The sequence below is a fragment of the Streptomyces sp. NPDC028368 genome (genome assembly GCF_055565615.1).
This window is the reverse complement of sequence record NZ_JBVHTY010000003.1, coordinates 398,776-456,149: the sequence shown is the minus strand read 5'-3', so window position 1 is coordinate 456,149 and position 57,374 is coordinate 398,776. Positions and strand designations below refer to the sequence as shown.

Annotated in this window: 47 protein-coding genes, 2 tRNA genes and 2 pseudogenes (1 of these 51 running past the window's edge); 18 read left to right on the top strand and 33 right to left on the bottom strand. The window is 72.1% G+C overall.

Annotated elements, in window-relative coordinates:
• Positions 1–215, top strand: the 3' portion of a protein-coding gene (gene hisN / locus ACZ4S3_RS09165) for a histidinol-phosphatase (protein WP_467928822.1). The gene continues 589 nt to the left of window position 1, outside the view; 215 of the gene's 804 nt are visible here — the last part of the coding sequence; its start codon lies off the left edge, out of view; the stop codon is at positions 213–215.
• A gap of 151 nt (positions 216–366) precedes the next feature.
• Positions 367–768 carry a CBS domain-containing protein gene (locus ACZ4S3_RS09160; RefSeq protein WP_467929696.1) on the top strand — a complete coding sequence of 134 codons (402 nt, stop codon included), beginning with the start codon at positions 367–369 and terminating at the stop codon, positions 766–768.
• Positions 769–880: 112 nt separating this feature from the next.
• On the opposite strand, the gene ACZ4S3_RS09155 is transcribed toward ACZ4S3_RS09160, so the two are convergent.
• The gene (locus ACZ4S3_RS09155) at positions 881–2,344 is read right to left on the bottom strand and encodes a catalase (RefSeq protein WP_467928818.1); all 1,464 of its coding nucleotides are present in this window, start codon (positions 2,342–2,344) and stop codon (positions 881–883) included.
• Between the two features lie 161 nt (positions 2,345–2,505).
• Here ACZ4S3_RS09155 and ACZ4S3_RS09150 point away from each other — a divergent pair, with 161 nt between their 5' ends.
• The 4 genes from ACZ4S3_RS09150 (at position 2,506) to ACZ4S3_RS09135 (ending at position 6,122) form a co-directional block, all read left to right on the top strand.
• Positions 2,506–2,925, top strand: coding sequence for a Fur family transcriptional regulator (locus tag ACZ4S3_RS09150; protein ID WP_467928814.1), 420 nt, complete (start codon positions 2,506–2,508; stop codon positions 2,923–2,925).
• 340 nt (positions 2,926–3,265) lie between these two features.
• Complete coding sequence (locus ACZ4S3_RS09145; protein ID WP_467929693.1) at positions 3,266–4,087, top strand: ABC transporter ATP-binding protein; 822 nt, start codon at positions 3,266–3,268, stop codon at positions 4,085–4,087.
• Positions 4,084–4,950, top strand: a complete 867-nt coding sequence (locus ACZ4S3_RS09140) for an ABC transporter permease (RefSeq protein ID WP_467928809.1) — start codon at positions 4,084–4,086, stop codon at positions 4,948–4,950. The genes ACZ4S3_RS09145 and ACZ4S3_RS09140 overlap by 4 nt, the downstream gene beginning before the upstream one ends.
• Positions 4,951–4,991: 41 nt before the next feature.
• On the top strand, positions 4,992–6,122 hold the full coding sequence (locus ACZ4S3_RS09135; RefSeq protein ID WP_467928805.1) for an ABC transporter substrate-binding protein: 1,131 nt from the start codon (positions 4,992–4,994) through the stop codon (positions 6,120–6,122).
• A 106-nt stretch (positions 6,123–6,228) separates the two neighbouring features.
• Here ACZ4S3_RS09135 and ACZ4S3_RS09130 read toward each other — a convergent pair.
• From ACZ4S3_RS09130 to ACZ4S3_RS09115, 4 genes are all read right to left on the bottom strand, one after another.
• Positions 6,229–6,302, bottom strand: a tRNA-Met gene (locus ACZ4S3_RS09130).
• Positions 6,303–6,406: 104 nt separating this feature from the next.
• Positions 6,407–8,257, bottom strand: coding sequence for a tetratricopeptide repeat protein (locus tag ACZ4S3_RS09125; protein WP_467928800.1), 1,851 nt, complete (start codon positions 8,255–8,257; stop codon positions 6,407–6,409).
• Positions 8,258–8,475: 218 nt separating this feature from the next.
• Positions 8,476–8,549, bottom strand: a tRNA-Met gene (locus ACZ4S3_RS09120).
• Between the two features lie 112 nt (positions 8,550–8,661).
• Positions 8,662–11,559: a UPF0182 family membrane protein gene (locus ACZ4S3_RS09115; protein ID WP_467929691.1), complete on the bottom strand. Its 2,898-nt coding sequence runs from the start codon at positions 11,557–11,559 to the stop codon at positions 8,662–8,664.
• 136 nt (positions 11,560–11,695) lie between these two features.
• Between ACZ4S3_RS09115 and ACZ4S3_RS09110 the strand changes: the two genes are divergently transcribed.
• Positions 11,696–12,250, top strand: a complete 555-nt coding sequence (locus ACZ4S3_RS09110; protein WP_467928795.1) for a PPA1309 family protein — start codon at positions 11,696–11,698, stop codon at positions 12,248–12,250.
• A gap of 5 nt (positions 12,251–12,255) precedes the next feature.
• On the opposite strand, the gene ACZ4S3_RS09105 is transcribed toward ACZ4S3_RS09110, so the two are convergent.
• From ACZ4S3_RS09105 to ACZ4S3_RS09090, 4 genes are all read right to left on the bottom strand, one after another.
• On the bottom strand, positions 12,256–13,353 hold the full coding sequence (locus tag ACZ4S3_RS09105) for a YlbL family protein (protein WP_467928790.1): 1,098 nt from the start codon (positions 13,351–13,353) through the stop codon (positions 12,256–12,258).
• A 98-nt stretch (positions 13,354–13,451) separates the two neighbouring features.
• A complete protein-coding gene (locus ACZ4S3_RS09100) occupies positions 13,452–13,634 on the bottom strand; it encodes a hypothetical protein (protein ID WP_467928786.1) in 183 nt (60 codons plus the stop codon).
• Between the two features lie 121 nt (positions 13,635–13,755).
• Positions 13,756–14,229: a molybdenum cofactor biosynthesis protein MoaE gene (locus ACZ4S3_RS09095; protein WP_467928782.1), complete on the bottom strand. Its 474-nt coding sequence runs from the start codon at positions 14,227–14,229 to the stop codon at positions 13,756–13,758.
• 101 nt (positions 14,230–14,330) lie between these two features.
• Positions 14,331–15,482, bottom strand: a complete 1,152-nt coding sequence (locus ACZ4S3_RS09090; protein WP_467928778.1) for an SDR family oxidoreductase — start codon at positions 15,480–15,482, stop codon at positions 14,331–14,333.
• 191 nt (positions 15,483–15,673) lie between these two features.
• Between ACZ4S3_RS09090 and ACZ4S3_RS09085 the strand changes: the two genes are divergently transcribed.
• Both ACZ4S3_RS09085 and ACZ4S3_RS09080 read left to right on the top strand, forming a co-directional pair.
• The gene (locus tag ACZ4S3_RS09085; RefSeq protein WP_467928775.1) at positions 15,674–17,218 is read left to right on the top strand and encodes a zinc-dependent metalloprotease; all 1,545 of its coding nucleotides are present in this window, start codon (positions 15,674–15,676) and stop codon (positions 17,216–17,218) included.
• Complete coding sequence (locus ACZ4S3_RS09080) at positions 17,215–17,757, top strand: NUDIX hydrolase (protein ID WP_467928773.1); 543 nt, start codon at positions 17,215–17,217, stop codon at positions 17,755–17,757. Before ACZ4S3_RS09085 ends, ACZ4S3_RS09080 begins: the two co-directional genes overlap by 4 nt.
• A gap of 60 nt (positions 17,758–17,817) precedes the next feature.
• Here ACZ4S3_RS09080 and ACZ4S3_RS09075 read toward each other — a convergent pair whose 3' ends face one another.
• From ACZ4S3_RS09075 to ACZ4S3_RS09060, 4 genes are all read right to left on the bottom strand, one after another.
• Positions 17,818–18,576 carry an AIM24 family protein gene (locus tag ACZ4S3_RS09075; RefSeq protein WP_467928770.1) on the bottom strand — a complete coding sequence of 253 codons (759 nt, stop codon included), beginning with the start codon at positions 18,574–18,576 and terminating at the stop codon, positions 17,818–17,820.
• A 19-nt stretch (positions 18,577–18,595) separates the two neighbouring features.
• Positions 18,596–19,279 carry an AIM24 family protein gene (locus tag ACZ4S3_RS09070; protein ID WP_467928767.1) on the bottom strand — a complete coding sequence of 228 codons (684 nt, stop codon included), beginning with the start codon at positions 19,277–19,279 and terminating at the stop codon, positions 18,596–18,598.
• A 15-nt stretch (positions 19,280–19,294) separates the two neighbouring features.
• A complete protein-coding gene (locus ACZ4S3_RS09065; RefSeq protein WP_467928763.1) occupies positions 19,295–20,998 on the bottom strand; it encodes a TerD family protein in 1,704 nt (567 codons plus the stop codon).
• A gap of 110 nt (positions 20,999–21,108) precedes the next feature.
• The gene (locus tag ACZ4S3_RS09060; RefSeq protein WP_467928759.1) at positions 21,109–21,735 is read right to left on the bottom strand and encodes a M48 metallopeptidase family protein; all 627 of its coding nucleotides are present in this window, start codon (positions 21,733–21,735) and stop codon (positions 21,109–21,111) included.
• 189 nt (positions 21,736–21,924) lie between these two features.
• Between ACZ4S3_RS09060 and ACZ4S3_RS09055 the strand changes: the two genes are divergently transcribed.
• Both ACZ4S3_RS09055 and ACZ4S3_RS09050 read left to right on the top strand, forming a co-directional pair.
• Positions 21,925–23,052, top strand: a complete 1,128-nt coding sequence (locus ACZ4S3_RS09055; RefSeq protein WP_467928755.1) for a ThiF family adenylyltransferase — start codon at positions 21,925–21,927, stop codon at positions 23,050–23,052.
• Between the two features lie 43 nt (positions 23,053–23,095).
• Positions 23,096–24,568 (top strand): ABC1 kinase family protein, encoded by a 1,473-nt coding sequence (locus ACZ4S3_RS09050; protein ID WP_467928751.1) that lies wholly within the window; start codon positions 23,096–23,098, stop codon positions 24,566–24,568.
• Positions 24,569–24,630: 62 nt separating this feature from the next.
• Here the strand turns inward: ACZ4S3_RS09050 and ACZ4S3_RS09045 are convergent, their stop codons facing one another.
• The 5 genes from ACZ4S3_RS09045 to ACZ4S3_RS09025 form a co-directional block, all read right to left on the bottom strand.
• On the bottom strand, positions 24,631–24,831 hold the full coding sequence (locus tag ACZ4S3_RS09045) for a hypothetical protein (RefSeq protein WP_467928747.1): 201 nt from the start codon (positions 24,829–24,831) through the stop codon (positions 24,631–24,633).
• 113 nt (positions 24,832–24,944) lie between these two features.
• The gene (locus ACZ4S3_RS09040) at positions 24,945–25,262 is read right to left on the bottom strand and encodes a hypothetical protein (RefSeq protein WP_467928743.1); all 318 of its coding nucleotides are present in this window, start codon (positions 25,260–25,262) and stop codon (positions 24,945–24,947) included.
• The gene (locus tag ACZ4S3_RS09035) at positions 25,259–25,612 is read right to left on the bottom strand and encodes a WhiB family transcriptional regulator (protein ID WP_026169602.1); all 354 of its coding nucleotides are present in this window, start codon (positions 25,610–25,612) and stop codon (positions 25,259–25,261) included. The genes ACZ4S3_RS09040 and ACZ4S3_RS09035 overlap by 4 nt, the downstream gene beginning before the upstream one ends.
• A 146-nt stretch (positions 25,613–25,758) precedes the next feature.
• The gene (locus tag ACZ4S3_RS09030; RefSeq protein WP_467928739.1) at positions 25,759–26,088 is read right to left on the bottom strand and encodes a hypothetical protein; all 330 of its coding nucleotides are present in this window, start codon (positions 26,086–26,088) and stop codon (positions 25,759–25,761) included.
• 145 nt (positions 26,089–26,233) lie between these two features.
• The gene (locus ACZ4S3_RS09025; RefSeq protein WP_467928734.1) at positions 26,234–28,459 is read right to left on the bottom strand and encodes an ATP-dependent DNA helicase UvrD2; all 2,226 of its coding nucleotides are present in this window, start codon (positions 28,457–28,459) and stop codon (positions 26,234–26,236) included.
• 276 nt (positions 28,460–28,735) lie between these two features.
• On the opposite strand from ACZ4S3_RS09025, the gene ACZ4S3_RS09020 reads away from it, so the two are divergent.
• Positions 28,736–28,978 carry a mycoredoxin gene (locus ACZ4S3_RS09020; protein ID WP_467928730.1) on the top strand — a complete coding sequence of 81 codons (243 nt, stop codon included), beginning with the start codon at positions 28,736–28,738 and terminating at the stop codon, positions 28,976–28,978.
• 71 nt (positions 28,979–29,049) lie between these two features.
• On the opposite strand, the gene nudC is transcribed toward ACZ4S3_RS09020, so the two are convergent.
• From nudC to ACZ4S3_RS08995, 5 genes are all read right to left on the bottom strand, one after another.
• Positions 29,050–29,985: an NAD(+) diphosphatase gene (gene nudC / locus ACZ4S3_RS09015; protein ID WP_467928727.1), complete on the bottom strand. Its 936-nt coding sequence runs from the start codon at positions 29,983–29,985 to the stop codon at positions 29,050–29,052.
• A gap of 76 nt (positions 29,986–30,061) precedes the next feature.
• Positions 30,062–31,465, bottom strand: coding sequence for a dipeptidase (locus ACZ4S3_RS09010; RefSeq protein ID WP_467928723.1), 1,404 nt, complete (start codon positions 31,463–31,465; stop codon positions 30,062–30,064).
• A 10-nt stretch (positions 31,466–31,475) separates the two neighbouring features.
• A complete protein-coding gene (locus ACZ4S3_RS09005) occupies positions 31,476–35,120 on the bottom strand; it encodes an ATP-dependent DNA helicase (protein ID WP_467928719.1) in 3,645 nt (1,214 codons plus the stop codon).
• A gap of 57 nt (positions 35,121–35,177) precedes the next feature.
• Complete coding sequence (locus ACZ4S3_RS09000) at positions 35,178–38,552, bottom strand: ATP-dependent helicase (protein WP_467928715.1); 3,375 nt, start codon at positions 38,550–38,552, stop codon at positions 35,178–35,180.
• A gap of 122 nt (positions 38,553–38,674) precedes the next feature.
• Complete coding sequence (locus ACZ4S3_RS08995; RefSeq protein ID WP_467928710.1) at positions 38,675–39,034, bottom strand: MGMT family protein; 360 nt, start codon at positions 39,032–39,034, stop codon at positions 38,675–38,677.
• A 221-nt stretch (positions 39,035–39,255) separates the two neighbouring features.
• Here ACZ4S3_RS08995 and ACZ4S3_RS08990 point away from each other — a divergent pair, with 221 nt between their 5' ends.
• On the top strand, positions 39,256–42,231 hold the full coding sequence (locus ACZ4S3_RS08990) for a lysylphosphatidylglycerol synthase transmembrane domain-containing protein (RefSeq protein ID WP_467928707.1): 2,976 nt from the start codon (positions 39,256–39,258) through the stop codon (positions 42,229–42,231).
• Between the two features lie 138 nt (positions 42,232–42,369).
• Here ACZ4S3_RS08990 and moeZ read toward each other — a convergent pair whose 3' ends face one another.
• From moeZ to ACZ4S3_RS08945, 9 genes and pseudogenes are all read right to left on the bottom strand, one after another.
• Positions 42,370–43,548, bottom strand: a complete 1,179-nt coding sequence (gene moeZ, locus ACZ4S3_RS08985) for an adenylyltransferase/sulfurtransferase MoeZ (protein ID WP_467928703.1) — start codon at positions 43,546–43,548, stop codon at positions 42,370–42,372.
• Positions 43,549–43,632: 84 nt separating this feature from the next.
• A complete protein-coding gene (locus ACZ4S3_RS08980) occupies positions 43,633–44,448 on the bottom strand; it encodes a spherulation-specific family 4 protein (protein WP_467928699.1) in 816 nt (271 codons plus the stop codon).
• Positions 44,436–45,398 (bottom strand): NAD-dependent epimerase/dehydratase family protein, encoded by a 963-nt coding sequence (locus ACZ4S3_RS08975; RefSeq protein WP_467928696.1) that lies wholly within the window; start codon positions 45,396–45,398, stop codon positions 44,436–44,438. The genes ACZ4S3_RS08980 and ACZ4S3_RS08975 overlap by 13 nt, the downstream gene beginning before the upstream one ends.
• 243 nt (positions 45,399–45,641) lie before the next feature.
• On the bottom strand, positions 45,642–46,781 hold the full coding sequence (locus tag ACZ4S3_RS08970; protein ID WP_467928693.1) for a hypothetical protein: 1,140 nt from the start codon (positions 46,779–46,781) through the stop codon (positions 45,642–45,644).
• Entirely contained in the window at positions 46,778–48,553 is a 1,776-nt protein-coding gene (locus ACZ4S3_RS08965) for a DUF3492 domain-containing protein (protein ID WP_467928689.1), read from the bottom strand. The genes ACZ4S3_RS08970 and ACZ4S3_RS08965 overlap by 4 nt, the downstream gene beginning before the upstream one ends.
• Positions 48,554–48,731: 178 nt before the next feature.
• A pseudogene (locus ACZ4S3_RS08960) lies at positions 48,732–48,977 on the bottom strand (ABC transporter ATP-binding protein); the annotation flags it as partial.
• Positions 48,916–49,472 (bottom strand): annotated as a pseudogene (locus tag ACZ4S3_RS08955) (ABC transporter substrate-binding protein); the annotation flags it as partial. The pseudogenes ACZ4S3_RS08955 and ACZ4S3_RS08960, both read right to left, overlap by 62 nt.
• A gap of 39 nt (positions 49,473–49,511) precedes the next feature.
• Complete coding sequence (locus ACZ4S3_RS08950; RefSeq protein WP_467928684.1) at positions 49,512–51,047, bottom strand: DUF3152 domain-containing protein; 1,536 nt, start codon at positions 51,045–51,047, stop codon at positions 49,512–49,514.
• Positions 51,048–51,055: 8 nt separating this feature from the next.
• Positions 51,056–52,051: an alpha/beta fold hydrolase gene (locus tag ACZ4S3_RS08945; RefSeq protein WP_467928681.1), complete on the bottom strand. Its 996-nt coding sequence runs from the start codon at positions 52,049–52,051 to the stop codon at positions 51,056–51,058.
• A gap of 138 nt (positions 52,052–52,189) precedes the next feature.
• Between ACZ4S3_RS08945 and ACZ4S3_RS08940 the strand changes: the two genes are divergently transcribed.
• The 4 genes from ACZ4S3_RS08940 (at position 52,190) to ACZ4S3_RS08925 (ending at position 54,094) form a co-directional block, all read left to right on the top strand.
• Positions 52,190–52,411, top strand: a complete 222-nt coding sequence (locus tag ACZ4S3_RS08940; protein ID WP_467928676.1) for a hypothetical protein — start codon at positions 52,190–52,192, stop codon at positions 52,409–52,411.
• 148 nt (positions 52,412–52,559) lie between these two features.
• Complete coding sequence (locus ACZ4S3_RS08935; protein ID WP_467928671.1) at positions 52,560–53,201, top strand: TetR/AcrR family transcriptional regulator; 642 nt, start codon at positions 52,560–52,562, stop codon at positions 53,199–53,201.
• A gap of 139 nt (positions 53,202–53,340) precedes the next feature.
• A complete protein-coding gene (locus ACZ4S3_RS08930) occupies positions 53,341–53,568 on the top strand; it encodes a DUF3107 domain-containing protein (protein WP_467928666.1) in 228 nt (75 codons plus the stop codon).
• Positions 53,569–53,803: 235 nt separating this feature from the next.
• Positions 53,804–54,094 (top strand): hypothetical protein, encoded by a 291-nt coding sequence (locus tag ACZ4S3_RS08925; protein WP_467928662.1) that lies wholly within the window; start codon positions 53,804–53,806, stop codon positions 54,092–54,094.
• An 83-nt stretch (positions 54,095–54,177) separates the two neighbouring features.
• Here ACZ4S3_RS08925 and ACZ4S3_RS08920 read toward each other — a convergent pair whose 3' ends face one another.
• Entirely contained in the window at positions 54,178–54,912 is a 735-nt protein-coding gene (locus tag ACZ4S3_RS08920; protein WP_467928658.1) for a ferritin-like fold-containing protein, read from the bottom strand.
• Between the two features lie 311 nt (positions 54,913–55,223).
• Between ACZ4S3_RS08920 and ACZ4S3_RS08915 the strand changes: the two genes are divergently transcribed.
• Positions 55,224–57,374: DEAD/DEAH box helicase (locus ACZ4S3_RS08915; protein WP_467928654.1), on the top strand; the 2,151-nt coding region annotated here is incomplete at its 3' end.

Here is a 57,374-nt window from a genome sequence, read left to right as displayed (position 1 = left end):
CGTACATGATGATCGCCGAGGGCTCGGTGGACATCTGCGCCGAGCCGGAGCTGTCGCTGTGGGACATGGCGGCCTGTGCGGTGGTCGTCCAGGAGGCGGGCGGCCGGTTCACCGGTCTGGACGGAAAGCCGGGCCCACACAGCGGGAATGCCGCGGCCTCCAACGGCCTGCTGCACGAGGACCTGCTGACCTATATCGGCGACGCGCGCCACTGACCTGCGAAGGGGCGAGTGTTCGGACATCCGTCCAACACTTGCCCCTTGTTGCATCGGCGACGGCATGTGAACATGAGAATCCCCCACTTTGTGAACTTGTGAATCTCTTCGCAAGGCACATTCACCAAGGAGGTGGCTCCACTCCATGCCCATGTTCGTCAAAGACGCCATGAGCACGGTGGTCCTCACCATCGGGCCCGCTCACACCCTCCGGCAGGCCGCACAGCTGATGGCGGCCCGCCGGGTCGGCGCGGCCGTCGTCCTCGACACCGACACCAGCGGCCTCGGCATTCTCACCGAGCGCGACATCCTCAACTCCCTCGGCGCGGGCGAGAATCCCGACCGGGAAACCGCCCAGAGTCACACCACCTCGGACGTGGTCTTCGCCGCGCCGGACTGGACCCTCGACGACGCCGCGGACGCCATGGTGCGCGGCGGCTTCCGCCATCTGATCGTGCTGGACGACCGCGAACCGGTCGGCGTCGTCTCCGTACGTGACATCATCCGCTGCCGGTCGGATGTCATCGAACGGATCGGCGCCGTACCTGCGTGAGGCAGGATCCGGACGCACGAAGAGGCCGGAGCCCCTTGGCATCCGGCCTCTTCGCCTTCTACGGCAGCGACAAGCGAGCTACCCCCGAGGAAGCCAAGGGGGCGGGCTCATTTCAGCCGCGCAGGGCCTGGACAGCGGCGTCGAGCCGCTTGCCGTAGTCCGCGTCCGCCTGGCGGAAGTTCTCGATCGCGCGCTGGGCGATGTCGTCGCGGGAGACCTGCGAGATGAAGCCCGCCAGATTGTTGATCAGGCGCTCCTTCTCGTCCTCCGACATCAGGCGGTAGAGGTTGCCGGCCTGCACGAAGTCGCTGTCCTCGGCGTGCGAGGGTGCCGCGTGCTCACCGGTCGCACCGGCCAGGGCGGCCGGCTGCCACAGCGGCTTGCCGGTCTCGACCGGGCCGCCGAAGCTGTTGGGCTCATAGTTCTTCTGTCCCGCGTGGCGGCCGTCGTACAGCGCGCCGTCGCGGCCGTGGCTGCGCGCCTCGGTGGCGTGCGGGCGGTTCACCGGCAGGTGGTCGGCGTTGATGCCGACGCGGTAGCGGTGCGCGTCGCCGTAAGCGAAGAGACGGCCCTGGAGCATCTTGTCGGGGGACGGGCCGATACCCGGCACGAAGTGGTGCGGGGAGAAGATCGACTGCTCGACCTCGGCGAAGATGTTCTGCGGGTTGCGGTTGAGCTCCAGCTTGCCGATCTCGATCGGCGGGTAGTCCTCGTGCGGCCAGACCTTGGTCAGGTCGAACGGGTTGAAGCGGTAGTTGGCCGCATCCTGCGCGGGCATGATCTGCACCTGCACGGTCCAGGTCGGGAAGTCGCCCCGCTCGATGGACGTCCGCAGGTCACGCTGGTGGCTGTCGGGGTCCTGGCCGGCCAGCGCCGCGGCCTCTTCCGAGGTGAGGTTCTTGATGCCCTGGTCGGTCTTGAAGTGGTACTTGACCCAGAAGACCTCGCCCGCCTCGTTGTTCCACTGGAAGGTGTGCGAGCCGTAGCCGTTGAGGTGGCGGTACGAGGCGGGAATGCCGCGGTCGCCGAAGAGCCAGGTCACCTGGTGGGTGGCCTCCGGGCTCAGCCCCCAGAAGTCCCAGACGTTGTCCGCCTCCTGCGAGCCGGTGTACGGGTCGCGCTTCTGGGTGTGGATGAAGTCGGGGAACTTAATGGCGTCCTTGATGAAGAACACCGGGGTGTTGTTGCCGACGAGGTCGTAGTTGCCCTCTTCGGTGTAGAACTTCAGGGCGAACCCGCGCGGGTCACGCACCGCGTCCGCCGCGCCGAGGTTGCCGGCGACCGTCGAGAAGCGCAGGAACGTCTCGGTCTGCTTGCCGACCTCGGAGAGGAAGTTCGCGCGGGTGTACTCGGTCACATCCGCGGTCACCGTGAAGGTGCCGTACGCACCGGCGCCGCGGGCGTGCACGATGCGCTCCGGGATGCGCTCGCGGTTGAAGTGCGCGAGCTTCTCGATCAGGAGCTGGTCCTGGATCAGACCGGGTCCGCCGAGGCCGGCCGTCTCGCTGTTCTGGTTGTCCGCGACCGGGGCCCCGCTCTCCGTGGTCAGCGGTCCAGTGCTGCTCTCTACCGACACGTGCGCCTCCTGAAGTGATCTCCGCCTGTCCCTTGGCTTGCGCCGCTGCCGATCCTACATTGGACATTGTCTAAGTCAAGAAGCATCCGAATCTCGTACCCGATCCGGTCATGGACCGGCCGCTGCTACCCTTGGCCTTATCTGACTGATAGGTGATTGGCATGAGTGACCTGCTGGAACGGCTCCGGGGACGCGGCTGGCGGCTGACCGCACAACGACGCGTCGTCGCCGAGGTCCTCGACGGGGACCACGTCCACTACACCGCCGACGAAGTGCACGCACTGGCGACCGAGCGGCTCCCCGAGATCTCCCGCGCCACGGTCTACAACACGCTGGGGGAGCTGGTCTCGCTCGGCGAGGTGCTCGAGGTGAGCACCGACGGCCGGGCGAAGCGCTACGACCCGAACGCCCATCACGACCACCAGCACCTCGTCTGCTCGCGGTGCGGCACGATCCGCGACGTCCACGTCCAGGGCGACCCGCTCTCCGCCCTGCCCGAACCGGAGCGCTACGGCTTCCAGGTCTCCGAGGTCACGGTGACCTACCGGGGCCTGTGCCCCAACTGCAGCGCCGCCTCCTGACCCCACCGGGAGTCGGCCCCCGTCCGGGCCGCCCCCGTCCGAGCCGCGTCCGCCTCCCGCAGGGCGTCACGCCGTACGCCACGCCGGGCCCGCGCCGCCATGGCAGCGGGCCCCTTCGCATGCCCGCACCGCCTCCCCGGGGGCGGCGGTGGCCGCGCACCGGGGTGCGCACGCCCTCTTCCCGAATCTGACGACCCGTCATATCGTCGCCCGTGCCGCGCTTTTCGGCCATCGGGTCCGACCGGGCCCGGCCCCGTGCCCCGGCGGCGCCCTGTCCGCACACCGCACTCCGCGAGGAGCACCCGTGGGAGAGCCGCACCCTTCCCCGCCGACCGACCGGATCCCCCGCCCGCCCGCCGAACCGTCCGCCCGCCGGCCGGCCCTGCACGCCCGCGCCCTGACCCGCTCCTTCGGCCGCGGCGGCAAGGCACTGGCCGCCCTCGGCCCCGTCGACGTCGAGATCGCGCCCGGCGAATTCGTCTGCATCGTCGGCCCGTCCGGCTGCGGAAAATCGACGCTGCTGCGGATCGCGGCCGGCCTGCTGCGCCCCAGCGCGGGCGAGCTGGAGATCCGGGCGAGCGCCGACCGCCCGGCCGCGATGATCTTCCAGGACTACGGCATCTACGACTGGAAGACCGTCCTGGCCAATGTCCGCTTCGGCCTCGACATCCAGCGCGTGCCCCGTAAGGAGGCCGATGAGCGCGCCCGCTCATGGCTCGCGAGGATGGGGCTCGCCGACTTCGCGGGCGCCTACCCGGCCGCGCTCTCCGGCGGGATGCGCCAGCGCGTCGCCATTGCCCGTGCGCTCGCCGTCGAGCCCGGGATCCTGCTGATGGACGAGCCGTTCGCGGCGCTGGACGCCCAGCTGCGGACCATCCTCCAGGACGAGCTCCTCGACCTCACCCAGACCACCCGCACCACCACCCTTTTCATCACCCACAGCCTCGAAGAGGCCCTCGTGCTCGGCGACCGGGTGCTGGTGATGTCCGCCCGGCCCGGCCGGATCATCGCCGAACGCCGCCCGCCGTTCGCCCGTCCGCGTACCGGCGAGGTCCGCAGCTCCCCCGAATTCACCGCCCTGCAGGCCGAGTTGTGGCATCTGCTGCGGGGCGAGGTCGACGGGCGGGACCGGGCCGCCGGGAAGGGGGCCGTACCGGCATGACCACCGCACCCCGCACACCCGCACCCGACCGCCTCCTGATCCGCCGCCCCGGCCCCCAGGAGCTGCGCCCCGAACGCACCCACCGCCGCCGGCGCACCCTCGAACTCTCGCTGGCCGTCGCCGTCCCGCTCGTCCTCGTCCTGCTGTGGCAACTGGCCGCCGCGCAGGCCTGGATCGACGCCCGCGTCTATCCCGCGCCGTCCACCATCCTGGCCGACGGCTGGGACCGCGCCCTGGCCGGCGAGCTGTGGCCGGACGTCCGGGCCACCCTCCGGCGCGTCCTGGCCGGCTACGCCATCGGCACCGTCACCGGCTATGCCCTCGGCCTCCTGATGGGCTCCCTCCACCTCGTACGCGCCGCCCTCGAACCCCTCCTCGACGCCCTCTACGTCGTCCCCAAACTCGCCCTCCTGCCCGTCTTCCTCAACATGTTCGGCCTCGGCGAAGGCCCGCAGGTCGCCCTCGTCGCCGCCACCGTCTTCTTCTTCGTATGGATATCAACGATGGCTGCGGTGCTCGCCGTTCCCTCCGGACACCGCGATGCGGGGCGGGTTTTCGGCGCGAGCCCCTGGCAGATGTTCCGCCATGTCCTGCTGCCCGCCTCACTGCCGGCCGTCCTGGTGGGCGCCCGGATCGCCGCGGGCGTGGCCGTCCTGGTGATCGTCGCCTCCGAACAGATCGCCGCCGCCGACGGCCTGGGCCATCTGATCTTCGATTCGCGCGCCCTGTTCCAGAACGACGTGATGTTCGTCGGCATCGTCTGCGTCGCCGTCCTGGGCGTGCTCTTCTCCGAACTGGTGCGGCTGGCCGGGCGGTTCCTCACGCCCTGGGCCCCTCGCGACCGCGGCCGCGCCCAGAACTGAGCCCCCCACTCCCCCGGAATCCGCCCCCGCACGGAGGTCCCATGCCGCGCTCCCGCACCACCGTCCTCGCCGTGCTCACCGCAGCACTCGCCCTCAGCGCGGGCTGCACCGCCCAGCAGGGCACCGGCACCGCCGCAAAGCCCCGCACCATCAAGCCGGTGGCGGGCTGCGGCAAGGCCTCCTGGACCGACCCCGCCGACCGCTCCCCCACCCGCGCCCCGGCCCGCTGCGACAAGGGCGCCCCGGCCCCCGCCCCCCTGAAGAAGCGCCGCACCCTCACGGTCGCCACCGGCACACTGGGGGCCGAGTACGTCGCGCCGCTTCGACTGGCCATCGCCAAGGGCGAGTTCAAGAAGGAGGGCCTGGACGTCCGGCTGAAGGTGCTGCCCACGCCGGAGGCACTGCCGCTGCTGGCGAAGGGCGATCTGGACGCCCTGTGGGCGGCCCCCGAAGCCGCCGTCGTCAACGGCATCAACGGCGGCTTCGACATCCGCTGGGTGGCCGGAAACTTCTCCCCCGACCCGAAGTCCAAAAGCGGCCTGTGGGTGCGCCTGAAGGGCGGCCACAGTGCCTCCTCGGTCTCCCTCAAGGGCTCCACCATGGGCACCATGATCGGCAAAGGCTCCGTGATCATGTACCCGATGGACAGGTTCTTCGCCGCACACGGCGCCGATATGAACTCCGTCACCTTCCAGCAGCTCGGCTCCTCCGACGTACTGACCGCCCTGACCGGCGGCGGCGTGGATTCCGCCTGGCTGCTCGACCCGGTCTGGCGCCAGGTCGACGGCGACAAGGGGTACGCGTTCCTCGGCGGCCAGCCCCAGGGCGAACCGCTCGGCGGCGCCCTCTACGGCCCGAACCTGCTCCAGCGGGACCCGGACGCGGGCGTCGCCTTCCTGCGCGCGTACATCCGCACCGTCAACACCTATTTCGCCGGTGACTACAAGGCCGACAAGGCGTTCGCTGCCGAGCTGGCGACGCTGCTCGAGGTGGACCCCAAGATCCTTACCTCGGTGCCGTCGCTCCGGATGGACTGGGAGATCCGGAAGGGCACCGCGGACCGGCTGCAGAAGGCCTACCGGGACGCGGGCGTCACCAAGGGGGCGCCGCTGCCGGAGAACAAACTCGTGGACCGCGCCCTGTACGCGGAGGCGGTCGGACACCGTCCGTAGATCCGCAGCCATGACCCCGGAGCACGACAAACGCTCAGAGCACGACCATGGCCTGGAGAACGACAAAGGCCCGGATTCTCAAGGAATCCGGGCCTTTGTCCTTCAGTAGCGGGGACAGGATTTGAACCTGCGACCTCTGGGTTATGAGCCCAGCGAGCTACCGAGCTGCTCCACCCCGCGTCGTTGTGTCTTTACTTTAACCCCAGGCCGACGACCAGCGCAAATCCCTTCCCCGTAACCCAGGGGCGGCCCCCGGGACCCGGCCCTGGGCCCCAGGGGCGCCGCTACGCGCTGAGCTCCTCCTGGAGCGCCGTACGCAGCCGTGCCGCGCGCTCGGAGACCTCGGGCGGGCCCAGCTCCACGGCCCGCGCGCACCAGCTCTGCGCCTCGGCGAGCGCGCCGCGCCGGGCGGCAAGCAGCGCCAGGCGCAGCGCCGCGCGGCCGTGCCCGTCCTCGGCGGCCTGCTGCCACCACAAGGCGGCCTCGGGGAGGCTGCCCTCGCGGGCCAGCAGCAGCCCGAGGTTGAAGGCGCCGTTACGGCTGCCGGCCTCGGCCGCCGCGCGGTACCAGTCCGCGGCGCCGACCACATCGCCGCGAGCCGCCGCGAACATGCCAACCCGGACCTGGGCGCGGCGGTGACCCTGCCGCGCCGCCCGCTCGTACCACTGGGTGCTCTCGTCGTCCGCGGTCCGCTCGCTGTCCGCCGACCCCTCGCCCGCCGCCGCGGCCCTGCGGTCCAGGAGGTCCGCGAGCCGGAAGGCCGCCTCGGGGCTGCCGCGGCCGGCCGCACAGCGCAGATTGCGCTCCGCGTCCTGCAGCTCGCCGTCCCGCAGCTGTACGAGGGCGACCTGCAGCGCCGCCTCGGTGTGCCCGGCCGCCGCGGCCCGCTCGTACCAGGTCTGCGCCGTGCGCTCGTCGCCGCGCCCGGCGAAGAGGATGCCGAGGTTGAACGCGGCGTCCACGCTGCCCGCCTCGGCCGCCTTGGAGAACCACGGCTCGGCGCCCGCGGCGTCGCCGCGCTGCAGCAGCAGGATGGCGAGCGCGTTGGCGGCCTCGCGGTGCCCGGCGTAGGCGGCGCGGCGGTACCACTGCTCGCCGCCGCCGGCCCGGTCCTGCCCGGCGCAGAGCAGGCCGATGTTGTACGCGCCGTTGACGTCGCCGGCGTCCAGCGCGACGCGGTACCAGCGCTCGGCGGTCTGCAGTTCGCCGCGGTCGGCGTGCAGGGCGCCCAGCGCGTTGGCAGCGTTGCCATCGCCGTCCTGGGCGGCCCGCCGCCACCATTCGGCGGCGCTCTCCTCGTCCCCGGCGTCGCGCAGCAGGAAGCCCAGCGCGCAGGCGGCCCGCGCCTCGCCGTCCTTGGCGGCGGACAGGTACCAGCGGCCCGCCTCCTGGATGTCGCCGCGGTCCTCCAGGAGCGCGCCCAGCTGGAGGGCCGCCCGCCGGTGGCCGCGCGCGGCGGCCTGGCGGTACCACTGCTCGGCTTCGGCCTGCCGGGTCAGCTCCCCGTAGGCGGGCGTCGTACGGCGGTCGGAGTCGCGGCCGTCCTCGATGATCCGGGCGAGGCGGTAGGCGGCCTCGCGGTGGCCGCGCTCGGCGGCGGCGCGGAACCAGCGCTCGGCGCCGACGTCGCCACGGTGCTCCAGCAGGTCGGCGAGGGCGTACGCGCCCAGGCAGTGGCCGGATTCTGCGGACTGGCGCAGCCAGTACTCGGCGGCGGGCTCGTCGCCGCGCTCGCGGTAGTGCCGGCCGAGGGCGTGCGCGGCGGCCGCGGAACCGGCGACGGCGGCGATCCGCCACCAGCCGCCCGCCTCGTCGGCGTAGCCCCGCTGGTGCAGCAGAACGCCGAGGTTGTTGGCCGCGGCGCGGTCGCCGGCCGCGGCGGCGGAGCGCAGATGCGGCTCGGCGCCGTCCAGGTCGCCGCGGCGCAGCAGCATCGCGCCGAGCGCGCTCATGGCGGCGGTGTCACCCGCCTCGGCGGCCCGGCGGTGGCCGGTCTCGGTGACCGCATCGGACGCGTCGGCAGCCTCTGCGGCCTCCATCGCATCCATCGGCAGCTCGGATTCGCGCCCGTCGTCGGGCGCATGCACAAACCGGTCCGTCTCCAACAACCTTGCCTTGTCCCCCATAACAGCCATCGTCGCATCACCTGTAACCCGCGTACACCTGGTATACCGCAGCCAGTGAGGTCACTACAGCGGTTTGTCGACTTCCCGACACGGCGACTTGTCAAACTCAAGCACACAGGTTCGCCACATCGGTCGTTCGACGCGGCCTTGGCCAGCACCGACCGAAAACGCTCACCACACACATGACGAAGGCCCGGATCCTGAGAGATCCGGGCCTTCATCTTCCGTAGCGGGGACAGGATTTGAACCTGCGACCTCTGGGTTATGAGCCCAGCGAGCTACCGAGCTGCTCCACCCCGCGTCGTTGTTCCCTCACGCTATCACGGGGCCGGGGTGGCCCCTGACCACCGCTGTCGTGCGGCCGCCGGCGGGTACACCGGCGGCCGCACGGCCCGCAGTTGCCACCGGCCGGCTCAGCCGCCCGGCTTGCCGCCCTTGGTGGGCGACTTCGCTTCCCGGGACGCCTTCGCCGCCTGGTCCAGCGCCGCCTTGAGCTTCTTCTTGGCCGCGTCGTACGCGCCCAAGTCCTTGCGCTCGAGGGCCTTCTCACCCTCGTCGTAGGCCTTCTCGGCGTCGCTCAGCGCCTGCTGCACCGTCTGGTTGGACGGCGGTGCCGGGCCCGTGTCGCCGCCCGGCGGTTTGGTGCCCGTACTCGGCGCCTTCTTGCCGAAGACGACGTCCAGCGCATCCTTGAGGGAGTCCTCCAGGACCGGCTTGTCGTCGCCGTAGCTGACCAACACCTTCTTCAGCAGCGGGTAGTTGGTACCGGCACCGCGCAGATAGACCGGTTCGACATACAGCAGCCCGCCGTCCAGTGGCACGGTCAGCAGATTGCCGTACTCGATCTCCGAATCGCCTCTCTTGAGGATGTTGAGCTCATTGGCGATCGTCGGATCGGAGTTGAACTTCGACTGCGCCAGCTGCGGACCGGGCACCGGTGTCTGCGCGGGCAGTTTCAGCAGTCTGATCTTGCCGTAGTCGCCGCTGTTCGCGTTGGCGTCGACGGCCATGAAGGCACCGAGGTTGTCCTTCTTGTTGGGCGTGAAGGTCGTCGTCAGCGAGAACGCCTGGTTCTTCTGGTCCGGCATCTTCATGCTCAGGTAGTACGGCGGCACGGAGTTGCCCGACTTGGTCGTCGGGTCGCTCGGGACCTGCCAGCGCTCCGAACCGGAGTAGAAAGTACCCGGGTCGGTGACGTGGTAGGTGGTCAGCAGCTGACGCTGCACCTTGAACAGGTCCTGCGGATACCGCAGATGCTCCTTCAGCTGGGGGCTGATGGCGCTCTTCTTCGTGACCGTACCGGGGAACGACTTCATCCAGGTCTTGAGGACCGGGTCCTTCTCGTCCCACTGGTAGAGCTTGACCGAGCCGTCGTAGGCATCGACCGTCGCCTTGACGGAGTTACGGATGTAGTTGACCTGGTTCTGCTGGGCCACCACCGCCCGCTGTCCGTCGGTGAGCGAATCGGCCGTGGTGTCGCCGAGCGTGGTGCGCGAGGCGTACGGATAGCCGTTGCTGGTGGTGTAGGCGTCCACGATCCACTGGATCCGGCCGTTGATGACCGCCGGATAGGCATCGCCGTCGATGGTCAGCCAGGGGGCGACCGCCTCGACCCGCTCCTTGGGAGTGCGGTTGTACAGGATCCGCGAACCGTCGCCGATCGCACCGGAGTAGAGGATCTGCGGCTCCCCGAACGCCACCGCGTAGGCGGCGCGGTTGATCGGGTTGGAGAGATTCACCCCGCTCTTGCCCTGGTAGCGATAGCTCTTCTCGCCGCTGTCGTCGGAGTAGTCCAGTTCCTTCTGCGGACCGCCGACGATCGAATACTGCGAGGTCTTCTCGCCGTAGTACACCCGCTGCTCGTACTTGGGGAGCTGCCCCTTGGCCGGCAGATCCGACTCGGTGTACTTCGGACCGCCGCCGTCGGCCGTCTCGGTCCCCTTCGCCGAGACCGCACCGTAACCGTGGGTGTACTTGAAGTGGTCGTTGATCCAGTTGTGATCCGGGATACCGGCGATGTTCAGCTCGCGCAGCCCGATGACGGTGTCCTGCTCGGCGCCGTCCTTGTCCTTGTACCGGTCGACGTCCAGGGTGGAGGGGAACTGGTAGTACGCCCGCACCTGCTGCTGTTGCTGGAAGGCCGGCGAGACCACATTGGGGTCGAGCAGGCGCAGGCTGGCCGTGGTGTCGGCCTCGTCCCGCAGCCGCTGGCTGTCCTCCTTGCCGCCGGGCTTGTAATTGCCCTTGTACGGCGTGACCTCGGAGTTCCGGATGTCGTACGCATCCCGGGTCGCCTTGATGTTCTGCTTGATGTACGGGGCCTCTTTGTTGGCCTCGTTCGGCTGGACCTGGAACTTCTGCACGATCGCCGGATACAGCCCGCCGATCAGGACCGCCGAGAGCACCATCAGGCCGAAGCCGATCACCGGCAGCTGCCAGGTGCGGCGCCAGAGGGTCGCGAAGAACAGCACCGCGCAGATCGCCGCGATGAAGAACAGGATGGTCTTCGCCGGGAGATAGGCATGGGCGTCGACATAGCGCAGCCCGGTCCAGTTGTCCGCCGACTTCAGGCCGCTGGACTTGACCGCCAGGCCGTACCGGTCGAGCCAGTACGCGACGGCCTTGAGGGAGACGAAGATACCCAGCAGCACCGACAGATGGCCGGTCGCGGCGGCCGTCGCCCGGGAGCCGGGGCTGGTCACCCGCAGCCCGCCGTAGAGGTAGTGCGTCAGCGCGGCGGCGACCAGGCACAGCACCGCGCAGGCGAAACCGAAGCTCAGCAGGAAGCGGTACCACGGCAGATCGAAGGCGTAGAACGCGACATCCATGCCGAACTGCGGGTCTTTTTGCCCGAATTGCACGCCATTGACCCACTGAAGCCAGGTGCGCCATTCACCGGACGCGGACGCACCCGCGATCAGGCCGATCACCGCGGTGATCGCGATCAGCGCCCACTTCTTGAACGGGGCGATGCCCATCCGGTAGCGGTCCAGGCTCTGCTGCTCCATGGACATCGCGCTGAGCGGCGGCCGCAGCCGGTGCGCCAGCCAGATGTTGATGCCGACGGCCGCCGCCATCACGGCGCCGAAGGCGAAGAACAGACCGATCTTGGTCCACAGGGTCGTGGTGAAGACGGAGGAGTAGTGGACCGAGCGGTACCAGAGCCAGTCGGTCCAGAACCCGGAGAACATCACGAAGAGCATGGCCAGCACGGCCAGTACGCCCAATGTCATGAGCAGGGTCCGGACCCGCCGGGACGGTCGGCCGACTCTGATCCGTGGCCCTGAGGGGCCTCCGCCACGGTCCGGCATCTGGAAAGCCAAGGTGCGCACCTCGAAGTTCGCTGTTGTGTGGAACAGGCCCGGCGATAGTAGGACCCAGTGATGCAACTTACGAAGGCTTTACTCGGTTCCCGATTTCCGGGGCGGACAAGGCACGATGTTGAGCATGACCAACCTCCCCGTTGACGGCACCCCCCTCGCCGCCGACCCGCTGACCCGCGCCGTACTCGAAATCGATGAATACGCCGCCGGGCTCGGCTGGGATCAGCCCGCCCGACTGTTCGCCCTCGTCGACACCGCCAAGCTGCGCGATCAGGAGCCCGCGCTCGCCGCCCAGCTCGGCATCGACGACTCCACCACCGCTTCCCTGACCCCCGTTGAACAGGACGAGATCCCGGCCGGCGCCCCGCTGGACGAGTTCCTCGCCACCATCGCCTGGCCCGACGCCGTCACCGGCTGCGCGCTGACCGTGGAACGTCTGATGCTGCCGCCGTCCGCCGAGGACTCCGTGCCCGACGGCATGGACGATGCCCAGCTCGCCAAGTGGGTCGCCCGGCACCCGGACCGCCAGGAGGTCCGCATGACGGTGGCCGTACTGCGCGACGGGGCGCGCGAATCGGCGCTGCGGCTGCGGGAGAAGGACTCCACGTCCGAGGTACTCACCGGCTCCGCCCTGGTGCCGGGCCTCGCGGACGCGCTGGCCGCGACCTTCGAGGCGTAACCGCACTACGACCGGCCTGCCGGGCTGCAGCTCGGCAGGCCGGCGGTGTCGCCCTTACGGATCTTCTCCAGTGCCTTGACGGCGTCACCTATCGTGCCGACCTTCACCAGGGTCAGGCCCTTGGGAGTGTCCTTGGCCGCGGCCGTGCAGTTGTCCTTGGGCGTCAGGAAGAACTGCGCGCCCTGGTCCCGGGCACCGACCGTCTTCATCGAGATGCCGCCGATCGGGCCGACGTTCCCCTTGTCGTCGATCGTGCCCGTACCGGCCACGAACTTGCCGCCGGTCATGTTCCCCGGCGTCAGCTTGTCGACGATGCCGAGCGCGAACATCAGCCCGGCGCTGGGCCCGCCGACATCGGCCAGCTTGACGTCGATGGTGAACGGGAAGATGTGGTCCACCCCGGCCTGGATGCCCACGATGGCCCGGCCGTCCTTCGCCTTCGCCGTGGTGATGGCGACCTGCTTCACGCCGGTCGCGGGCTTCTTGCCCTTCTTCTCCGCCGCGGCCGCTTCCTTGGCGGGGATGATCGTGAAGACGGCCTTCTCGCCCGGCTTGTGCCGGGTGACGAGCCGGGCGACATCGCTGTAGGCCTTGACCGCCGTGCCGTCCACGGCCTTGATCACATCGCCCGCGTGCAGCCGCCCGTCGGCCGGCTTGTCCTTCATGACGGTGCTGACCACCGTCTGGGTCGCCACCGGGACATGCAGCTGGTTGAGGGCCGCGGTCTTGGCGCTCTCCTGGGACTGGCTGAACTCCTCGGCGTTCTCCTGGTCGGCCTGCTCGGCCGTCTGCCCCTCGGGGTAGAGCGTCTTGTGCGGCACCACGGCACTGTCGTGGTCCAGCCAGCCGGCCACCGCCTCGAAGAGGTTCATGGTGTAGTCGGGGCCGGTGACCCGTACCGTGGTCATGTTGAGATGGCCGGTCGGCTGGTACGTCTTGGGCCCGACGATCTGCAGCACCGGCTCGCCGTCATGATCGCCGAGGGTGTTCACCGTCGGGCCGGGCGACATCTCGGAATACGGCACGGGGATCAGCACCCCGGCGCAGAGCAGCGCGATCAGCATCAGGGTCGAGGCGAGTAGCGTCGCGGTGCGGCGTGGCATGGAACGACAGTACGGGACGGGTATGACAACCGGCCCGCGGGGCCGTCCGTACGGGGACGACGGGCACCGCGGTTGCTCGTGCGTACGCCGGGAGGCCGTCAGACGGCGTCGGAGGCGGGGTCGGAAACGGAATGCTCCCGCTCCATCGCCTCGCGGAACCGGGCATAGCCGGCGAGCTCCGCGCCGTCGCCGGTCTTGCGGTTGCGTTGGGTCCAGCTGCTCCACACCGTGGCGACGAGCGCAGCAAGAACCGGAACCAGCAACCAGAGGAGCGCACCCACAGCGACCTCCCAACCCCTTGTACGACCGCAATCGACGATTAGCAGATTAACCATCCGATGGGTCAACGCTTACGCCAGGGGGCGGGTTACGCAACCGGAGCAACGGCGCCGAAGCCGGGTTCTAAACCCCCACCCACTCCTGTGCACCATCGGAGAACGTCTGGTGCTTCCAGATCGGGACCTGGTGTTTGAGGTCGTCAATCAGCTTGCGACACGCCTCGAACGCCTCGCCCCGGTGCGGGCAGGAGACCGCGACGACCACCGCCAGATCGCCGATGGCCAGATCACCCACTCGGTGGACGGCGGCCAGCGCCCGGACGGGGTAGTCGGCGACGACCTTCTCGGCGATGCGTCTGATTTCCGCCTCGGCGGAGGGGTGCGCAGAGTAGCCCAGCCCCTCGACGTCCGCACCGCTGTCGTGCGAACGGACCGTGCCGACGAACAGCGCCGTACCACCCGCGGCGGCGTCCCCGACGGCCGCGAAGACCTCATCCACGGACAGCGCGGTGTCGCGGACCGCGATGAGCCGGATCGGATCCGCGGCGGCCCGCTCGCCGGGGTGGTCGCGGCCGGGGGGTGAGGTATCGGCTGACATGCTCCCATCGTGCCGCACCGGGCCGCGCTGGGGAATGGCCGATTCCACCGGTCGTCCGGGGAACCGTATGGAGGCTCGTACAGGCCGCGGGGCCCACCGCCTCAGATACGGCGGCGGGCCTTGCGTGCGCGGCGGACCAGGGCGGCGGTGCCCAGGAGGGCGACGGTGGCGCCGGCCGCACCGGCGGCGGTGGCGTCCTTGCGGCCCAGGCGGCGGCCGGCGACGGTGTGGCGGCCGGCGACCTCCTCCAGGAGCTCGGCGAGCACCTCCTCGTTCGTCCACTTCGGCCGCCAGCCCGCCTCGTGGAGGCGACTGCCGCTGACCACCCAGGGGTGCATCGTGTACGCGAGGTCACCGGCGGGTGAGGGGGTCAGCCCGATGCGGTGCAGCCGGGCGGCGGCGCCCAGGGCCACCGAGGACGGCAGCTCCATGCGCCGGATACCGGACAGCTCCTCGACCTCCTCCTGCTCCAGCCAGCCGTCGCAGCCCACCGCCAGCTCGCCGTCGACCTTCTCCAGGGCGGCGTACTCCAGGGCGCTGACCAGGTCCTCGACGTGGCAGAACTGCCAGGCGGGGCGGGATCCGGCGACGACCAGGAGGCGGGGCGACTCGAAGTAGCGGGTCAGGGCGGTGTCGGTGCCGCCCACCAGGACGGCGGGGCGCAGGACGGTGACGTTCAGGCCGGGGTGCGCGCGGGGCGCACGGTGGGCCAGGTGCTCGATCTCCAGGAGGTCGCCGACACCGGTGGCGTCGGCGGTGGCCCGCAGCTCGGCGTCCTCGGCCAGCGGAACATCGTTGTCGGGCAGCGCACCGTAGACCATGGCGGAGGTGCACAGCACCACCCGGTGGACGCCGGCCGCGGCGGCGGCGGTCAGGACGGTCTGGGTGCCGCGCACGTTGTAGGCGGTGCGGGCGGCGGCGTCGGTCTCCAGGTCGAGGTCGAGTGCCAGGTGGACGACGACGTCGGCGCCGCGCAGTTTGTCGGCGATGGCGGGGTCGCGGACGTCCAGGACATGCCAGTGGGCCTCGGCGATGTCGCCGCGCCGCTCGTCGATGGCCACGACCTGTTTGATCTCGTCGGATGCCACCAGGGCACGGGTGAGCAGCGCGCCGACCCCGGAGGCGGCTCCGGTGACGGCCACGACGGGCCGGCGCAGCGGCCGGGCCCTGGCGCCGCCTGCGCCGTTGCCTGTCGGCTCGGCCTTGGCCGCAGCGTTTCGCGCTGCGCGAACGGTCGGATCTGGGGAACTCACCGGGCATCTCCAGCGGTTGAATTCAGTACGTACGCGTGCTGACGCGTACGTACCAGGTGCTGTCCATCCTGCCGCAGGCACCGCGCCGGTGAAGCACCGAGCCCCGAAGCGGGGCGGGTGTCTACGCTGGAGGTGATGCCGGGCAGCCGCCGCCGGCCCCTTGCCGGTGGCCCTACGAGCCGAGGAAACCCGTGAGTGACACCCCATTTGGATTCGGCCTTCCGCCGGAGGAGCCGGAGGACGGCGACAACGGCAAGAAGAAGGGCGGCCAGGGAGGTAGCCAGGGCCCCGCGGACCCCTTCGGGTTCGGCAGCGGGAGCGGCGGCGCGGACAATCCGTTCGCGGCGCTCTTCGGCGGCATGGGCGGCCCCGGCGGCGAAATGAACCCTGGCGACCTGGGCGCCGCCTTCCAGAAGCTCGGCCAGATGCTCTCGTACGAGGGCGGCCCGGTGAACTGGGACATGGCCAAGGACATCGCGCGGCAGACCGTCGCGCAGGGCGCCGAGGACGGCAGCAAGGACGCGAGCCTGTCGCCGGGCGAGCGCACCGCGGTCGAGGAGGCCGTGCGGCTGGCGGACCTGTGGCTGGACGGCGTGACGTCGCTGCCGTCGGGGTCCGGCTCGGTGGTGGCCTGGAGCCGCGCCGAGTGGGTCGAGGAGACCCTGCCGGTATGGAAGGACCTGGTCAATCCGCTCGCCGAGCGCGTCGGGTCGGCCATGGGCGATGTGCTGCCCGGCGAGATGCAGGCCATGGCGGGCCCGCTCCTGGGAATGATGCGCTCCATGGGCGGCGCGATGTTCGGCACCCAGATCGGCCAGGCGCTGGGCGTGCTGGCCGGTGAGGTCGTGGGTTCCACGGACATCGGGCTGCCGCTGGGCCCGGCCGGCAAGGCGGCGCTGCTGCCCGGGAACATCGCCAGGTTCGGCGAGGGCCTGGGCGTCCCGGAGGAGGAGGTGCGGCTGTATCTGGCCCTGCGCGAGGCCGCCCATCAGCGGCTCTTCGCCCATGTGCCGTGGCTGCGCTCGCATCTGTTCGGTGCCGTGGAGGGCTATGCGCGCGGCATCAAGGTCGATACGACCAAGCTGGAGGACGTGGTCGGCCAGATCGACCCGCAGCACCCCGAGGAGCTGCAGAACGCCCTGCAGCAGGGCATGTTCCAGCCCGAGGACACTCCGGAGCAGAAGGCCGCGCTGGCCCGGCTGGAGACCGCGCTGGCGCTCGTCGAGGGCTGGGTGGACGCGGTGGTGCACGCCGCTGCCAAGCCGCATCTGCCGTCGGCGGACAAGCTCCGCGAGACGCTGCGGCGCCGCCGGGCGAGCGGCGGCCCGGCCGAGCAGACGTTCTCCACGCTGATCGGCCTCCAGCTGCGTCCGCGCCGGCTGCGGGATGCCTCGCGCCTGTGGGCCTCCCTGACGGACGCCCGGGGCCTGGAGGGCCGCGACGGCCTGTGGGCGCACCCGGACATGCTGCCGACGGCGGCCGACCTGGACGACCCGGACGGGTTCGTGCATCACGAGCAGCTGGATTTCTCCGAGCTCGACAAGATGCTGGGCGAGGCGGCGAGCGGCGGCAAGCAGGACCTGACCAAGCCCGCCGCGGACGCCAAGCCCGCCGCGGACGCCAAGCCCGCCGCGGACGCCGAGGGCGCCAAGGACGCCGAGGGCCCCGAGGACGCCGGCGGCCCGTCGTCCGACGACCGGTCCTCCGACGACGGCAAGGGTGACGGCGACAAGTGAGTCTGCGCGAGGACGCGGCGCGGGTGCTCAAGGAGTGGCCCGCGCCGTCGGCCGATCAGGAGCGGCTGCGGCTGACGTATCTCGACCATCTCGCCGCCCACCAGGACGGCATGTGGAAGCCGTGCAAGGACGGGCACATCACGGCCAGCGCCCTGGTGGTCGACCCGGTCGGCGGCCGGGTGCTGCTCACGCTGCACCGCAAGCTGGAGATGTGGCTCCAGATGGGCGGCCACTGCGAGCCGGAGGACGCCCGCCTGGCGGACGCGGCGCTGCGTGAGGCGCGTGAGGAGTCCGGGATCGCCCAGGGGCTGACGCTGCTGCCCGGCGGGCCGGTGCGGCTGGACCGCCATCACACGCCCTGCGCCTGGCATTTGGACGTGCAGTACGCGGCGCTGGCACCCGAGGGCGCCGAGGCGGCGATCAGCGACGAGTCGCTTGACCTGCGCTGGTTCGCCTACGACGAGGTGGCCTCCGTCGCCGATGCGTCGGTGGTGCGCCTGGTGGACCGTACCCGCGCGCTGCTCGGACAGTCCGCCTAGACCGGGCATCCGGCGCCCGGCCCGGGAGGGGACGGGCGCCGGATCCGCGGGCGCCGCACGTCAGTTGGTGAAGATGTTGCCCTGGTTGGCTCCGTGGGCGCCCTGCTGGCCCATGCCGAACTGGGCGGCCATGCCGGACCCGATCACGGCGTTCTGCGGCGGCAGCAGCTCGCTGGGCTGTACCAGCGCGTACCCCTGCCCGAGGAAGCTCAGCTCCCAGCCCTCGCCGGTATTGCCGCGCCGCCGCCACACCCCGGAGGAGTGCGTCTGCGCCTGCATCTGCACCCGCAGCGACTTGGACCAGGCAACCACCGCATCCGCATCGGCGTTGACGTACTTGTCGGGCGTGACCTGCAGCATCAGCGGCTGGCCCGAGGTCATCAGCACGACCTTGCCCTGCCCGGAGATGTTGAGCTGGTACTTGCCGGTGCCGGAGATGCCGTACTGGCTGTCGACGGAGACGACGTCCCAGTGGAGGGCGGAGTCCAGCGCCAGGACGTAGCTGCCGTCGACGGTCAGGCCCTGGTGGTCGACGTCGACGACATGGATGTACTGGGCGAGGTTGGCCAGATAGACCGTGCCCTGCCCGGAGACCCGCATCAGGTCCAGGCCCTCGCCGGTGGTCGCGCGGGCGCGGTGCTGCCCCTGGGTCTGGTAGTTGCCCTCGAATTCGAGCAGGCCCTGATAGGCGACCATCGTGCCCTTACGGGCGAGGAGGTCCTCGTGTCCCTCGAGGGTGACCCGCAGCAGCTGCTCGTTCTGCAGGGCGTAGCGGTCCTGGGTCTGTGCCTCGGTGAAGGCGAAAAGCGGACTCTGCATGGCGTGTTCGTCCTCCCCCTCAGCCCCGGGCCCGGAGCCGGTCGGTGCTGTCCTCGCTGGGCTGGACGACGACGAACCCCTGGCCGGAGAAGCCCAGTTGGTACGCCTCGCCGCTGCCGCGTCCGATCATCGAGGACGCCTTGAAGCTGCGCTTGCCCTTCATCTTCAGGTTCGTCGACCAGGCGACCAGGGCGTCCGGGTCCACATAGGTCTCGTCCTCGCCGCGGCCGCAGTCGACGACGATGGGCGTGCCCCGGGAGGTCAGCGCGACCCAGCCGGTGCCGGAGATCCCGACGTTGAAGAGTCCCTGGCCGGCGAACTTCGCCATCCCCTTGACGCGCTGCACGCCCCACTGGAGGTGTGCGTCGAAGGCCAGGAGGTTGGTGCCGTTGACGGAGAGCGAGTCGCCGTTGAGGTTGATGCAGACCACGTCGGCGCCGTAGTCGGCGAGGAAGAGCAGGCCGTCGCCGGAGCACTTCATCAGCGGGGCGCCCTCGCCGGTGATCCACTGGGAGGCCATCTGGCGCACGGCGGGCGGGTTGGGCTCGTACTGGACGAAGCCTTCGTAGGCGACCATCGAGCCGGTGCGTGCGAAGACGTCCTGGCCGCTCTGCATGGCGATCTTCACCATGGCGCTGCCGTGGTTCTCCATACGGGCGGCGGGCGGGGTCGGGACGTAGCCCGACAGCTGTTGCTGGTTCATGATTTACGGGCTCCCTCAGACCTCGTAGGGCTGGACGACGATGAAGTTGCCGGGCGCACCGCGGAACTGGAGGTTCACGGTCTCGCCGGAGTGGCCCGGATAGGCGTGCCGGCGCACGCTCACCTGGCTGGAGATGATCACCTGCGAGGCGGCGGACCAGGCCACGATGGCGTTGGCGTCGGCGAAGGTGGTCGGGGTGACCGGCAGCACGACGGGCGTGCCCTGGGTCTTGACGACGATGGTGCCGGTCCCCTGGAACTGCATGGTGAACAGGGCGCCACCGGGGATGCCGTGTCCCTCGATGCGGCGGACCTCGTGCTGCAGCGACTCGTCGAAGGCGAGGACGGCGTCGGCGGACACGCAGATGGCGTCGCCCTGCAGCTCGATGGGGTGGACGTGGGCACTGTTGTCGGCGAAGAAGACCTGGCCCTGGCCGCTGCAGCGCATCAGCTGCATCTCCTGGCCGGTGGCGTTGCCGGTGATCCGGCCGCGGAAGCCGGCGCCCTTGTAGCCGAAGTCGACCTTGCCCTGATAGAGCACCATGCTGCCCTGGCGGGCGAGCACCGGCTGCCCGTCGACGCCGAGGTCGACGCGGATCAGCTTGGCGTTCTGCGGGGTCCACCGCTGGCCGGTGGGGGCTTCCTTGAACTTGTCCAGTACGACGCCGAGACCGGGGGCGGCGGGGGCGGCGCCCTGGGGGACGCCCGGGTGCCGGCCCGGCTGGCCGTACGGGGCGGGCTGCTGTGCGGGGAACTGGCCGTACGGGTCGTGGCCGGGGGCCGGCTGGCCGTACGGAGGCGCCTGCGGAGGCTGCTGGCCGTACGGGGGTGCCTGCGGAGGCTGCTGGCCGGGGTAGCCGCCGGGGGCGGGCTGCCCGTAGGGGGCGGGCTGCTGTCCGGGCAGGCCGGGCACGCCGGGCGGCGGCGGGACCTGGCCGCCGGGCGGGACCAGGGGCGCGGCGATGGTCGGGGCGTTGTGCACCTGCGGGGCGGCCGGCTGCTGGGGCGGCTGGACCTGCGGCTGCTGCGGGGCGGCCGGGGGCGGGCCGAAGTCGGGCGCGGGCTGCGGCGGTACGGGCGCGGCGGCGGGGGCCGCGAAGGACGGCGCGGGCGCGGGCGCCCCACCGGCCGGCGGCGCGAAACCGGGCACCCCCTGGGCCGCGGCGGGCGGCACGGGCGCCGCCTCCGCCTCTTCGGCGACCTCGCCGCCGAAGTTCTTCAGCAGCGCCTCCAGGCCGCCGTCGAATCCCTGGCCGACCGCGGCGAACCGCCAGACGTCCTTGAGGTAGAAGTCGCCGAGCATGACGGCGCGTTCGGTGCTGAACTCGCTGCCGTTGAAGGAGTAGCGGGCGACTTCCTCTCCGCCGGCCACGATCCGGAGGTAACCGGGGCCGATCCCGGAGACCTGGCCCGCGCCGTCGAGCGCCGCGGTGAACGACAGCTTCTGGATGTGCGGCGGGATCTTGTCGAGGGTGATCCGGAAGGACTCGGCGTCGCCGGCCTGCGCGCCGAGCAGCTGGATCGACTCCTCGGGCGACTTGGGCTGGTTGAAGAAGATGAAGTAACGGTCGTCGGACAGCCGCTCGCCGGCATCCAGACCGAAGCAGCTGATGTCGAAGGTCAGGCCGGGACCGCCGATCTGCACGCCGACGTACAGATCCGTTCCCGACGTCAGGTCACTGACCTTGGCCTTGTGGCCCCTTTGGAATTCCCTGGCCATACGCTACGACCGTCCCCCGCTCCCGCTGTGAGTTCGTCACGCGCCAGGCTAACCGCTGGTGCTGACAGCGGGCGATGCCGGGGCACCGCCAATGCCACCCGGCATGACCGTCATTCGCTGCGCGCGGCGGGCACATGCGGCAGCCTGTCGGCCGCGACCACGCCTTCGAGGTAGCCGCGGGCCCGTTCCGTCCGCGGATAGGTCTCCAGCAGGCGCCAGAACCGCGGGCCGTGACCGGGCACTAGGAGATGGGCGAGCTCATGCAGCAGCACGTAGTCGATGACGTACTCCGGCATGCCCTGGAGGCGGTGCGAGAGCCGGATGCTGCCCTCGGTCGGGGTGCACGAGCCCCAGCGGGTGTTCTGGTTGGTGACCCAGCGCACCGATACGGGCCGGGCCCGGCCGTCCAGGAACTGGCCGGACAGCCGCTCGGCGCGCTCGGCCAGATCGGCGTCGCCCAGCATCCGCTTGCTCTCCTGGGCGGCCAGCTTGTCCAGCATGACGGTGACCCAGCGCTGCTCCTCGGCCTCGGACATACGGGCCGGAATCAGGACAACGGTGCGGTCGCCCTCGCGGTACGCGGAGACCGTTCTGCGCCGCCGTGAACTACGGCGCACCTCGACCGCGCTCGTCCCTGATCCGCGGGCCTTCGGGCTCGGCGCAGCCCTGCGCGAGGTGTCTGCGGCGCGGCGCAGAGGAGTCTCCCCAAAGCCGCGTGAGGAAGGATCGGCGGGCACGCGCCCGACGTTACCCGCTGGCCCTGCGCGAAGTCCCGCCCCGCGGACGGTTCGCCACCGAAACACCCCATGACGTGCACGGCTTATATGACTAATACCCACGGCCTGTGGACAACTTCCCCTGCCGATTCCGCTTCTCCCCCATGCTGAACGCCGGACGACAACGAACGGGGGCGGATCATGCATCCGATGCTCAAGCCCGCGCTGCGACGCGGCTGGCGGGACAGGGAGACGGTGCGATTCGGCGTGGCGCCGGCCCACGCGATGGTGGTGGGCCCGCTCGACACCGCGACCGGCAGCTTCCTGGGAATGATCGACGGCACACGCACCATGCAGCAGCTGGTCGCGGCGGCCGGGTCACTGGACCTTCCGCCCGCACACGCGCGGGGCGTGGTGGAACGGCTCGGCGCGGCCGGGCTGCTGGAGGCACCGGCCGCGGGCGGGGCGGCGGCCGATGCCGTACGGGCGGACGGACCGGCCTTCGACCGCCTGCGGCCGGATCTGGCGTCGCTGTCGGTACGGCATCCCGAAGCGGCGGGCGCCATGGGGCGGATGGGCGCACGCCGGGCGGTCCGCGCGCGGGTGCGCGGGACAGGACGGGTGGGGGCCGCGGTCGCGGCGCTGCTCTCGGCCGGCGGCATCGGCAGGGTCGAGGTGCTGGACGGCGGCACTGTCGAACCGTGGGACGTCACACCGGGCGGGCTGCCCGCCGAGCGGATCGGCGAGCGGCGCGACGCCACCGCGCGGCGCCTGGTCCAGCAGTCCTCGCCCTGGAGCCGCACCCCGCGGCCGAGGGTCCCGGTGAGCGATGCCGGCGAACCCGGACTGTCCCTCGTGGTGCTCACCCCACGAGACGGTCTCGCCGCCTACGCCCCCGACCCCGTCCTGTCCGAACCGCTGCTCACGGCCGGCATCCCGCATCTTTACGCCGGGGTGGTCGAGGGCACGGGTGTGGTGGGCCCACTGGTGATGCCGGGCGGTTCGGCGTGCGCCCGCTGCGACGAGCTGCGCCGTACGGACGCGGAGCCCGCCTGGCCGCGGCTGCTCGCGCAGTGGCGGTCGGGCCGCGGATCCCCGGCCGTACCCGCCTGCGACGCCGCGCTGGCGACGGCGGTCGCGGGGCTCGCGGCCGTACAGGCGCTGACGTTCCTCGACGGCGAACTCCCGCCGTGCACAGGGGCGCGGATGGAGCTCGCGCTGCCGTGTGCGAGCGTGCGCACGGTGACGATCGAGCCACATCCCGGGTGCGGTTGCGGCGCCGCCGCTTCACTCGTGAGGCAGGCGCCTCGGATTCTCGAACACGAGGCGCCACAATGACGGAGTAACCCCGGTTGGGGGACAGTGTGAGTTGGAGGGGCGCATGTCTGATCTTCCCCGCAAGGCGGTCACCCGCACCGCCAAGCTGGCCGCGCTGCCACTGGGGTTCGCCGGCCGCGCCACCTGGGGCCTGGGCAAGCGGATAGGCGGCAGATCCGCCGAAATCGTCGGCCGTGAGCTCCAACAGCGCACCGCGGAACAGCTCTTCAAGGTGCTCGGCGAGCTCAAGGGCGGGGCGATGAAGTTCGGGCAGGCACTGTCCGTCTTCGAGTCGGCACTGCCCGAGGAGATCGCCGGGCCCTACCGCGCCGCGCTGACGAAACTTCAGGAAGCGGCGCCGCCGATGCCGACCAGCACGGTGCATTCCGTCCTCACCGAGCGGCTCGGCGAGGACTGGCGGGAGATGTTCGAGGAGTTCGAGGACAAGCCCTCGGCCGCCGCGTCGATCGGCCAGGTGCACCGCGCGGTGTGGCACGACGGCCGCGAGGTGGCCGTCAAGGTGCAGTACCCGGGGGCGGGCAAGGCTCTGCTGTCGGATCTCGCACAGCTCGGCCGGTTCGCGCGGCTGCTGGGTCCGCTGATCCCGGGCATGGACATCAAGCCGCTGATCACCGAACTGCGCGACCGGGTCTCGGAGGAGCTGGACTACGCCCTGGAGGCCGAGGCCCAGCAGGCGCATGCCGAGGAGTTCGCCGGCGACCCGGATGTGTTCGTACCGGCCGTCGTCCACCAGAGCGACCAGGTGCTGGTGACGGAGTGGATGGACGGCATCCCCCTGTCCGAGGTGATCACGAACGGCACCGAGGAACAACGGGACCGGGCCGGACAGCTCCTGGCCCGCTTTCTCTTCTCCGGCCCCGCCCGCACCGGCCTGCTGCACGCCGACCCGCATCCGGGCAACTTCCGGCTGCTGGCCGGGGACGACCCGGACGGGCCCCCCGAGGAGTGGCGGCTGGGGGTGCTGGACTTCGGCACCGTGGACCGGCTGCCCGAGGGCCTGCCGCCGACGATCGGCACCTCGCTGCGGATGACGCTGGACGGCGAGGCGGATGCGGTCTATCAGCTGCTGTGCGCGGAGGGCTTCGTCAAGGAGACCATCGAGCTGGATCCGGACGCGGTGCTGGACTATCTGCTGCCGATCATCGAGCCGGCACAGGTCGAGGCGTTCACCTTCACCCGCGACTGGATGCGCCAACAGGCGACCCGCATCGGCGACCTCCGCTCCCCCGCCCACCAGTTGGGCAAGCGTCTCAATCTGCCGCCCGCGTATCTGCTGATCCACCGTGTGACGTTGAGCACGATCGGGGTGCTGTGCCAGCTGGGGGCGACGGTACGGCTGCGGGATGAGCTGGAGGCGTGGATGCCCGGGTTCGTAGCGGAGGAGGAGGCGCAGGCGGAAGAAACGGACATCGCCCGGGAGACCGACGCGGACATCGGCACAGACATCGACGGGGGCATCGGCGCGGGCATCGCCGCGGAGAGGGAGCAGGAGGCCATCGAGGAGAGCCCGGCCTGAGCGGGCCGGCCCGGCGGAACGGGCGGTGTACCGACCTCACCGCCGGCTCACACCGCCGGCCGTCACCACCAGCTCGAGTCCAGGCGTCCCTCGATGGCCCGGATGTTCTCCCGCGCACACGCCTCGCAGAAGTAACAACGCTCGCCGTTCTCGACGGAGCAGGTCCAGGTCGGCGGTGTGCCCTCGGCGACCGCGCCACAGCCGGCGCACACGGTGTGGTCGCCGGTCAACTCCGCCTGTTCATGCGTCTGCTGTTCCACCATCCGACGATATCCCCGTCAACGGCGTGAACAGGGATACAACGCACCATGGGGCCCGCCCTGTCGGACGGACCCCATGGTCGGCGGATGCAGTCCCCCGCTCCCCCGTTCCCCCGTTACTGCATCACGGCCATGGCCAGAGCGCGGCGGGCGCGCAGCGACGCGCGTTCGGCGCGCCGCTGCATACGCCGCGCGGCGGCGAGCCGATGAGCCCTGCGTTCGGATTCGGCCTCCCGCAGGCGTTCATGCATATGCGCACGTGCCAGGGCTTCTGGGATGAGTTGCATTTCGAGGTTCCTGTTCTGGCGCGACTCGATCGCACCGGAGTTCGCGGGGACGGGCGTGTCGGTAAAAGTCGGGTTCATCGTGCGGTCCTGCTTCTTGGGATCCCGGGTGCCGGGACGGTCGATCGTTCCTGTGCCGGTGGTGTTCATGCCGCGACCGGGTTCTTGCGCGGACGGCCACGCGGACGCTTCCGGGGCACGACGACGCCCTGGACGAAGAGCTCGCCGCCCCAGACGCCCCACGGCTCACGGCGGTCCTTGGCGCCGGCGAGGCAGGCCTCACGGACGGGACAGGTCTGACACAGCGTCTTGGCGTACTCGACGTCGGCCGGGGACTCGGCGAAGAAGACCTCGGGGTCGTAGGTGCGGCACGGTACGGCGGCGCCGAGGCGGTCGATCTCGTCGTCGAGCTCGGTGAGGGGCAGCAAGGAGTTCTCCTGGGGGTCGGGCGGAGGGATCAGGTCGGTCGCTACGGACGGGGTGTGCGTCTGCAGTTGCACGGTGTGTGTTCCTCGTCTGTTTCGGCCCGCTGGTGGCGGGCGCGCCTGTGGGGGTCTCCCCGAGCCGGGGGCTTGGGGAAAACAAAAGGGCCGCGGATCCCGGTGTGGGTTCCGCGGCCCTGGAAGGTGCCGACCTGATCTGCCGATCAGGCTGGATCTCTCCAGGGTTCGAGGCCGCGGTAGGCCCACATGTCATGCTGCGTCTGGTACTGCTTCCGGGATTCGGCACCATTGGCCGCTGCCTCGATGGCAAAGGCATTCGCCCCTGCCCTCACTGCTGCTACCTCAGGTGCCTCGGTCGGTCGCGCGGTGCGCTCACTGCGCGTCAGCGCAATGAGGGACTCGGGGCGCGCGACCTCGGTACCGGACAGGCGGCCGAAGCCGGACAGACCGGTGCCAGGGAGCGAGGAGCCGAGGGTGCAGGTGGCGACGACCGAGAGATCGGTCATTTTGTTGGTCTCGATGAAGCTGATCACTGGGCTCGCCTCCTCTCGGCGTCTCGGTGGACCGGGAATCCCGTTCCAGGCTTGGTCAAGTACAGCACGGATCCATCGGATCTCGGAAGATTCCGTTGTCTCCGTTGCTTGTGAAGGCTATGGGGCTGCGCTCCACACACGCAAACTATTTTTCCGACGAGTTTTTCGCGGCGCCTTCGGATGCCTCCTCCGGCGCGTCCACGAGCTCCTCGCCGGCGCAGAGTGCCAGCACATCTGCCCCGTAGCGGTCCAGCTTTCGCCGTCCCACCCCTGAGATGCCCGCAAGCTCCGATTCGGTTCCCGGAACGGCCTCGGCAATTGCCATCAACGTCTTGTCGGTGAAGACGCAGTAGGCGGGCTGCCGCGACCGGCCGGCCTCCTCGGCCCGCCAGTCCCGCAGCCGCTCGAAGAGCGCCTCGTCGATCTCCGACGGGCAGTCCTCGCAGCGCATCAGCTTCATCTCGCCCGCGTCCGTCAGGGTCTTGTTGCAGACCCGGCAGCGCGCCGGACGGCGGTCCCTGCGTCGGCCCGGACCCGCCGCCGCGCCACCGCGCTCGACGCCACCCGCGACCGCACCGGCCGTACGGCGCCCGGCCGCAGCCGCGGACCCGGGCCGCAGGCCGCTCAGGAAGCGGCTGGCGCGGCGCGACGCACGGCCGCCGGGTGAGCGCGCCAGCGACCAGGACAGCCCCAGATGGAGCCGGGCGCGGGTCACCCCGACATACAGGAGCCGGCGCTCCTCCTCTATCTGCTCATCGGTCTTGGCGTAGGTGATCGGCATCATGCCTTCGGTGAGCCCCACCAGGAAGACGGCGTCCCACTCCAGGCCCTTCGCCGCGTGGAGCGAAGCGAGCGTCACGCCCTCGACCGTCGGGGCGTGCTGGGCGTTGGCCCGCTCATCCAGCTCGGCGACGAGGTCGGCGAGCGTGGCCTCGGGGCGCGCCTTGGCGAAGTCCTCGGCCAGCCGCACCAGCGCCGCCAGGGACTCCCAGCGGTCACGCACCGCCCCGGATCCGGCCGGCGGTTCACTCGTCCAGCCCATGTCGCTGAGCACCGCCCTGACCTCGGACGGCAGGCCGACCGCGTCATCGAGCAGCGCGTCATTGCCGCCGAAGCGGGCGGCTCCGCGCAGCTTCACACCGGCCTCCCGCACCTCGGGCCGCTCGAAGAACCGCTCGGCCCCCCGCAGCTGGTAGGGCACGCCGGCGTCGGCCAGCGCCTGTTCGTAGACCTCGGACTGGGCGTTGATACGGAACAGGACCGCGATCTCACTGGCGGGGACGCCGGAGGCGATGAGATCGCGGATACGGCGCGCGGTCCCCTCCGCCTCCGCCGGCTCGTCCGCGTACTCCGCATACGCGGGCTCCGGCCCGGCCTCGCGCTGCGAGACCAGCTCCAGCCGGTGCTCGGCGGCGCGGCCCCTGGCCTGTGTCAGCAGCCCATTGGCGAGGTGCACGACCTGCGGGGTGGAGCGGTAGTCGCGGACGAGCTTGATGACGGTCGCGTTCGGATGCCGGGTACGGAAGTTGAGCAGATGGTCCGGGGTGGCGCCGGTGAAGCTGTAGATCGTCTGGCTGGCGTCGCCGACCACGCACAGGCTGTCGCGGTCCCCCAGCCACAGGTCCAGCAGCCGCTGCTGGAGAGGGCTGACGTCCTGGTACTCATCGACGACGAAATGCTGATACTGCGACCGGACCTGATCGGCGATGTCGTGCCGGTCCTGCAGCACACCGACCGTGAGCAGCAGCACATCCTCGAAGTCGATGGTGCCCCGGTCGCGCTTGAGCTGCTCGTAGGTGCCGTAAATCTGCCCGATCTCCGCAGGGTCGCGCGGCGCCTCCCGGCCGGCCTTGACGACCGCGGCCGGATAGTCGGCGGGCACGGTCTGGGTGACCTTTGACCACTCGATCTCGCCCGTGACATCGCGCAGCTCATTGCGGTCGAGCCGGATCCGGCACCGCGCGGCGGCTTCGGCGACGAGCTGGATCTTGCGCTCCAGCAGCCGCGGAACCTCCCCGCCGACGGCCTTCGGCCAGAAGAACTGCAGCTGGCGAAGGGCCGCGGAGTGAAACGTCCGGGCCTGGACACCGCCCGCACCGAGCTGCCGCAGCCGCCCCCGCATCTCGCCGGCCGCGCGCGCGGTAAAGGTGACGGCAAGCACACTGGACGGCTGCAGGATCCCGGCCCGGACCCCGTACGCGATCCGGTGCGTGATCGCGCGGGTCTTCCCCGTCCCGGCCCCGGCCAGCACACACACCGGACCGTGCAGGGCCGTCGCGACCTCGCGCTGCTCGGGGTCGAGCCCGTCGAGCACCGCATCGGCCGAATCGGGGACCTGCGGGAAAAGAGAGGAGTCCGTTGCTGGTGTCACCCCGCCATGCTGCCAGGTCCACGGAGACACCCGGGAAAGCTGTCCACAGGTGCCGGAGTCCGTTCGTACCGCCCCCGCCCCCTGTGGAAAGGCGACGGTGCGCGGCCGAACCGCTCTGCTTTCCTGTGTCCCGGCGGCCGAGGCCGGAGGACTGCCCCGGCCACAGCCGCCGGGAATGCTCCGGTGCCGCCGCGCGTTGAGGTGCTAGTCGTTGCGGCGGAGATGGTGCCGGGACGGCTTCGGCTCGGGAAATGAGACTTAAGGAGCGCGGGGCGCATGGCGGGCACTGTGACGATGTACAGCACTACCTGGTGCGGATACTGCCGTCGGCTGAAGGGCCAGATGGACCGCGAGGGGATCGCGTACACCGAGATCAATATTGAGCACGACCCTGAGTCGGCGGCGTTCGTGGAGAAGGCGAACGACGGCAACCAGACGGTGCCGACCGTGCGCTTCCCGGATGGCTCGACGCTGACGAATCCGTCCCTGGCGCAGGTCAAGCAGAAGATCGGGGTGTGAGTCACCTCACGCAGCCGTAGGCCGGGCCCGTGTGACGGGCCCGGCCTACGGCTTTGTGCGGCGCTGTGCCGTCAGGGCTTGGGGAGGGGCTTGCCGTACCAGAGTTCGATCAGGCGGGCGGCGATGGAGATGCCGTACGGGGGCAGGACCTCGCCGGATTCGAAGGCGGCGCGCAGGTCCTCGCGGGAGAACCAGCGGGCCTCTTCGATTTCCTCGCCGTCGACCTGGATCTCGGAGGACGTGGCGCGGGCCATGAAGCCGAGCATGAGGCTGGAGGGGAAGGGCCAGGGCTGGCTGGCCACGTACTCGACCTCCCCCACGACGACGCCGGCCTCCTCGAAGACCTCGCGGGCGACCGACTGCTCGATGGATTCGCCGGGCTCGACGAAGCCGGCGAGGGTGGAGAAGCGGCCCTCGGGCCAGTGGACCTGGCGGCCGAGCAGTGCGCGGTCGTCCTCGTCGGTGACGAGCATGATCACGGCGGGGTCGGTGCGCGGGTAGTGCTCGGCGCCGCAGGCCGGGCAGCGGCGGATGTGGCCGGCGGCGGCGATGACGGTGCGTTCGCCGCAGCGTGAGCAGAAGCGGTGGAGGCGCTGCCAGTTCTCCAGGGCCACGGCGTGTACGAGGAGGCCCGCGTCGCGGGGGGAGAGCAGGAGGCCGGCCTCGCGCAGGCCCGCCGGGCGCGCGGACTGGTCCATGCGGCCGGGCAGGGCGTCCTTCTGGAGGGCGAAGTAGCTGACGCCCTCTTCGTCGGTGCCCAGGTAGTAGCGGTGGGCCTCGGTCAGTGGCGCCTCGAAGGAAGGCGTCATGATCAGCTCGGTACGGCCGTCGGGGGTGTCGTCGATCAGCGCCTGGCCGCCGGACACCACGAAGACGCGCGTCGTCGGATGACTCCAGGCCGCCGCGAGCCATGCCTCGTCGAGGCGGTGATGCGCGGAGCGGTCGATTCCGCTCGGCGCGCTGAAGGTGAGCGGCCGGTCGGTACTGTGGTCGGTCCAGGTGGTCACTGCGTATCCAACTCCCCCTGTGGCGTGGGTGTGTACTGCGTACGGGCGCGGGTCGGGACGGTGGTACGAGCGCGGGTCAGGCCCGTCGGGGCCAGGTGTCCGCCAGGTCGCCCCAGAGGTGGGCGGCGGTCTCGACGCCCTTCATCAGCAGGTCGAGCTCGACCTTTTCGTTCGGTGCGTGCCAGCCGTCGGACGGGATGGAGATGCCGAGGAAGAGAACCGGGACGCCGAGGATGTCCTGGAGGTCGGCGGCCGGGCCCGAGCCGCCCTCGCGGGTGAAGCGGATCTTCTGGCCGAAGGCCCGCCCCATGGCGCGGACGACGGACTGGAGCGCGGGGTGGTCGAGCGGGGTCAGGCAGGGGCGGGTGGCCCCCCAGAAGGTGATCTCGTGGCGGATGCCGGCCGGGAGGCGGGCGGCGACCCAGTCCCGTACGGACTGCTGGACGGCGGCCGCGTCCTGGCCCGCGACCAGCCGGAAGGAGAGCTTCAGCTGGGCGGCGGCCGGGACGATGGTCTTGCCGCCGGGGCCCTGATAGCCACCGCCGATGCCGTTGACCTCGGCGGTGGGGCGGGCCCAGATGCGTTCCAGGGTGGTGCTGCCGGCTTCCCCGAGGGCGGCGTGGGAGTGCGCGGTGCGCAGCCACTCGTCCTCGTCGAAGGGCAGCTCGGCGAAGAGTTCGCGTTCGCGGTCGGTCAGTTCGATGACGTTGTCGTAGAAGCCGGGGATGGCGACGCGGCGGTCGGTGTCGTGCAGTGCGGCGGCGAGCCGGGCGGCTTCGGTGGCGGGGTTGGGGACCGCGCCGCCGAAGGAGCCGGAGTGGATGTCCTGGTCGGGACCGCGGAGATCGATCTGGCAGTCCGTCAGGCCGCGCATGCCGGTGCAGACCGTCGGGGTGTCCTCGGACCACATGCCGGTGTCGGAGACGATCACGGCGTCGCAAGCCAGGCGGTCGGCGTGGCGGGCGACGAGGGCCGGGAAATTCGGGGAGCCGGACTCTTCCTCGCCCTCGATGAGGAGCTTGAGGTTGACGGCGGGGGCGGTGCGGCCGGTGGCGGCGAGGTGGGCGCGGACGCCGAGGGTGTGGAAGAACACCTGGCCCTTGTCGTCGGCGGCGCCGCGGGCATAGAGCTTGCCGTCGGCGGTGTGCGGCTCGAAGGGGTCGGTGTGCCAGCCGTCCTCGCGGGCGGCGGGCTGCACATCGTGATGGCCGTAGACGAGCACCGTGGGCGCGGCCGGATCGCCGGAGGGCCACTCGGCGAACACCGCGGGCAGGCCGTCGGTCTCCCAGATCTCCGTGGTCGCAAAGCCGGTGTCGGCGAGCTTCGCGGCGAGCCATTCGGCACTGCGGCGCACTTCGCCGGCGCGGTCCGGATCGGCCGAGACGGACGGGATACGCAGCCATTCCGCGAGGTCGTCGAGGAACGTCTGGCGGTGGCCGGCGATGTACGTGCGGACGGCGTTGTCCGGGGTGGTGCTCATATGGCCGAGCCTATCGGCCTTCCGGGGGCTTCCGGTCGGCGGTCTCGCCGAGCAGGATGCGCTCGAGTCCGGCCCGGCCGGGCAGCCGCCGGGGCCTGACCACCTCGCCGCTGCGGACGTGGACGAAGGCGGCGCCCACGTCGGAGGGCCGCAGGCCGTGGAGCTCGGCCCAGGCGAGGCGGTAGATGGCCAGCTGGAGGGGGTCGGCGCCCGGGGTGGCCGCCGTGCCGTTGCGGCCGCGGGGCTGCGCCCGGCCGGTCTTCCAGTCGACGATCTCGAAGCGGTCGCCCTTGGGGCCGCGCTCCTTGTAGACGGCGTCGATACGGCCGCGGATCACCCGTCCGGCGAGCACGAGCTGGAAGGGGGCCTCGACGCGGTAGGGGGTGCGGTGGGCGTACGGGGTGCGGGCGAAGGCTTCCTTGAGGACCTCGAGGTCGCTTTCATCGGCGATGTCGGCCTTGCCCGGTTCGGCGCCCGGGAGTTCGTCGGGGCCGAGCAGGGGCAGGGTCAGGTCCTCGAAGCGGGACTCGACCCAGGCGTGGAAGCGGGTGCCGCGGCGGGCCGCGGGCTGCGGCGGGCGCGGCATGGGGCGGGCCAGCTCGCGGGCGAAGCCGTCCGGGTCGGCGGCCAGGTGGAGCAGCTGGGTGGCGCTGAGGGAGGGCGGGAGCGGGACGTCGCGGACGGTTGCCCTGGAGCGGCGCAGCTCGTCGGCGAGGGCGTCGAGATCGCGGTCCCAGGAGCCTACGGTGCGGCGCTCCTCGGGGAGGAGGGCGCGATGGGTGTCCTCGGGTCCGGCTTCGGGCCCGGGTGGCGGGGCGGAGCGCTGGGCGATGATGCGGGGGCCGGCAGCGGGGGCGGCGCTGGGGGCATCGTCGTACGGCTCGGGGAACGGATCTCCGTACGGATCGGCGAACGGATCGGCATACGGCTCGCCCTCGGGCTCCTCGTACAGACCGTCGTACGGCTCCTCGTCCGGGCCGTCCGGGCCGTCGTACGGCTCCCCCGCCGCCTCGTCCTCCGGCGGCGCGGGCCACTCCGGATCGTCGGCGAACAAGGACCCGGAGGCCGGGGCAGGCAGGGCAGCGGGGACGGGGACGGACTCGGGGGCGGGCACAGAGAGCTGCTCCGTCGCCTCGTTCAGCCGCGCCAGATGTCCGCGCACCGTGGCCGCCGCGGCCCGGCGGCGTGCCGTGGCGACCGGGTCCAGGGGAAGCGGCCAGGCCTGTTCGGCGGCGGCCTCGGCGAGGGCGGGGTTCTCGGCGTCCTTTTCCGGGGCGTCGGCCCAGGCCTCGATCTCGCCGTGGCCGGCCTCGCAGTGGGCGCGCAGCGCGGTCAGGAAGGCGGACGGGCCGCGGGGGCGCTTCTGGTCGGGGCCCCACCAGTGTCCGGAGCCGAGGAGGAGGGAGCGGGGGCGGGTGAAGGTGACGTAGCCCAGGCGGAGTTCTTCGGTTTCCTGGTGGTGCTTCATCGCCTCCTTGAAGGTTTTCAGGCCGCGGGCGGCCCATTCCTCGACGTCGGGGAGGGTGGCGGCGTCGCCGCGCAGGGCGTGCGGGAGGACCTTGGGCTGGGTGATCCAGGACTCGCGGGCCTGCTCGCTGGGGAATTGCCTGGCGACCAGACCGGGGACGGCGACGACGTCCCATTCCAGGCCCTTGGACTTGTGGGCGGTGAGCACCTTGACGGTGTTGTCGCCGCCGGGGAGGGAGCTGTCGAGGCCCTTTTCGTGCTGGACGGCGGTCCGCAGGAAGCCGAGGAAGGCGAGCAGCGAGGCCTCGCCGTCCAGGGCGGCGCCGCCCTGTTTGGCGGCGAAGCCCGCCGCGATGTCGAGGAAGGTCCCGAGGGTTTCGCGGCGGCGGGCGGCGAGGGCGTGCGGGGAGGCGGAGAGCTCGACTTCCAGGCCGGTGGTGGCCAGCACCCTGTGGAGTACGTCCATCAGGGGGTCGCTGAGGGAGCGGCGCAGGTCGCGGAGCTCGGTGGCGAGGCGGGCGAAGCGGATGCGTGCCTCGGCGGAGAAGGGCAGGCCGTCTTCGGTGCCGTCGGCCTCCAGGAAGGTGTCGAGGGCGTCGGCGAGCGAGATGGTCTCGGCCGGGTCGGTGCCCTCGACGGCTTCGGCGAGCCGCTGTTCGGGGTCGTCGGAGGGGCCGCCGTGGTGGACGAGGCTGCGGGCGCGGCGGCCCAGCAGGGCGAGGTCGCGGGGGCCGATGCGCCAGCGGGGGCCGATGAGCAGGCGGACGAGGGAGGCGTTGGCGGTGGGGTCCTGCAGGACTTCGCAGACGGCGACGAGGTCGGCGATCTCGGGGAGGTGGAGAAGCCCGGAGAGGCCGACGACCTCGACGGGGATGTCGCGGGCGACCAGCTCGCCCTGGATGCGGGCGAAGTCCCCGGCGGTGCGGCACAGGACGGCGATCTCGCCGGGCGGGGTGCCCGTACGGACGAGGTGGGCGAGGGAGTCGGCGAGCCAGGCGAGCTCCTCGGCGTGGGTGGGCAGCAGGGCGCAGCGGACGATGCCGTCGCGTTCGGCGCCGGGGGCGGGGCGCAGGGCCTCAACGCCTTCGTGCATCCGGCGCAGGGGGGCGGCGAGGCCGTTGGCGAGGTCGAGGAGGCGGCCGCCGCTGCGGCGGTTCTCGCTGAGGGCGAAGCGGCGGGCGGGGGTGCCGTCCCGGAAGGGGAAGTGGGAGGGGAAGTCGTCGAGGTTGGCGACGGAGGCGCCGCGCCAGCCGTAGATGGCCTGGCAGGGGTCGCCGACGGCGGTGACGGCATGCCCGGTGGCGGTTCCGGTGTGGCCGCCGAAGAGGCCGGAGAGGAGGAGGCGTTGGGCGACGGAGGTGTCCTGGTACTCGTCCAGGAGGACGACGCGGAATTCGTCGCGCAGCGCCTGGCCGACCTCGGGGCGGGTGGTGGCGAGGGTGGCGGACAGGGCGATCTGGTCGCCGAAGTCGAGCAGGTCGCGGCGGCATTTCTCGTCGCGGTAGGCGGCGACGAGGTCGAGGAGTTCGCGGCGGGCGCGGGCGGTCTCGGGGACCTTGCGCAGGTCGGCGTTGGTGAGCTTGACGCCGTCCAGGGTGGCGAGCAGGTCGCTGTCGTACGCCTGGAGGCGGGCGGGGTCCACGAGGTGTTCGGCGAGCTCGCCGTCAAGGGCGAGGAGGTCCTCCACCAGGGCGGGCAGGGATTTGGTGAGGGACGGGTAGGGGCCGGGGGCGGCGCGCAGGACGCGGGCGGCGAGCTGGAAGCGCGTGGCGTCGGCGAGGAGCCGGGCGCTCGGCTCGAGGCCGATGCGCAGACCGTGGTCCTTCAGGAGCCGGCCGGCGAAGGCGTGGTAGGTGGAGATCCGGGGCTCGCCCGGGGGCTGGTCGCCGTCCGGCAGGGCTTCGGGGTCGGTGACCCCGGCCGCGAGCAGGGCGGCCCGTACGCGCTCGGCGAGCTCGCCCGCGGCCTTGTTGGTGAACGTCAGCCCCAGGACCTGGTCGGGGGCGACCTGGCCGGTGCCGACCAGCCACACCACGCGTGCGGCCATCACCGTCGTCTTGCCGGAGCCGGCTCCGGCCACGATGACCTGCGGGGCGGGCGGGGCGGTGATGCACTCCGTCTGCTCCGGGGTGAACGGGATGCCGAGGAGCTCCTTGAGCTGCTCGGGGTCGGTGATGCTGGCTGCCACATCCGAAACCGTAACCGGCGGCACTGACAATGGCGGCCGACGCGGGTCCCGCTCCGCTCACTCGACGATGTGCCGGCCCTCCGGCCGGGCGCTGCACGAGGCGCGGAAGGCGCAGTGGGTGCAGTGCGTCCCGGTGGTGGGCGTGAACCGTTCCTCCAGGACGCGGCCGGCGGCGGTGGCGAGCAGCTCGCCGACCCATTCGCCTTCGGGCGGCGGCTGTACCTGTACGGCGGGCAGCGCGTCGCCGCCCTCCTTCTGGGGCGCGCCCAGGCGCAGGTGGACCAGTTCCGCGCCGCCGGGTTCGGGGGTGTGCCCGCCGAAGACCTCGTCGACCGCGCCTTCGCGTACCGCGAGCTGGTAGACAGCGAGCTGGGGGTGGCGGGCGACCTCGGGGCCGGTCGGCTTCTGTTTGCCGGTTTTGAAGTCGACGACGTAGGCGCGGCCCTGGGCGTCCCGCTCGACCCGGTCCATGCTGCCGCGGATGCGGACCTCGTACGCGCCGGCTTCGAGGGTGACGTCGAAGCCGTGTTCGCCGGCGACGGAGTCCCGGCCGTGGGTCTCGCGTTCCATGACGTGCCAGCGCAGGAATCTCTCCAGGGCGGCGCGTGCGGTGTCCTTCTCCTGGCGGGACTTCCAGGGCGCGTCGAAGGCGAGGGCGTCCCAGACGGAGTCCAGGCGCGCCATCAGGACGGTCAGATCGGCGGGGCTGCGGCCGGAGGCGACTTCGTCGGCGAGGACGTGGACGACGTTGCCGAAGCCCTGGGCGGTGGTGGCAGGTTTGTCCGCCTTGACCTCGCGGCCCAGGAACCACTGGAGGGAGCAGGTGTTGGCGAGCTGGTCCAGGGCGCTTCCGGAGAGCACCACGGGATGGTCGCGGTCGCGCAGGGGGACGCCGCTGTGGGTGGCTTCGTGCAGGCCCCACCAGCTGTCGGGGTGGGCGGCGGGCACCAGGGGGTGGCCGTCGTCGTCGCTGAGCGCGGCGAGCTTGGCCAGCCGCCGGGCGGCGGCGTCGCGCAGCGCCGGAGTGGCGTCCGGGTCGACGGTGGTGGCGCGCAGCTCGGCGACGAGGGCGGCGACCGAGAGCGGGCGGCGGGGACGGCCGGTGACGTCCTGGGGGGTGACGCCGAGCTCGGTCAGGAAGCGGGACGGCTGGTCGCCGTCGTCGGCGGCGGCCTTCACGGCGGTGACCACCAGGCGCTCGCGGGCGCGGGTCGCGGCCACGTAGAACAGGCGGCGTTCCTCGGCGAGCAGCGCGCCCGGGGTGAGGGGTTCGGCCAGCCCGTCGCCGCCGATGCGGTCCGCCTCCAGGAGCGAGCCGCGGCGGCGCAGGTCGGGCCAGAGCCCCTCCTGGACGCCGGCGACGACCACGAGGTGCCATTCCAGGCCCTTGGAGCGGTGTGCGGTCATCAGCCGTACGGCATCGGGGCGCACGGTGCGGCGGGTGAGGGTGTCGGCGGCGATGTCCTGGGCGTCCAGCTCCTCCAGGAAGTTGAGGGCGCCGCGGCCGCCGGTGCGCTCCTCGGCGCGGGCCGCGGTCTCGAACAGGGCGACCACCGCGTCCAGGTCGCGGTCGGCGTTGCGGCCGGCCGCGCCGCCGCGCCGGGCGGCCCGCTCCAGGCGCTGCGGCCAGGAGGTGCCGTCCCACAGTTCCCACAGGGCCCCTTCGGCGGTGCCGCCGCCGGCGAGCAGTTCGCGGGCCTTGCGCAGCAGCAGGCCGAGCCGCTGGGCGCCGCGGGCGTACGCCGGATCGTGGGCCACCAGGCGCTCCGGTTCGGCGAGCGCTCGGGCGATCAGCTCGTCGGAGGGCCGGGGCAGCGCCTGCCCCGCGGCCCGCTCCTCCTCGCGCAGGGCGCGCCCCAGCCGCCGCAGGTCGGCGGAGTCCATGCCGCCCAGGGGGGAGGTGAGCAGGTCCATGGCGGTCTCTGTGTCGAGCGGGGCAGCCGTGCCGTCGAGCACCGCGCGCGCCGCCGCCCGCAGCGCCCCCAGAAGCGGTGCGACCGCCGGTTCGTGCCGCAGGGGAAGGTCGTCGCCGTCGATGTCGAGGGGCACCCCGGCAGAGGTGAGGGCCCGGCGCACGGCGGGGATCGAGCGCCCTCCGGCGCGGACGAGGACGGCCATCTCGTGCCAGGGCACGCCGTCCTCCAGGTGGGCGCGCCGCAGGATGTCGGCGATGTTGTCCAGTTCGGCGCCCGGGGTGGGGTAGGTGTACGCCTCGACGCGGCCACCGTCGCGTACGGGGGCCACCGCGCGGTGGGCCCGTACCTTGTGGGCCGGCAAGCGGGTGAGCGGCATCCGGTGGGTGAGCAGGCGGGTGGCGGCCAGCAGGGCCGCGCCCGAGCGCCTGGAGGTGCCCAGGACCGCTACCGGGGCGGGGGTGCCGTCGCCGCGCCGGAAGGTCTCCGGGAAGTCGAGGATGCCGCCCACGTCGGCGCCGCGGAAGGCGTAGATCGACTGGTCGGGGTCGCCGAAGGCGAGGAGGGTGCGGCCCGGGGAGCCGGGGGTGGCGGGCGCGCCGTGGTTGCCGGCCAGGGCGCGCAGCAGCCGTACCTGGGCGACGTCGGTGTCCTGGTACTCGTCGACGTAGACCGCGTCGTAGGCGGCCGCCAGCTGCGCCGCGACGCGGGGGTCTTCGGCGAGCAGCACGGCGCGGTGCATCAGTTCGGCGTAGTCCAGCACGCCCTGGGCGTCCAGGACGTCGAGGTATTCGGCCAGGAAGGCCGCGGCGGCGCTCCAGTCGGGGCGGCCGGTGCGGCGGGCGAAGGCGCCGAGGGCGTCGGGGCCCAGGCCCAGTTCGCGGCTGCGGGCGAGCACCGCGCGGACCTCGTCGGCGAAGCCGCGGGTGGTCAGGCAGGCCCGCAGCTCGTCCGGCCAGCTCACCCGGGCGCGGCCGTCGTCCGCCAGCTCGGCCTGGCCTTCGAGGAGTTCGCGGACGACGAGGTCCTGTTCGGGGCCGGAGAGCAGGCGCAGCGGGTCGGCGAAGAGGTCCGCGTCCTGGTGGGCGCGGACCAGGGCGTAGGAGAAGGAGTGGAACGTGGTGGCCTGGGGGGCGCCCGCCCGCCGCCGGCCACGGCCTTTCGCCGACGGTCCCGGAGGCCGGCCCTCCGGGTTGCCCAGGCGGGCGGCGAGCCGGTCGCGGAGCTCCACGGCGGCCTTGCGGCTGAAGGTCAGGACGAGGATCCGCTCGGGGTCGGCGCCGTCGCGCACCCGGCGGGCCACCGACTCCACCAGGGTCGTGGTCTTTCCGGTGCCCGGTCCGGCGAGCACCAGGAGCGGTCCGTGGCGGTGGTCAACCACGGAGCGCTGGGCTGCGTCCAAGGCAGGAGGATCCACCGGCACCGGCGGCGTACGCACCAGTCGGTACGCGCCGGGGGCGTCCCGCCGCGCCGCCCGGTGCGGCGGCGTCGACGGGAAGGCCGAGAAGGAGGAGCTCACGTGGATCGCCGGTCCTGGTGGGGTTGCTGATCTTGGTGTGGTGCGGGTGGTGGGCGCGCCTCGGGGCGCCGGGCATCCGGCCGTCCGGGACGGCGGTGCCGGAGAACGCTACGCCAGGCGGCTCACGAGCCGTCCCAGCGGGCCCGTCGCATGTCGATCCTCGGTATGTGGCCTTCGGCGGCGCGGGACGCCTCCCGCAGCGGCGTGCCCTCGTCGCGGTAGTGCGCCAGCGCACGCAGCTCGTGGCCGGGCAGCAGGGCGCCGTCCGCGCGCACCACCCGCCACCAGGGCACCGCGCCGCCGTAGAGGGCCATCACCCTGCCCACCTGCCGCGGGCCTCCTTCTTCAAGCCACTCGGCCACGTCCCCGTACGTCATGACCCGCCCCGCCGGGATCAGCTCGGCGACGCTCAGCACCCGTTCCGCGTAGGCGGGCAGCTCAGCGGCTTCGGTGTCCGTCTCCACCTCTCCACTCCCACTCATTCGGTCCATCCTGCCGCACGGCACCGACAATGGGATCGGACAGACGGTCCGCACGCCCCGTGGAGGTCCGACGGCGAGGTGCCGGCGGCCGTGGACGGGCGGCGGCAGCTGCCGGGCAGGAGGGCGGCGGGGGAAGCCGTTCCGCTTCCCCCGCCCCCGAAATGCACCCTGATGCCCGCCGCCACCGGTCGGCCGTGCCACCATCTTCCGGACGGTGACTGGTGATACGAGATCAAGAAGAGACGGCCCAGCAGCAGGGTGCGGCGCCTCCACGGGAGGCGGGCGCCCCTGAAGCGCTGGCCGCCGGCGCCCCCAAGCCGACGGAAAAGGCGAGCACGATCAAGAAGGCCGAACGACCCGAGGCGTCCGAGAGGCCGAGAGAGCCCGCGGACCCCGAGCCACGCGCACGGCACGACGAGGAGCCGCACCACGAGCCCAAGGAGCGCCCCGAGCAGCCGGCCGAGCTCACCGAGGACACGGCGCCGGCCACCGGTGCGGTGCGCGGTGCACCCCGTACGGGCTCGCACCGCGCCGATCCGGGTGCCGACGAGCACGGCGAGTTCCACGTCGACCAGGTCTCCGGCGACGAGCCGCTGCTGCCCGCCCGGGTGCACCGCCCCTCCGACCTGCTGCGGCTGCTGCTGGGCATCGTCGGGATCGCGCTGGTCCTGGGACTTGCCACCTTTGCGCACGGCACCACCCAGGGCCTGAAGAACGACATCGGCAAGGGCTTCGGGGCGGCGCCCGAGCTGCTGATCAACCTGGCGGGGCTGACATCCAGCGTCGCGGTGCTGATCGTGCCGGTGGCGTTCGCCGTGGAGCGGCTGATCAAGCGGGACGGGCTGCGGATCGCGGACGGCGTGCTGGCGGCCGTACTGGCGCACGGCGTGTCGCTCGCCACCGATCTGTGGGTGGCCGAGGCGGCCCCGCCGTCCATCAGGGCCGCGCTCACGCAGCCGCTGGAGAACGGTTCCCTGTCGGCGCCGGTACACAGCTATCTGGCGCCCGTGATCGCCTATATGACGGCGGTGGGCATGTCCCGGCGGCCGCGCTGGCGGGTCGCGATGTGGGCGGTGCTGCTGCTGGACGCGTTCGCGGTGCTGGTCGGGCAGTACACCACGCCGTTCGCGATCGCCACGACCGTACTGATCGGCTGGACCGTCGCCTACGGCACGCTCTACGCCGTCGGCTCCCCCAATGTCCGCCCCACCGGCCAGAACCTCCTGGCGGGGCTGCGCCGGGTCGGCTTCCATCCGGTCAGCGCCATGCGGGCCGAGAACGCCGGCACCGCCGGGGCCGCCGGAACCGCCGGAACCGCCGAGGACACGGCCCAGCCGGACCACCCCGAGCACGCCGACCGCGGCCGCCGCTACCTCGTCACCCTGGAGGACGGCCCGCCCATCGACGTCACCGTCGTCGACCGCGAGCAGCAGGCGCAGGGCTTCTTCTACCGGGTGTGGCGGCGGCTGTCGCTGCGCGGCATCAACCAGCGCCGCAGTCTGCAGTCGCTGCGCCAGGCCCTGGAGCAGGAGGCGCTGCTGGCGTACGCGGCCATCGCGGCCGGCGCCAACGCACCCAAGCTGATCGCCACCTCCGAGCTCGGGCCGGACGCGGTGATGCTGGTCTACGAGCACATCGGCGGCCGTACCCTCGACGCGCTGGCCGACGAGGAGATCACCGACGCGCTGATGCACAGCGCCTGGCTGCAGGTCCAAGCCCTGCAGTCGCGGCGGATCGCGCACCGGCGGCTGGTGGGTGACGCGCTTCTGGTGGATCGTTCCGGCAACATCGTTCTGACCGAGCTGCGCGGCGGGGAGATCGCGGCCGGTGACCTGGTCCTGCGCATGGACATCGCCCAGCTGCTGGCCACCTGCGGGCTGCGGGTCGGTGCGGAGCGGGCGGTGGCCGCGGCCGTCGAGGTGCTCGGCCCGGACGCGGTCGCCGACAGCCTGCCGCTGCTGCAGCCGATCGCGCTCAGCCGCACCACCCGCGCCACGCTGCGCCAGCTGGCCCGCGAGCGCTCCAAGCGCGAGCGGGAGGCGGTGCTGGCCGCCTCGCAGGCCGCCAAGGAGGCGCGGGAGGCTCGGGAGGCGGCGGGACCCAAGGACCGCAAGACGCTGCGGGCCGAGCGGCACGCGGCGAAGAACGCCGAGAAGCGCGCCCTGGACGAGGCGTCGGAGGGGGCCCGCGAGGAGGATCTGCTGGCCCAGATCCGCCGCCAGGTGCTGCTGATCCGTCCGACGGCGATGATCGAACCGGCGAAGCTGGAGCGGCTGAGCCCGCGCATCCTGATCAGCTGGATCGCCGGGGCGTTCGCGGCGTATCTGCTGATGTCGCAGCTGACCAACTTCAACCTGGGCGATGTGATCAGCCGGGCCCAGTGGGTGTGGGTCCTGGTGGCGATGTTCTTCTCGGCGCTGACGTACCCCGCGGCGGCGATGAGCCTGCTGGGCTTCGTCACGGAGAAGGTGCCGTTCGTCAAGACGGTCATCGCGCAGATCGCGGGCAACTTCGTGAAGCTGGTGGCGCCCGCGGCGATCGGCGGTGTGGCGCTCAACACCCGCTTCCTGCAGCGCGCCGGGGTCCGGTCGGGTCTGGCGGTGGCCAGCGTCGGCGCGTCCCAGCTGTTCGGCCTGGGCAGCCACATCCTGCTGCTGCTGGCCTTCGGCTATCTGACCGGCACCGAGCACGCGCCGCAGATCTCGCCGTCCCGCACGGTCATCGCGGGGCTGCTGACGGTGGCCGTACTGGTCCTGGTGGTGACCGCGGTCCCGGCGCTGCGGAAATTCGTCTCCACCCGGGTGCGGTCGCTGTTCGCGGGCGTCGTGCCGCGCATGCTGGACATCCTCCAGCGGCCCCGGAAGCTGATCACCGGTATCGGCGGGATGCTGCTGCTGACCGCGGCGAATGTGATGTGCCTGGACGCGTCGATCCGGGCGTTCGGCGGCGGCGACAAGATCAGCTACGCGAGCATCGCGGTGGCCTTCCTCGCCGGTAACGCCCTGGGCTCGGCCGCCCCGACCCCGGGTGGCGTGGGCGCCGTGGAGGGTGCGCTGATCGTCGCTCTGACCTTCGCCGGCCTCACCCGCGATACGGCGTTCCCGGCGGTGCTGCTGTTCCGGCTGATGGTGTTCTGGCTGCCGGTGCTGCCGGGCTGGGTGTCGTTCAACTACCTGACCCGCAAGGGCGAGATCTGAGCGGCCGCCGCCACGGCACACCGCCGACGGCACACCGGCGACGGCACGAAGACAACTGCACGAAGACAACGGCACGAAGGCGCCGGTCCGCGGGATGCGGACCGGCGCCTTCGGTGCATTGCGTGCGGCTCGGCGGCCTCAGTAGATCGGCTTCTCCGGCTCGACGGTGTTGACCCAGCCGATGACGCCGCCACCGACATGGACGGCGTCGGCGAAGCCCGCGGACTTCAGTACGGCCAGCACCTCGGCGGAGCGGACGCCCGTCTTGCAGTGCAGGACGATCTTCTTGTCCTGCGGGAGGTCCTGGAGGGCGGTGCCCATCAGGAACTCGTTCTTCGGGATCAGCCGGGCGCCGGGGATGGAGACGATCTCGTACTCGTTCGGCTCGCGGACGTCGATGATGTCGATCTTCTCGTCGGCGTCGATCCACTCCTTGAGCTGCTTGGGAGTGATCGTGGAGCCGGCCGCCGCCTCCTGGGCCTCCTCGGACACGACGCCGCAGAAGGCCTCGTAGTCGATGAGCTCGGTGACGGTCGGGTTCTCACCGCAGACCGCGCAGTCCGGGTCCTTGCGGACCTTGACCTGGCGGTAGGTCATCTCCAGGGCGTCGTAGATCATCAGGCGGCCGACCAGCGGGTCGCCGATGCCGGCGAGCAGCTTGATGGCCTCGTTGACCTGGATGGAGCCGATGGAGGCGCACAGCACACCCAGGACGCCGCCCTCGGCGCAGGAGGGGACCATCCCGGGCGGCGGGGGCTCGGGGTACAGGCAGCGGTAGCAGGGGCCGTGCTCGGACCAGAACACCGATGCCTGGCCGTCGAAGCGGTAGATCGAACCCCAGACGTACGGCTTGTTCAGCAGCACGCAGGCGTCGTTGACCAGGTAGCGGGTCGCGAAGTTGTCCGTGCCGTCGACGATCAGGTCGTACTCCGCGAAGATCTCCATGACGTTCGTGGAGTCCAGGCGCTCTTCGTGCAGGTTGACCGTGACGTACGGATTGATGCCCAGCACCGTGTCCTTGGCGGACACGGCCTTGGAGCGGCCGATGTCCGCCTGGCTGTGGATGATCTGGCGCTGCAGGTTCGACTCGTCGACCTCGTCGAATTCCACGATGCCGAGGGTGCCGACGCCGGCCGCGGCCAGGTACATCAGCGCGGGCGAGCCCAGGCCGCCGGCGCCGACACACAGCACCTTGGCGTTCTTCAGCCGCTTCTGCCCGTCCATCCCGACATCGGGGATGATCAGGTGGCGGGAGTACCTGCGGACCTCGTCTACGGTGAGCTCCGAAGCGGGCTCGACCAGGGGTGGCAGCGACACGGGGACTCCGTTGGTCGGTATCTCAGTACGGGGACCGCCCCCGTACTGCGGGGACAATCTCTCGTAACACTGCCACGCCCTTCTTCATTCCGAGACACCCGTTCCGATGCGCGAGACGAATTCGTCCCAGTAGCCGGGCAGCGACTCCCAGGCATCTCCGACGGCACCCGCCGCCGTGGCGGCTCGGCGGTCGGTGAAGTACACGGTGCCCGCGCCCTGCCAGCGGGCGATGCGCAGCGCCTCCTCCAGATGCGTACGGGGAACGCCGTGGACCAGGTGGCAGAACCGCTCGGGCGGGTATTCGGCGGTCCACTCCGCCACCTGGGACCAGCGGTAGTCGGCCCAGGAGCCGGCGAAGGTGACGAGCTGGTCGGCGGACTCGGCGTAGCCGGGGCAGGGGTGGGAGCCGTGGCCGAAGACGAGGTAGGCGTCCTCGCGCAGGGTCCGCAGGCAGGTGGCGACCCGCCGGGTTTCGGGCAGCAGTGTCCGGTCCGTGGGACAGCGGTCCAGCCAGAAGCCGTCGACCCGGTACCACTCCAGGAAGCGGTGCGCGTCGGAAATCAGCTCACCGAAGGGGCGGGCGCCGCGCCCCATGTCCAGGTGGCCGAGCACCCGGACCCCGGTCTCCCGAAGGCCCGCGACGGCGGGCAGGCAGTGCGGGTCGGGGCGGGCCCCGGGGCCGTTGCAGACATCGAGCACCGCCCACTGCACGGGGCCCGCGCGGCCGGCGCCTTCGTCCCCGGATGCGGCGACGGCCCCCGGCCCTTGCGAGCAGCGCAGCAGTTCGGCCCATTCGGTGGGCGCGAGCAGCGGGTGGGCGAAGCCGGGCACGCCGATGCCGAGGGGGCCGGCTCCGGTGGGTGCGCGGGTGAGGCTCGTGGGGGTGGTCAGATACGACATGCGGCCTCCATCCAGATGTCGGCGAGGGACTCCTCCAGGACGATCCGCGGACGCCAGCCGAGCCGGTCGCGGGCGGTGCGCACATCGGCCTGCTGCCAGGTGCCGCAGCCGTCCGGGTACGGGTAGGTGGCGGGCGGCTGGCCCACCGGATGGTCGGGGCCGGGTCCGGGGCCGGGGATGAGCAGCCGGGCGGGCGGCGAGTCGAGTTCGTGCAGCGCGCCGCCGAATCCGGCGACCCGGGCGAGGACGGAGGCGGCCTCGCGCAGCCGTACGGCGCGGCCGGTGCCGATGTTGACCACGCCCTGCGCGGCGGACAGCGAGGCGGCGTGCACGGCGCGTGCGACGTCGCGTACGTCGACGAAGTCGCGCTGGACGCCGAGCCCGCCGAGCTTGAGTTCGCTGTCGCCGGACTGCATGGCGCGGCGCATCGCCTCGGCGAGCCGGCCGAGCGGGGATCCGGCCGGGGTGCCGGGACCGACCGGCGAGAAGACCCTCAGGACGACGGCGTCGAGGCCGGAGCCCAGGACCAGTTCGGTGGCCGCGAGCTTGCTGACGCCGTAGGGCCCGCCGGGGCGCGGTACCGCGTCCTCGGCGGTGGAGGAGCCGGGCTGGGAGGGCCCGTATTCGGAGGCGCAGCCCAACTGCACGAGGCGGGCGCCGCAGCCGCTGCGCCGCAGGGATTCGCAGATGGTGGCGACCGCGACGGTGTTGTGCCGGGTCAGATCGCGGGCGCCGCCGCGGGTGGCGCCCGCGCAGTTGACGACGACGCCCGGGTGGACGGCGTCGAGGAACCGGGTCAGCGCGCCGGGACTGCCGGTGGCCAGGTCGAAGCGTACGTCTGCGTCGTCGCCCCGCCCCAGGGCGGTGAGCTGGACGGCGGGGTCGGCGAGCAGGCGGTCGGCGACGTAGCGGCCGAGATATCCGTTGGCACCGATGAGCAGCACCCTCATCGTGCGGCCCCCCGGTGCCCGTGACGTGTGGTCGGGTGGACGTTCATGGTCGTGCTCCTAAGGCGGATCGAGGGAAGTACGTCGGCTTCGGCCGCGGGGTCGGCGTCCGCCCTGGGGGCGGGGGCCACGTGGGGGGTGGGGTCCGCGGCGAAGTGGGCGAAGCGGCCGTGTCGGGGTGCCGCTTCGGGCGTGGTGCGTGGGGCGGGGGTGCGGCGGGGTGCGGGCCGGCCGGTATCCGGAGGGTCACGGCCGGTTCGCCTCCGCCGCTGCGGCGGGCGAGTGCGCCCAGGCGCCGGTCAGCGCCCGCAGGCCGTAGGCCAGGAGGCCGAGCGCGGTGGCCGTGCAGGCGACGGCGGCCACGGCTGCGGGGCCCGCGGCGCGGAGCAGCGCCTCCACGGGGGCGCCGAGCGGCGTCAGTCCGGGGAGCCGGGCGGTGAGCAGCAGGGCGGGGGCGAGCGCCTCCAGGGCGGCGGCCGTGGCGAGGCCCGTGGCGGCGGCCCGGGGGAAGCCGTGGACGGCGAGCAGCCGGGCGAGGAAGAGCAGCAGCCCCAGGGCGGCGGCCGCGGTCAGGTCCATGCCGCCGGTGTCCTGGAGGGCGGCGGCCGCGCCGGTCAGCAGCGCCACCAGGGCGACGAGGAAGAGCCCGGTGGCGCCGAGCAGCAACGGCCGTACCCGGGCGGCGAGTTCGACCAGTTGGCGGCTGGCGGCCAGGCCGCGCCGCCCGCGTACCGCGAACCAGCGGGCGCACCCGGCGGCGGGCGCGACGGCGCAGGTCAGCGCCACGGCGATGGCGACGGCGGCCCGGGGGTGGGGCGGCAGATCGGGGCCGCCGCCGGGCAGTTCGGCCAGCAGCCAGTGGCCGTAGACCGCGTAGCCCACGGTCCAGCAGATCCACAGGCCCGCGGCGCCGCCGCCCTGGTGGCGGGCCCGCAGCGGTCCGGTGCGTACGGCCAGCCGCACGGCGAGGGCGACCAGCACGGCGCCCGCGACGGTAACCGCCGGTCGTACCAGGGTGGTTGAGGGCTGGGCGGCGGCGAGCGCGGCGAGGGTCGCGGCGCAGACCGCTCCGGGCAGCAGCTGCAGCGCCGCGCGCACGGCCCGCGGCCGCGGTACGGATTCGGGCGGGGGCGCGGTGAACGTCGCCGCCTCGGCGCGCGGCACCCGGGCGTACAGCTCCTCGGCCAGCGAGAAGACGTCCCGGTGGCGGAAGCGTGCGGCGCTGCGGTCGGTGACGCCGTGCGCCTCCAGCCCTGCGGCGATCTCCAGTGGGTCGACGGCGTGTTCGCACAGCTCCCGGTGGCGGTGCATCAGGGCCTTCACCGGGTCGGCGGGGCCCCGGCGTACGGGGCGCGTGACGGCTTCCTTGCGGGTGGGCACGGTCATGCTCGCTCTCCTCTCCCCGCGGACGGGGCGGGGACCGCATCGACGAGCACACCGCCGTCGTCCTCCACCGCCCAGGTGGGGGTCCGCCCCACGGGGGTCACGGCCCACCGGCCCGGCACATGGGACTCGGCGGGGTGGTCGAACGGCCGCGGCACACCGTCCTCATAGGCCGCGCCGGAGGCGGCCGGGCGCCCCGGGGCGTGCGCGATCAGCTCCAGGTAGATGCCACGAAATGCCGCGATGTTCTGCTCCACGGTGAACAGTTCGAGCGCCCGCGCACGGGCCGCCGCGCCCAGCCGGGCCCGCCGGTCGGGGTCGCCGAGCAGGGCGCGGCAGGCCTCGGCGAGGGCGCGCGGGTTGCGCGGCGGGACCACCAGGCCGGTGCCCCCGATCACTTCGCAGACCGCTCCGGCATCGGTCGACACCGTGGCGCGGCCACAGAACATCGCCTCCACCAGGGAGCGCGGGAACCCTTCGACGACGCTGGAGAGCACCAGTACGGCGCCTGCGGCGTAGGCGTCCTGGAGGGTGGGCACCTCGGGGCTGCCGATCTCCTCGAAGCTGACGGGGTTCTCGCCGACGGTGCGGTCGTCGGCGGCCTCGTCGGGGAAGAGCTGGGCGGCCAGCGCCCGGCAGTGTGCGCGGTAGGCGGGGGCCTGGGGGTCGCGGCCGGTGCCGCCGATGATCCGCAGCGTGGCCTCCGGCTCGGCCTTGCGGATCTCCGCGAAGGCGTGCAGCAGGCCGATGATGTCCTTGGCGGGTTCGATGGCGCCGACCCACACCAGGGTCTTGGAGTCGTCGGCCGCGGCGTCCGCGACCGCGGCGAAGCGGCGTGCGTCCATGCCCGGGTAGACCGTGCGCAGCCGGGCGGGGTCCGCGCCGCAGCGCTGCTGCCAGCGCCGGGCGTGGGTGTTGCCGGGGGTGATCAGCGCGGCCTGGGCGTAGGTCTCGGCGGCCAGCGCCCCCTGGAAGGCGGCGAGCAGGGCGCGCACCGGCGCGGTCAGGGGTGCCGCGGCGCGCGCGAGGTAGTGCTCGCGCAGCCGTACGCCGCATTCGGTGACCAGGAGGGGGGTGCCGAAGAAGCGTTTGGCCAGCAGCCCCGGGAGGGCGGCCGCGCCGCCGGAGGTGGCGTGGCACAGGTCGGCGCCGCCCAGGCCCGGCGGACCGGCGTCGTACCAGTCCAGCGAGAGGGGGCGCAGCGCGAGTTCGAGCTGCCCGGTGACGGTGAGCAGGTCCCGTACCTGGGCGTCGTGGGCGGCTGGCAGCACGCGGGGGCCGCGACAGACGGCTTCCAGGATCCGGACGGCGTCCTCGGAGTGGAGCAGCGCGGGCAGGCCGCCGTGCGCGTGGGCCAGGTCGGCGAGCCCGTAGAGACCGGCGGCGAAACGGTCCGCCTTGTCGATCATGGGGCCGTCGGAGCCCATCCGTCCCTCCTCGGCGGGCGGCGCGGCGAAGGCCGCCGCGAGATCCGCGAAGTGCTCGGCGAAGCAGCGCCGTTCGCGGCGGCCGGCAGCACGGACCCGGCGCTCCTCGGCGGGCCTGCGGTGGTCGCGGTGTTCACCGGGGAAGGCGCCCCACAGCGGCGCGGTACGGACCAGCCGTGCGTGCGCGGGCAGCCCGGCCGGGCCGGCGGCCTCCTGGCGGGCGTCCGCGCTCAGGGCGTAGACGTCGAATTCATGGCCGGTGAGCCCGCGCACGAGCCGGTCGCACCACGCGTGCGACTCACCGGTCGCATACGGATAGCCACCCTCGGTGAGCAATGCGATGCGCACGAGTGCAACCCCGCCCTCTCTGTCGGTGTCCCTGGCGCGACGGCCCGGCCGTCACCTGCAGGGAGAAGCTATGCAAAGGGGCCGGTGGCGCGATGGACGGTTGTCCATCGCGCCACCGGAAGGGGTGAATACGCGTGACTTTCCACCCCTGGTGGCGTTTCAGCGCGCTATGTGATCGCTACGCGACAGCCCGTAGCGTCCGCTGATCCCCGGCGACCTGCGGGTCGAGCACCGGGACGGCCGCCAGGAGGCCCTGGGTGTAGGGATGTTCGGGACGGTCGTACACCGTGTCGACCGGGCCCTCCTCCACGATCCGCCCGGCACGCATCACCGCGACCCGGTCGCTGACCGCCCGTACGACCGCCAGATCGTGGGCGATGAAGATCAGCGAGAGGCCCAGTTCCCGGCGCAGTTCGGCGAGCAGTCACCGGCGCGAACTGGGTCTGCGTCGCCGGCAGCGGGAATTCCCCTTCGGGCTTGCGGAGAGGGAAGACGAGGGTCTTCTCGTCGGGCGTCTCGATCGATTTCGGGCCGTCCTTGGACTTGTCCTTGTACGGCCCTTCGTAGGTGTCGCCGCCGACCGGCCAGTCCCGCAGACAGGGCGCGCCGCCGGAGAGTTCGGCGGCGAAAGAGTGCTCGATGGCGTATTTGATGTCGGCGCTGGTGATCGGCGAGCCGTCCTCGAACTTCAGCCCGTCCTTGAGCGTGTAGGTCCACACGGTGGCGTTCTTGCTGGGGCGCCCGGTGTCGGTGGCGAGATCCGGTACGGCCTTGGCGCCGGCCGCGCGGGGTCGAAGTTGGTCTGCGGGTCGGAGTTGAGGACGGTCAGCGTGCCGCCCTTCGCGGGCGCGCCGCCGCTCCGGTCGCCGGCGTCCTCGGGCCCGCAGGCGACGGCGCCGCCGGCGAGGCAGGGAGACACCCCGTCTCACGCCCGGCGGGCACCGGCCGCCGGGCCCGGTCAGCGTGCGGCCGGGAACGGCCAGGAGTTGGGGCGGCAGGTGACGCCGTCCGTCGTCAGGAACTTCGTCTGCTGCATCATCACCGGGGCCAACGCGCCCTGCTTGCTGCACGCCTCGTGGTTGTGCCCGAGCCGGTGGCCGACCTCGTGGTTGATCAGCATCTGGCGGTAGGCGTGCATCTTGTCGGGGCCGTAGGTCTTCGCGCCCTGCGCCCACCGGTACGCATTGATCATCACGCGGTCGGTCGCCGCCGAATCGCAGGAGACATTCTCCTCGGAGGTGTCCAGACCGGACTTGGCGCACCATGCGGCGGTCGTCCCGGGGCTCGCCAGCGAGATCACGAAATCGGCGGGCCCTGACGCCACCCGCTGGAAGGTCATCCGCCCGCCGTGCGCCCAGCTGCGGTCGTCGTTGAGGGTCTTGTGCACCGCCTCGGCGAAGAGGTTGCCGTCCAGCGGCAGCCCCTTCTCGATGTCGACGCGGTAGCGCAGCACCTTGCCGTGTCCCGGCGCCTTGGCGTCCCCGCCGACCGGCGTGAACGTGCCCGTGGCGGTCATCTTGGCGTCGAGCGGGAAGACCTGCGCCATCTGCGCCTCGTAGGAGGCGGGCTTGGCGTCCTGGGTGGGCCGGGCCTGCGACCGGGAGGCCTCGCCGTCGACGTCGTCGGTATGGTCCGCGCCGCTGCGCGGCTGCGCCGCGTCGCCGTCCTTGTGCTGGTCGGCGACCTGGCCCGCGATGACCACGGCGAGCACCGTCGTCACCGCCGCGGCGGCCGCGCCCGTGAACGTACGGCCCTTGGTGCCCTTACGGCCCGCCTCCTCGGCCTGCGCATCGGACTCGTCGTCCGCGTCGAGGCCGTCGGGCTCCACGCCCTCGGCGCCGAGTCCGGCCTGCCGGTCCAGCTCGTCGATCTCATTACGGTCGAAGACCACGGACCGCCCGGTGAACCGGCCGCCGGGCGGTATCCCGCCCTCCATACCGCCCGCCATCCCGCCCGCCATATCGCCCGCCGGGGCGTCCGCGGCGGGGCCGAACGGGCCGGCGCCGTGGGGACCGGGGCCGTGGGGACCGTCTTCCGGACCGCCTCGCCCGGGGGCGCCGGCCCGGAAGACGTCATCGTCCTCGAAGGCGTCCACATACTCGGGCCGCGGCCTCCCGGCCGGCCCGCCGACGATCCCCTGGACCGTCCCGGCACCCGGACCGCCGGGCCCGCGCGCCGGACCGCCCGCCGGAGCGGACCCCGGTGCCTGGGCCGACCGCGGCCGGGGAATCCTGGGACCGCCCGGCGGGGGCGTCGTGGGGAGCGCGCCCCAGCCGCCGCCCGGCTCACGCTGTTCGGGATGGCCGCCGCGTACCTCGGTGGCCGGATCGCCGGTGGGCGCCTGGCGTCGGCGGCGTCCCGGACCGGCCCCCGGTGCGGGTACCGTCCCGCCCGACGGGCCGCCGCCGGGCGCACCCGGCGCACCGGACGGACCGGCCGTCCCTGAGAGGTCACCTGCGGTCTCGGGCCGGCCTCGGCGGCTATGGCGTCCCACGGGGCGAGTCAGCTCCTGCCCGCATCAGCGGTCACATCGGTCACATCGTGTGCATCCAGCAGCTCGCGGAAGGCCCGCGCCACCGCCTGGGGGTATTCCATCATCGCCACATGCCCCGCCTCCGGCAGTGTCAGCAGCCGCGAACCGCGGAACGCCGCGGCCGCCCGCCGCGCCATCCGGTAGGAGACCAGGCGGTCGCGCCCACCGTAGACGAGAAGCGTCGGTGCGAGTACCCGCTCGGCCTGACGCCACAGATTGTGCTGCCCGCCGAGCGTGTACGCGTTCACCAGACCGCGCGCCGAACGCTCCATCACCTCCCAGAAATAAGGGAGTTGGAGCCGCCGCGCATACTCCTCGACGGCGGAGCCGAGGCCTTCGGGGGTGACCCGCGCGGGGTCGCCGTAGCAGAGCGCCAGCACCTCGCGGGTGCGGCGCTCGGGCGTCCAGTCCTGGGTGGCCCTGCTGAAGAGCCGGGCGATGCCGGGGACCGCCAGCAGCGCAGTGGGCACCGCCGTCAGCTGCGGCCGCAGCTCGGGCAGGGCCGGGGAGATCAGTGTGAGGGTGCGCACGAGATCCGGGCGTACGGCCGCCACCCGGGTCGAGGCGGCGCCGCCCATGGAGTTGCCGACGAGGTGTACCGGGCCGCGCCCCGAGGCGTCGAGATATTGGATGACCGCGCGGGCCTGCGCGGAGACGGAGTAATTGCCGTCGTCCGGCGGCGGCGACTCGCCGAAGCCCGGCAGATCGAGCGCCTCGCCGTCGACCCGGTCGGCGAGCAGCGGCATCAGGTCGGACCAGTTCCGCGAGGAACCGCCGAGGCCGTGGACATAGAGCGCGGGCTCGCGCGCGGGCGCATCGCCGTCCACGGGTGTCCGGACGCTGAGCGTCAGGCCCGAGAGGGTGACGCGGCGCACCGTCTCCGCCGCGCCCGGCCGGGATCCGGGGCCGGCCGGCGGCACCGGGAGAGCGGCGGTCCGAGTGTCCGGCGAGTCGGTCGAAGACATGCAGTCGATGTTACGAGACGATCACGCCCCCGATTGTGTGTTCGCGGTCACACACCGCATCGCGCTGCGGGTGCCGCTCTCCTAGGCTCGTAGGCAAGGGCAGCCGCCCCGGCCCCTGCCGCGAGAAAGGGAGCCATGATGCCTGTCGACCCGACCGACCCGGAAACCTTTGAGGATGAAGCGAACGACATGACGGAGTTCGATGTGGAGGCGCCGGAACCGGACGCCGCCGAACAGCACGCCGATGTCGCGCCGCACCACGACGACCCGCTGACGGCCGTCGACCCCGCCGCCGCCAACGAGGCCGATCTCGCCGAGCAGGCCCGCGTGGTGGAACTCAACGAAGACGAATACCGATGACCTGGACTGTTATGTCGGCTTCGGTCGGCGGTCCCGGGCAGAAATTCTCACCTCGGACCACGCACAGCCGGGTTACCCAAAAGTACGATGGCGGGCGCGGTGCACCGTCTTGCGCGTACCGCGTACGGAACAACTTCTGGGAGGCAGCGTGAGCGCCATCGAGCAGACCGAGGCAGCGCGCCCGCGGGGCACACGCCTGCCACGCCGCGCTCGGCGCAATCAGCTTCTGGGCGCCGCCCAGGAGGTGTTTGTCGCGCAGGGTTACCACGCGGCCGCGATGGACGACATCGCCGAGCGGGCGGGCGTCAGCAAGCCGGTGCTCTACCAGCACTTCCCGGGCAAGCTGGATCTGTATCTGGCACTGCTGGACCAGCACTGCGAGGCACTGCTGCACTCGGTGCGTACGGCACTGGCGTCGACGTCCGACAACAAACAGCGGGTCGCCGCCACGATGGACGCCTACTTCGCCTATGTCGAGGACCCGGGCGGCGCCTTCCGGCTGGTCTTCGAATCGGACCTGACCAACGAGCCGGCCGTCCGCGAGCGGGTGGACAAGGTGTCGCTGGAATGTGCCGAGGCGATAAGCGCGGTGATCGCGGAGGACACCGGCCTGGCGCGCAACGAAGCGATGCTGCTGGCGGTGGGGCTGGGCGGGGTCTCGCAGGTGGTGGCCCGCTACTGGCTGTCCTCGGAGAGCACGGTGCCGCGCGACACCGCGGTGCAGCTGCTGACCTCGCTCGCCTGGAAGGGCATCGCGGGATTCCCGCTGCACGGCTCCGACACGCACTGACCTTGTTCGCTGCGGGCGTGCTCGGCGGCGTCCTGTCCGTCGCCGTGCCGGGCTAATGTGTGCTCCGTACGGCGCGGACGGCCGCGCACCCTCCCCAGCTCACGCTGGGGGACCCCAGACCGTCGGAGGGACATAAGCCGTGGAGGTCAAGATCGGCGTGCAGCACGCACCCCGCGAGATCGTTCTCGAGAGCGGGCAGTCTGCCGAAGAGGTCGAGAGCGCTGTGTCCAATGCGCTGAGCGGCAAGTCGCAGCTGCTGAGCCTGGTGGACGACCACGGTCGCAAGGTTCTGGTCCCCGCGGACCGGCTGGCCTACGTGGAGATCGGCGAGCCGACCGCCCGCAAGGTCGGTTTCGGCGCGCTCTGAGCAGCGGGCGTCGCACGCGGCGCCCGAGGCGGTAAGGGCGGCGCCCGGAGAGTTTCGCTCTCCGGGCGCCGCCCTTCGCCGTTCCCCCCTCCGCTCGCGTGACGCACGGGCGCTCGCGTGACGCACGGGAGGGTTGCCCGCGGTGCCCCCTGGGTACGACGGGTAACAACCGACTCGTTCGTCCGGTTTGTTCGTCCGGTCGGGCTTGTCATGCTTGTCACCGGGAGGGAACGGGATGATCTGGGAAGCGCTCGGCGCCGTCGTCATCGGACTCGCCATCGCCCTGTCGGCGACGCACTGGCTCTCCGACCGTTTTCCGTCACGCACCCTGACGCTGGCCACAGGCCCGGTCGCCGCGCTGCTGGGCGCGCTGCTGACCCGCTCGATCCTCGGTCCCGGGCACCCCGCCCAGGTGATGGTCGCGGCGCTGGCGGTGGGCGCGGCGCTGCTCTCGCTGCTGGTCCGACCGCCGCGCCGCCGGGTGCGCCGGCCGGGTGCGCCCCTGAAGGGGCACCGGACGGCCTGACGCGCGGCGTGCTCCCGCTCCGCGGAACGACACGGGACCGGCGCCCAGGAGGGCGGCCGGTCCCTTGCTTGCCGGTGGGCGCGCTATGCGGCGAGGCCCAGCGCCGCCATCCGCTTGGTGTGTGCCTCGGTGATCCGCGAGAACATCCGGCCGACCTCGGCCAGGTCGAAGCCGGCCGCCACACCGCCGACCAGCATCGTCGAGAGCGCATCGCGGTCCGCGACCACCCGCTGCGCCTGCGAGAGCGCCTCACCCATCAGTCGCCGCGCCCACAGGGCGAGGCGCCCGCCGACCCGCGGCTCGGCCTCGATGGCCGCGCGCACCTTCTCGACGGCGAACGACGCATGCCCGGTGTCGTCGAGGACGGCGAGCACCAGACCCCGGGTGTCGGAGTCCAGCCGGGCGGCGACCTCGCGGTAGAAGTCACTGGCGATCGAGTCGCCGACATACGCCTTGACCAGGCCCTCCAGCCAGTCCGACGGCGCGGTCTGGCGGTGGAACTCATCCAGCGCGGCGGCGAACGGCTCCATCGCCTCGTTCGGCTCCGCCTCGATCTGCGCCAGCCGCTCCCGCAGCCGCTCGAAGTGGTGGAATTCGGCCGAGGCCATCTTGGCCAGTTCTGCCTTGTCATCCATCGTCGGGGCGAGCTTGGCGTCCTCGGCCAGGCGCTCGAAGGCGGACAGCTCGCCGTACGCGAGCGCGCCGAGCAGATCGATCACGGCGGCCCGGTATTGCGGGTCGGCGGATGCCTGGGCCCAGTCCTGGGCGGCGATCCCGGTGAGTGCTGGCGCGTCGTTGGCGGTGTCAGGCGTCTCCATGACCGGCACAATAGCCCGCTCGGCGGCCGGGGGAAGGCCCTGGTCAGCCACTCCGTCCCAGCGCGTGTGAACGAGCCGGCGACCCCGCGCTTCCGGGGTGCGCGGGGGCGTGACGAATTTCTCACTCATACAAGCCTTCGGATGCGGCGCGGCATCCGGGGTACAGTGGTAATGGACCTGCCGAGCAGTCGGTGGGTTCTTCCACGAAAGCGGATGCCCGGTCGGTGGCCCGATCGGCTCCAACCGACCGCCCTTCCCCGCGGCGCGTACGTGACGTACGCAGCGCAGGAGGGACACCGCTCGCGGCAGGAGTGCCTGAGCGTTGGCAGTGGTCCCGCGCCATCCGGCTCCCTCAGGTCGGCCCCCGTACGAACCGGTACGACGGCACGGTACGACCCCCTTCGCCGCCTCACGCCGCGTCTCACAGAAGAGGCAAGATTCTGTCTACGTTCCGAGAGCTCGGGATTTTCCCCGAGACCGCCGAGGCCCTTGAGGCCGTCGGCATCGTTTCCCCCTTTCCCATCCAGGAGCTGACGCTCCCCGTCGCCCTCTCCGGCAGCGACGTCATCGGCCAGGCCAAGACCGGCACCGGCAAGACCCTGGGCTTCGGACTGCCCCTCCTCGAGCGCGTGACGGTCCCCGTCGACGTCGAGGTGGGCCGCGCCAAGCCGGAGCAGCTGACCGAGGCGCCGCAGGCCCTCGTCGTCGTCCCCACCCGCGAGCTGTGCCAGCAGGTCACCAACGATCTGCTCACCGCCGGCAAGGTGCGTAACGTCCGGGTGCTGGCGATCTACGGCGGCCGCGCGTACGAGCCGCAGGTCGAGGCGCTCAAGAAGGGCGTCGACGTCGTCGTCGGCACCCCGGGCCGTCTGCTCGACCTCGCCGGCCAGAAGAAGCTCAACCTCTCGCAGGTCAAGAGCCTGGTCCTGGACGAGGCCGACGAAATGCTCGACCTGGGCTTCCTGCCCGACGTCGAGAAGATCATCCAGCTGCTGCCGGCCAAGCGGCAGACGATGCTGTTCTCCGCGACCATGCCCGGCCAGGTCATCTCCCTGGCCCGCCGCTACATGTCGCAGCCCACGCACATCCGCGCCACCGCGCCGGACGACGAGGGCCAGACCGTCGCCAACACCACCCAGCACGTCTTCCGCGCCCACTCCATGGACAAGCCGGAGATGGTCTCCCGCATCCTCCAGGCCGACGGCCGGGGCCTGGCGATGGTCTTCTGCCGCACGAAGCGGACCGCGGCCGATATCGCCGACCAGCTCTCCCGGCGCGGCTTCGCGTCCGGTGCGGTGCACGGCGACCTCGGTCAGGGCGCCCGCGAGCAGGCGCTGCGCGCCTTCCGCAACGGCAAGGTCGACGTCCTGGTCTGCACCGACGTCGCCGCCCGCGGCATCGACGTCGAGGGTGTGACGCATGTCATCAACTACCAGTCCCCCGAGGACGAGAAGACCTACCTGCACCGCATCGGCCGTACGGGCCGGGCGGGCGCCAAGGGCACCGCGGTCACCCTCGTCGACTGGGACGACATCCCGCGCTGGAAGCTGATCAACAAGGCGCTGGACCTGTCGTTCGACGACCCGGAGGAGACCTACTCCACCTCCCCGCACCTCTACGAGAAGCTGAGCATCCCCGCGGGCACCAAGGGCGTGCTGCCGCGCGGCGAGCGCACCCGCGCCGGGCTGGCCGCCGAAGAGGTCGAGGACCTGGGCGAGACCGGCGGCCGCGGCCGTGGCCGTAAGCCGGCGGCGGCGGCTGTCGAGGAGGAGCGGCCCCAGCGGACGCGTACGCCGCGCCAGCGCCGTCGCACGCGCAACGGTGCGGAGGTCACCCCGGCTGCCGAGGCTGCCGCCGGTGAGGCGATGGACACCGCCGAGGGCGCGCACGCCGAGGGTGCGGTCGAGCCGCGCCAGCCGCGGCGCCGCCGTCGTACCCGGGGCACGGCGCAGACCGCGGCCGTAGCGGCTCCCGAGGCCGCGGAGACGGTCGCGGAGGCCGCGGAGGTCACCCCGGCCGCCCCGGCTGCCGAGGCTCCGGCCGAGGCACCCGCCAAGCCGCGCCGGCGCCGTACCCGCGCCGTCCGGCCGGTGGCGGCGGAGGCCGAGGCCGCTGCCGAGGCCGAGGCCGTGGTCGACGCGGCCGAAGCTGCGGACGAGGCCCCGGCCAAGCCCAAGCGGGCACGCAAGACCGCCGCGGCGAAGGCGGCCGAGGCCGTGGAGGCCGCGCTGGACACCGCCGAGGCGGCCCCGGCCAAGCCGAAGCGCACCCGCAAGTCCGCCGCGGCCAAGCCCGCCGCCGACGCGGTCGACGGCACGGATGTGGCAGAGGCCAAGCCGAAGCGGACCCGTAAGACGGCAGCCGCCAAGGCCGTGGAGGCCGCGCTGGACACCGCCGAGGCGGCCCCGGCCAAGCCGAAGCGCACCCGCAAGTCCGCCGCGGCCAAGCCCGCCGCCGACGCG

Coding starts and splice junctions, on each gene's coding strand:
- ACZ4S3_RS08920 (WP_467928658.1), bottom strand. CDS start 54,912: ATGGAGACGCCTGACACCGCCAACGACGCGCCAGCACTCACCGGGATC.
- ACZ4S3_RS08975 (WP_467928696.1), bottom strand. CDS start 45,398: ATGAGGGTGCTGCTCATCGGTGCCAACGGATATCTCGGCCGCTACGTC.
- ACZ4S3_RS09045 (WP_467928747.1), bottom strand. CDS start 24,831: ATGGTGGAACAGCAGACGCATGAACAGGCGGAGTTGACCGGCGACCAC.
- ACZ4S3_RS08995 (WP_467928710.1), bottom strand. CDS start 39,034: ATGAGTGGGAGTGGAGAGGTGGAGACGGACACCGAAGCCGCTGAGCTG.
- ACZ4S3_RS08970 (WP_467928693.1), bottom strand. CDS start 46,781: ATGACCGTGCCCACCCGCAAGGAAGCCGTCACGCGCCCCGTACGCCGG.
- ACZ4S3_RS09040 (WP_467928743.1), bottom strand. CDS start 25,262: ATGAACACCACCGGCACAGGAACGATCGACCGTCCCGGCACCCGGGAT.
- ACZ4S3_RS09020 (WP_467928730.1), top strand. CDS start 28,736: ATGGCGGGCACTGTGACGATGTACAGCACTACCTGGTGCGGATACTGC.
- ACZ4S3_RS09150 (WP_467928814.1), top strand. CDS start 2,506: ATGAGTGACCTGCTGGAACGGCTCCGGGGACGCGGCTGGCGGCTGACC.
- ACZ4S3_RS09140 (WP_467928809.1), top strand. CDS start 4,084: ATGACCACCGCACCCCGCACACCCGCACCCGACCGCCTCCTGATCCGC.
- ACZ4S3_RS09070 (WP_467928767.1), bottom strand. CDS start 19,279: ATGAACCAGCAACAGCTGTCGGGCTACGTCCCGACCCCGCCCGCCGCC.
- ACZ4S3_RS09065 (WP_467928763.1), bottom strand. CDS start 20,998: ATGGCCAGGGAATTCCAAAGGGGCCACAAGGCCAAGGTCAGTGACCTG.
- ACZ4S3_RS08940 (WP_467928676.1), top strand. CDS start 52,190: ATGCCTGTCGACCCGACCGACCCGGAAACCTTTGAGGATGAAGCGAAC.
- ACZ4S3_RS09095 (WP_467928782.1), bottom strand. CDS start 14,229: ATGTCAGCCGATACCTCACCCCCCGGCCGCGACCACCCCGGCGAGCGG.
- ACZ4S3_RS09110 (WP_467928795.1), top strand. CDS start 11,696: ATGACCAACCTCCCCGTTGACGGCACCCCCCTCGCCGCCGACCCGCTG.
- ACZ4S3_RS09160 (WP_467929696.1), top strand. CDS start 367: ATGTTCGTCAAAGACGCCATGAGCACGGTGGTCCTCACCATCGGGCCC.
- ACZ4S3_RS09055 (WP_467928755.1), top strand. CDS start 21,925: ATGCTCAAGCCCGCGCTGCGACGCGGCTGGCGGGACAGGGAGACGGTG.
- ACZ4S3_RS08945 (WP_467928681.1), bottom strand. CDS start 52,051: ATGTCTTCGACCGACTCGCCGGACACTCGGACCGCCGCTCTCCCGGTG.
- ACZ4S3_RS09125 (WP_467928800.1), bottom strand. CDS start 8,257: ATGGCTGTTATGGGGGACAAGGCAAGGTTGTTGGAGACGGACCGGTTT.
- ACZ4S3_RS08980 (WP_467928699.1), bottom strand. CDS start 44,448: ATGTCGTATCTGACCACCCCCACGAGCCTCACCCGCGCACCCACCGGA.
- ACZ4S3_RS09135 (WP_467928805.1), top strand. CDS start 4,992: ATGCCGCGCTCCCGCACCACCGTCCTCGCCGTGCTCACCGCAGCACTC.
- ACZ4S3_RS09010 (WP_467928723.1), bottom strand. CDS start 31,465: ATGAGCACCACCCCGGACAACGCCGTCCGCACGTACATCGCCGGCCAC.
- ACZ4S3_RS09105 (WP_467928790.1), bottom strand. CDS start 13,353: ATGCCACGCCGCACCGCGACGCTACTCGCCTCGACCCTGATGCTGATC.
- ACZ4S3_RS09115 (WP_467929691.1), bottom strand. CDS start 11,559: ATGCCGGACCGTGGCGGAGGCCCCTCAGGGCCACGGATCAGAGTCGGC.
- ACZ4S3_RS08925 (WP_467928662.1), top strand. CDS start 53,804: ATGATCTGGGAAGCGCTCGGCGCCGTCGTCATCGGACTCGCCATCGCC.
- ACZ4S3_RS09075 (WP_467928770.1), bottom strand. CDS start 18,576: ATGCAGAGTCCGCTTTTCGCCTTCACCGAGGCACAGACCCAGGACCGC.
- ACZ4S3_RS09050 (WP_467928751.1), top strand. CDS start 23,096: ATGTCTGATCTTCCCCGCAAGGCGGTCACCCGCACCGCCAAGCTGGCC.